This is a genomic window from Pseudomonas sp. MF6396 (assembly GCF_002018915.1).
Lineage (GTDB): Bacteria > Pseudomonadota > Gammaproteobacteria > Pseudomonadales > Pseudomonadaceae > Aquipseudomonas > Aquipseudomonas palmensis.
This window is the reverse complement of sequence record NZ_MVOK01000034.1, coordinates 1-46668: the sequence shown is the minus strand read 5'-3', so window position 1 is coordinate 46668 and position 46668 is coordinate 1. Positions and strand designations below refer to the sequence as shown.

Below are 46668 nucleotides of genomic sequence, written 5' to 3'. Positions count from 1 at the left end.
TGCTCCTGCCCCTTGTGCGGAGGCGTCGGATGGGCTGCACCAGCCCCACCAGACCTGGCGGCAAGTCCAGTAACAGCAACAGTTCATACAGCAACTGACCGGTCAGCGGCGTGACCTCGGACGGTTTGTAGAGCACCGCATTGCCCGCCAACAGCGCGCCGACAATGCCCCAGAGCGCGATCTCCACCGGATAATTCCACGGCGTGATCACCGCAACTGTTCCCAGGCCCTGCCATACCGCGACATGTTCGCCATCTGCTGTGCGCGGCAACGGTTGCTCACCCAGCACAGAAGGCGCGCGGTTGAGCAGATAAGTGCACTCCTCGACGGCGTCGTCAATTTCCTCCAGAGCCTCGAAAAACGCCTTGCCCATTTCCATTGAGAGGGTACGGGCGAGGCGCTCCCTGGCAGCCACAAGTGCTGCCGGCAACTGTGCCAGTTGCTCAACGCGCCGGGACAACTCAAGGCCGCTCCAGACCTGCGCTGCCACCCGGCAGGCTGTAACCCGTTGATCAAGTTCACCGGCAGTGGTTGCCCGAAACCGGGCAACCACTGCATTGGCGTCGGCCGGATTAAACGAGGTGAACGTTCTAGACATGAGCGGCGATCAAAGCTGCACGGCCGGGATATAGGTGACGGGTTTATTGTTCATCACATAATCCCTGGCGTTTTTCTGATCATTGATCTGGATTTTCTCGCTGACATGCGCTTCGCAGAACGCTACATCGCGGGTGATCGCATCGGTCGCGTAATCAAAGCAATACCGACATTTGTCGCCGCAATCCTTGGCCTTGCACTCCGAGCGCAGGAAGATTTTCAGATAATCATCGAGTTTGCGATTGTCGATATGAATGTTGCTCAAGTACGCATCGGCCTCGACTGAATCCCGATAAGCAAAATGTTGGATCAAATCCAGAAGATTTCCGTCGTAATGACGCGCGTGATAGGCTGCGGCGCGCTTCTTCAGAAACTCGACCGGGGTATTTCGATCGGTGAATTTGAAGCGCTTGTAGCCGATTTGCTCGTAATGCGTCACGTCTTCCGGGCGGATCCAGTCCGCGATCAGGAAGTTTGCCGGCTCACGCAATCGTTCACGGCTGCACCAGTTGTAGCTGTAATCCTGCTCAATCGAGTTTTTGAGCGAATGGTGCGAGGAATGCGACAGAAAGTTCTGATGGTTGTAAATCTCTGGGCAGTACTGGAAACAGTTGTTGTTGACGATCAGTTCCAGCTCGGCCTTCGCCACCCGCGCAATACCCTTGAGTGTCTTGAAGTCCCGGTTCACTTGCAGCGGGTCGAGAACGATAATGTCTGCACCCAGGTCTTCCCAATATTTCACTTCGCCGACTGACTTGACGTAGCAACAGGCGGACACCTTGACCTTCAAATGTTCATGATTGGTCTTGATCATCTGCAGCAAATTGGGATTGCTGACCGTTACCGAGCGCACACCGGCTTCCGACACCAAGTCAAAGAAATTGAAGATCCGCCGCCGCGCATCATTATCAAATTCCGAGAGCCCCATACAGGTGGAGTTCATCACATAGTTGAAGTCCATGCCGTATTTCTGGCAGTGCTGGATATGTTCCTTCAGCTCCTTCCAACCGACATTGCGCAACATCGCGGTTTCATGCCCACCGCCCATAAAATCAACGGGCAATTTGCCGTAAACGGAAGTCACTCCATTGTCGGCAAAGTAATCGATCAGCTCATTGTCAAAAATTGTTGGCGCGATGAGTTCCATGGTTATCCCCTCGTTGAATAGCTCTAGGTCACGGTTGTACAAGTTCAGGTATTATTTTTTTCAGACGGTCTGCCGAAACAGGGCCTTGTCGCTGAATAAAGGGCGGCACCACGGACAGGTTGACGATGGTGCTGGAGAGCCCTTCCCTGGAAACGCCACCGTCCAGAATAAGGTCGACCTTGCCTTCGAATTGCTCACGGGCGCTCTCGAAATCGGTGATTGCAGGTTCGTTGGAAATGTTCGCGGAAGTCGCCACGAGGGGGAAATCCGCGCGCCGGGCAAGCTCTTCGACAAAGGCGTCGATGCAAACCAGCAGCACTGAATCCATGCCGCGCGTGATGTAGTCAGGCACTGTTGGCTGCTTGGGCACAATCAAACTGACCGCTCCCGGCCATAGCTTGATGATGCTGAGGGCCCGATCGTCGAGCTTTCCCCACTGTGCGGCCCTTTCAGGCGTTGTGTAATAACAAAGCGGTTTGGAACTATCACGCCCTTTCAAACGGTAGATGCGCTCTACCGACGCCTGTATCTGGCCGTTGGTGACCAATCCGTAAACATTGTCAGTCGGCAAAATAGCCACTGCACCTTCACGCAATAGCGCAATGACTTCGTCCATCACATCACTGTGTTTCTTCAGAATCCGGCTCATACATTCCCTTTGATTCAAGGCGTGTTAGTGCAGAAGTGCTTTATCAATTTCAATCACTGTCGGCCGGGTCTGGTCGAGTGCCCAGCACAACACCGGGTGCAAATCCTCATGGTGATTGATAGCCCGGTAATCAAAACCAAAAGAGTGCGTTAACGCCTTAAAGTCCGGGTTAGTCAACTCGACACCGGCGGTCGCGCCAAAATGTTCCAACTGATGATTCTTGATCGTGCCGAAGGCCTGGTCATTGACGATCACGAACACAATCGCCAGCCCGTAGTGGGCCACGGTGGCCAACTCGCAGCTGGACATCAGGAAACCGCCATCGCCACAGAACGCCATGACACGGCCCTGCTTGTGAGCCAGGCGCGCACCGATCGCAGCGGGAATGCCATAACCCAGGCACAGCGATGTGCCAGAAAACAGGAAGGCCTGCTGATCCAGCAGCAAATGTTCGACCAGTGGGTAACCTTGCTCGTGAACGTCAACGGCAATGATGTCGCCTGGTAACAACAGCTCATGCAGCAGTGATGCAACAAGCGGCGCAGGCCCGCGCAACAGCCCGACGTCACGGCTCAAGGCGGCCAGGTCCCATCCACTGATAGTTTGCGCCAGCATGCCTTGCAGCAATCCAAGGGTCTGCTTAAGCTCACCACACAGCGCAACATCGCAGGCATACACACTGTTGAACTGCTCGGTGTCCGGGTCGATCTGGATCAGCGGCGCCGACAGCGGAATACGCCAATCATCCGTATCGACCTGGCTGAATCGCGTGCCAATCGCAATCACCAGATCCGCATCGGCAATCAGGTCCCGGCAGGCCGGCTCGTACAACTTGCCGAGGTATAAAGCATGACGCTCGGGGAAACCGCCTTTGCCCAGCGTCGTGGTCAACACCGGCGCTTGCAGATGCTCTGCCAACCCTAGCAATGCTGCTTCAGCGCCCGCAGCAATCACCGCCCGCCCAGCAATGATCAGCACACGCTGTGAAGAGCTGATGAGTCGAACTGCGTCGTGCAAGCGCCCCGCGTTGGGGACGCACGCAACAACAGGGCTTGATTGCACCGACTTCGGGCCAAGTTCGCCGCGCAGGAAGTCCACGGTGAACTCCAGGAAAACGGGACGCGGACGGTCCCCGTGCAACGTTCGATAGGCCTGGCGCAGGTGAATATCGAAGTCCGACTCACACGTGACTGTCGCGCTGAAGCCGGTGATGGCCTGAGTGAATTGGCAATGCTTCAGACCGTGAAACAGCTTGTCCGCCGGCCGATCAGGGAAGCGCACCGGCTGGCGCACCGAAACGACAAGTACCGATGAGGCCGTCATCTGCGCTTCCAATAAACCACTGGCGGTATTACTCACACCTGGCCCCGGAATGACCAGCACCATTGCGATACGCCGGGACGACCGCGCATAAGCCTCCGCCATCATGGTGGCGGTGCCCTCATGGCGGCAGGTGATCAAGCGGATCCCGACGTACTGCAGCGCAAACGCGATGTCATTGACCTGGTTTCCCATCACGGAGAACACCAGTTCCACGTCTTGGTCACGCAACCATTGGGCGAAGGCATCCGCCCCGGTGTGTGGCCGTTTCTCAGATTTCAGTGCTGTTTGCATGGGGCTTCCAGATCAAGGTTTGGCGCGATGCTCGAGTTGCATCGAGTGTTCCGTGAGGACGGCGTAAAGGTCGGTGATACAGGTCTCCGGGATTTCCTTATCGTCCTGCATACGCAACTTGCGGAACGCAATCATCTGCTCCATCCGGGACTGCTGAACCACCGGTACGCCGTATTGCACCTTGATACGACACGCCTCTTTGATCACCTCGAAGCGCCGGTGCACGACTTCAAACAGTTGATCGTCGATCTCGTCGATCCTTGCCCGTACATCGTTCATCACGTTGAAGGACTCGATAGTCGACTTGATCGACTCGGCCTTGAGGCTCATCTCGGCGTACTCCTCCGCAGCATCCGAGTCGACGACGATGCCGCCACCCGCATGGAAATACAGTTGGCCGCTGTCGAAGTAGATAATGCGGATGCCTACACAGGTCTGGACCCAACCCTGGCGCCCAAAAAAACCGATTGCGCCGCAATAAGGCCCACGGCGATGGCTCTCCAGCTCCTCGATAATTTGGACCGCGCGAATTTTCGGCGCGCCGGTGATCGAGCCGCAGGGGAACGTTGCCGCCAGCACGTCGGACAGCATCACGTCATCACGCAACGTGCCCGCGATGGTCGACTCCAGATGGTAAAGCTGATTGAAACGTCGAATCGCGCAGAGTGCCTCGACCTGCACCGTACCCTGCTCACAAATTCGCCCCAGGTCATTGCGCATCAGGTCCGCGATCATGACGTTTTCGGCACGATTCTTCGCCGAACCAAGCAGCGCCGCGCGTTGATCCTGACCGTTGATTTCGCACCTCAGGGTGCCCTTGATCGGACTGGCCGTGATGCGCCCAGCCTCGATCGAAAGGAAGCGCTCGGGAGAGGTTGAAATTAGCGGTTGGGCAAAGTCCAGAAGGGCGAAATAGGGATTGGGCGTGCGACTACGCAACGCCTCATAAAGATGGATGACATCGCCCAGGTAACTGCCGCAAAAACGGCTGGTGAAATTGACCTGAAATACATCACCCGCCTTGATGTACTCGATGATGCGCTCAATACTTTGCTGATATTGGTCTTCGGGGGTGTCGCAAACAACATCTCCACAGAGGACAAAAGCAGAACCGTCCTGGGTCACCTCGGATCGCACCAGCGCTTCAAACACGGCGACCCGCTCAATCTGGGCTTCGTCATCGACCACCCAAGTGGCCGTCGCCGCCACGCGATCAAACACCAGCACCGCCCCGTAGCGTACAAGGCATACATCAGGCATCGCGGTGTCTTGAGCAATATGTGGAACGTAGTATTCAAAATCATTCTTGCGGTCATACCCGATGTAGCCCATGCAACCGGTTTGATATGGCTGGCACAAGACAGGACCGCCCAGAGGCGCCCAGGCATCGACGACTGCCTTCCAATCGTGAATGATCTCCTCGCGCCCGGTCGCCACATCCAAAAGGCTCGCCTTACCCTCCGTCACAGTTAATACACTGCGAGCGCACGCGCCGATCAGCGTATAGGACGAATGCCCGTCCACACACGGCCCTAAACTTTCAAGTAGCCCGGTACGGTGTTCTATCAGTCGCAACTTTTTATAAAAAATAAACGCGTCTGTAATGCAGCTTTCAATCAGCATAGAGACCTCTCTTTTTAAAAGCCAGAAACCGCCGGCGTGATCTTAGAGCGCGGCTTGAGCCCAGCAATAGTTAAGAAGTTGGACAGCACTGTTTTGCCTGGCGCTCCGGTCAATACAGACTCCGGATGAAACTGCACACCATAGATTGGATAGTGGCGATGCTCCAACGCCATGACAGTTCCATCGTCCAGCGTGGCGGTGACTTTCAATTGCGGGTGATCAACACTGTGCATTTCAACATGCAAAGAATGATAACGACCTACCGTTATCCGTTCAGGCAGACCGTTAAAAAGCGCTGAACGCTGGAGTTCGACTATTGCCTCTTTACCATGTGCCGGCCGTGGATGACGCCCGACGACACAGCCATAAACATGACCGATACACTGATGCCCCAGGCAGATGCCAAGTACCGGAATACCGGACTCACCAAATAAGCGCACCGCCTCGTTTGAATAACCGGCTTCACCGGGACTCATGGGACCGGGCGAAATAATAACGGCCTCAACGTCCGCAACAGTGAGCTGTTTCAAACTTACATCATCGTTGCGCAAGACTTTTATCTGATCAGCCGGGTAATCAAGCCACTGCAAAATATTGAATACAAAAGAGTCGTAGTTATCAATAATCAACAACATAGTGTCGAACCTCCAGGCCCTGACGGTTAATTGATGATTGTTTCGCAAATGTTGTTGCGCCAGGCGACCCCATACAGACAGGTAAGCATCAACGCCGCCAGCGTCGCAACCGACGCCGCGAGTACAACTAATCCGGTTTCGACTCCATACACGTCCATGACGTTACAAATAGTCAATATCAGTGCCAGCGTTACCACCGCATTGACCGATTCCCCAAGCGTCAGCGCCCGGCCGGCCCCTTGCAAATCCGTTAGTCGATTGAATTGCACAACGGCCAGGGGCCGCGTGATACCGGCCGAAAACCCCATCAGTATGGGCGATAGGTAAAGCAACTGAGGCACAGGCCCTTGGTACATCAGGACGCCGCCAGCCAGCGTCAGAAAAGTATAGGAAAGCATCACCGTCAGGCGCTCACCGAACCGCTGACAAATGGCGGTGCTGTAACTCGCCGTGAGAATTGAAACAACGGTATAGACACCCATCACCACACCAAATACAGCCAGCGGGACCTTGAACAGGATCAAGTAAGTGATAGGGATGAAGGCTACAAACATCGACATGAAAATAGCCCGCGTTGTGCCGTAGCTCAAAACACTCATCAATAAGGCGGGCGAACGCGCCAACCATATATACCCGGTACTCGTGGTAGTAAGGGGTGACTGTCCCTTGCCGGTATAAGGTTCAATAAAGAAACACGCAGACAGTGCCGCCAGCAGTGGCGGAACAATACTGATCAGGAGCGCGGTGCGAGCCCCATAAAGTTGAGCAACCACACCACCAACGACACTGGCAGTGATGACACACACCAGAACGATTACATGGGCCTTTTTTTGCACTTTCGCCTGTTGTTCAGCATCGACCAAAGAGCGAGACATCAATGAGGCGTCACCGCCCGCGGCCAAGGCATAACCGGCGCCTGTAAGCAGCTGCGCAATAATAGAGTATGAAGTCTGCGCCCCATAAACCAACAACGTCAGCCCGCATGCCTTAAGCACCTCGCCGAAAACGATGATGCGCTTGGCGCCAAAATATTCAATCAACTTGCTGGTTGGCTGCTCAAATACCATGACACTCAAGGAATACACACAGAGCAACACGCCAATCTTAAAAAACGATTCGCCCTGCACAAAGAAATAAAGCACCAGCACCGGCAGATAAAAATACAGTCGAGACACAGCCCGATAAATGAAGAACATTCGGGTATTACGCGCAGCCGTAAAAACCTGATCCATTGAACCCGCCTCCCTGCGCAGTTTAAGTGCGGCGTACTTACCTACCTCCACCCCGCCGGTATGGAAACATACTTCGACTATCAAATGAACTATCAGAACTGATAGTGAGTCTGTGCGACTCACCTTGGGCAACAAAAATATAGCGACGTCTCTCTTCCTTATAAACCGCTCGCCAGCAGACAATCACTGGCGACGCGTCCAAGCTTGCGGTTACTCCCGTCGCCGCGAGCCGGGAGATATCCAGTTGCCCCGCTTCACTGACCTGCAATGCCCCGACTCGTTGGCCGCGCTGACCCAGTTCGACTGCACGAACAATTGCTAAAGCTCCGCCCCAAACGCCCCGAAGGACTCAGCATGGTTTGGACAAGGTGCCGGTAAGTAGAGGGCACTGGATGCGGCTCTACGCCTCGCGGCCTGAACCGCCTTGTACAAGACCGCCTAGCCAGTGGCTACTGGTTAGGCGTTTTATATCCGATGGGTGCACCATCGAGATCCAGCAGTGATCCAGCAGCATGTATGCCTATGTGTATGCCTGATAGACTTGATAATAAAAAATATTTTTAAATGCATCATATTAGTGGATTGGTTCAAATGACTGTGTAGCCACCAAGTACTAAAAAGGGCTTACCGAAAGGTAGGCCCTTTTTTCATGCCTGAAGAAAAGTGCCGGCCGCTTCGCCGGCAAGGCCGGCCCCTGCACGCCCGCAGGAGCCAGCCTGATCCTTTCAGAGCGACCAGCGCAACGTCAGCATCGCATTGCGGGGGTCACCGTAGAAGTTGCCGCCATACACCGTGTTGGTGGCAATGCTCTGGTAGTACCTGGTGTCGAACACGTTGTTCACGTTCAGGCGCACGTCCAGGTGCTCGGAGGCCTTGTAGCTGAGCATCAGGTCGACCAAGGTGTAGGCATCCTGCTCGATGCGGTAGGTGCTGTCGGTGGCGTACCAGTTGTCACCCTTGTTGTAGATCGCATTCTGCCGGTACACCCCGCCGCCGACCTTCCAGCGCTCGAGCTCGCCCGGCAGCTGGTAGGTGGTGAACGCCTTGAACACGTGCCGCGGGATGTCGGTGTCGAACAGCCGCCCCTCGTTGGCCGGGTCGCCGTCCTTCACGTACTTGACCTGGGCGAAGGTGTAGCCCGCGCCCAGTTCCCAGCCCGGCAGTACGGTGCCGTTCACTTCCAGCTCGATACCCTCGCTGCGCAGCTTGCCCGCCGCCTCGGAGCAGCTGGGCACCAGGTCGGAGCACTGGTAGCGCTCCAGGGTCTTGGCGCGATTCTCCTGGTCGATGCGAAACACCGCGGCACTGGCATTCAATGCGCCGTCGAAGTACTCGCCCTTGATCCCCACCTCGTAGTTTTTGCCCTCGATCGGCTTGAGTTCGCTGCCGCTGGCGTCCTGCTCGGACTGCGGCTTGAAGATGTCGGTGTAGCTCACGTACACCGAATGCTGCGCATCCAGGTCGTAGATCACCCCGGCGTAGCGGGTCAGGTTGCGCGTGACGCTCACGTTGACAGGCTTGCCCAGGCGCGTGCCGTTGCGGGTCTGGGATTCGCTGTCGTACCAGTCCAGGCGCCCGCCCACGATCAGCTTCAGGTCGTCGGCCAGGTTGAAGCGCGACGTGACGTAGGTGCCGGTCTGCGAGGTTTCTCGGTCCTGGTGCCAGTAGTTCAGGTCCAGGCGACGCTTGGGCAGGCTGCCGGGGTCCCAGGCATGGATGTTCATGCCGATCAGGTCGTCGCTGTAGTTGCCCTTGCCCTCGAAGGTCAGCTCGCGGCGGCTGGCCCCGACTACCAGTTCGTGTGTACGCCCCAGCAACTGGTACGGCCCGGTGGCATAGGCGTCATAGCTGCTCTGCTCGTCGTCGTAGTGGTACTGCCCCAGGTACTGGCCGAACACCTCGCCCTCATCGCCCATGCGCTCGGTCATGCTGCCGAGCATCTTGAGCTTCGACCAAGTGCGGCTGGCCGCCAGCAGCAGCTTCCAGTCGTTGTCCAGGCGATAGTCCAGGCGGCTGAACAGGGTGGTGTTGTCCTGGTCCCAGTATTCCCAGTCGTTGCCCAGGTAGGTGGAGCGCGAAAGGTGCAGGTCGCTGCCGTCGATGCCAGTGGGCAGGCCGCCCCAGGTGGAGGTGTTGTTGACGCTCTGGTTCGACAGCCCCAGGGTGAAGGTGCTGTTGTCGCTCAGGTCGGCCTCGCCGATGGCATAGAACACCGAGCGCTCGGTATCGGCCACGTCCTGGAAGCTGTTGCGGGTCTGGTAGGCGGTGACCATCCTGCCGCGCAGGGTGCCGCTGTCGTTGAGCGCGCCGGAGCCGTCGACCTCGGTGCGGTAGTTGTCCCAGCTGCCGGCACTGCCGGTGATGCTCAGGCGCGGGTCGGCCGTGGGGCGCTTGCGCACCATGTTGATCGCCGCCGACGGCGTGCCCGAGCCCTGCATCAGGCCGGTGGCGCCGCGCACCACCTCGACGTGGTCGTAGATCGCCATGTCGGGCGTGGAGTTCATGTCCCGCGAGAGGTAATGCGACAGGTCGTTGGAGAGCCCGTCATTCATCAGGTTCTCGACGGTGAAGCCGCGGGCGTAGAAGGTCGGGCGCTGCGGGCCGTCCTTGGTCATGGACATGCCGGGGGTGTTCTTGAGCACATCTTCCAGGCTCTGCATGTCCTGGTCGTCCATGCGCTGGCGGGTGATCACACTCACCGACTGCGGGGTTTCACGGATGCTCAGGGGCAGCTTGGTGGCCGTCTGCATCGGCCCGGTGGTGTAGGAGCCGGTACCCTCGGTGGTGCTCCCCAGCACCTGCCCGTTGATACTGGTGGCGCCCAGCTCCACCGCGCCGTTGGCCGCCGGCAGCGCAACCAGCACGTAGCCGTCGCTACTGGCCTGGGCCTGCAGGCCGTGGCCGTACAGCAGCGCGGCGAAGCCGTCCTGCAGGGCATAGTTGCCCTGCAGCCCGGCGCTGGACAGGTTGGCGACCTGGCCGGCATTGAACGAAATGGCCACCCCCGACTCGCGGGCATAACGGCTCAGCACGTCGCCCAGCGCCCCGGCCGGGATGGCATAGCGCTGCACCTGCTGCTGCGCATGCGCCGGCTGCAGGGCCAGCAGCGGCAGCGTGCCGAGGGCTAGATGAACCGCCAGCGCCAGGGCGCGGCTGGGCTTGAGGGGCTTGTGTGAAGGCATGTTCCCGACTCTCCGATGTATTGGCTAATACAAGGACGCACAGGTAACGGGAACTGGAAGCGTTTGATAAGGATTTCTATTCAAGAGTGACTCGCGTGACCCACGGGGTGTAGTGCTGCACCCGGATCGGGAAGCTGCGCGCCAGCAGGCGCAACGCCCGCTCGCTGTCGTCGGCGGGCAACACGGCGGTCACGTTCAGGTGCGCCAGCGCCTTGGCATCGAACAGCAGGTAGCCGCCGTGATTGCGTGCCAGGCGCTCCAGCACCTCGCCCAGCGGCTGCTCCTTGACCATCATCTGGTGGCTGGCCCAGGCCTGCTCCAGCCCGGCGGCGTCGACCGCCTGGAGTGGCTGGATGCCAGTGGCGTCGAAGCGCACCTGCTGGCCGGCGCTGACCGTGCGGCTGCTGCCGGCGCTCTTGACCTCGGTGCTCGACTCGAGCATGGCCAGGCGTGTGCTGTGCTCGCTGCGCTCGACCATGAAGCGGGTGCCCAGGGCACGGATGCTGCCGTGTTCGGTGACCACGCGGAACGGGCGACTGGCGTCCTTGGCCACATCCAGCAGGATCTCGCCGCTGAGCAGGCGCAGGGTGCGCGATTGGGCGTCGAACTGCAGGTCGACCGCCGACCGGCCATCCAGGCTGATGCGGCTGCCGTCCGGCAATTGCTGTGTAGTCCACTGGCCGCTGCCGGTACGGATATCGGCCATCAGATAAGCCGGCGGATAGTGCTGCAGCACCAGGCCGGCCGGCAGCAGCAGGCCCAGGCTGATTGCCAGCGCCTTGAGCGCGCGCTTGCCACGGGGTTGCGGCGCAATGCGCTTGAGCGCCGCGCGGGCCGGCGCACGGGGCAGTTCACGCAGTGGCGCGAGGCTGCCCTGCAACTGGCGCACGGCCTCCAGGTGCTGCGGGTCGCTGGCCAGCCATGCCTCGAAGGCCTGCTGGTCGCCGGCACTGGCGCTGTCGTCCAGGCGCACCAGCCATTCGGCAGCCTTGCGCAGCGTGGCCGCAGGCAGGTTCACAGGGCAGGATCTGTGGCAGCGTGGCAGTGCAGCAGGGCCTGCACCAGGTGGTTCTGCACCGTCTTGGTCGAGACGTTCAGGCGTGCGGCGATCTCGGCATGGCTGAGCCCTTCGAGGTGACGCAGGATGAACACTTCGCGGGCGCGCACGCTCATCAGGTCGAGGGCACGGGCGATGTGCTCCAGGGCCTGGAGCGCGGCCAGCATCTGCTCGGGAGAAGGTGCCTGGTCGAGGTACTCGACGTGCCGGGCGAGCGCTTCGCGGTAGGCCTGTTCGAGCTTCTGCCGGCGCCCGCGGTCGATCAGCAGACGCCGCGCCACGGTAGCCAGGAACGCCCGCGGCTCGCGCGGGGCCACATAGCTGCCGGCGCTGAGCAGGCGCATGAAAGTGTCCTGGGCCGTGTCGGCAGCGTTGTGCGGGCAGTCCAGGCGTTGGCGCAGCCACACCAGCAGCCAGCCGTGGTAGCCCTTGTACAACGAAGCGAGACTGTCGGCGGGTGGGGTGGCTTTCATGTCGGCGACACTAAATGAGAATGGTTATATCTTATGGCGCCGCTGGTGGGAGATGCAATGGCGGGATCGGTGGTGCGCCTTTCGCTGGCAAGCCAGCGCAGCGGCCAGCCGCTCAGCGCACATTCACGAACACCACCGCCACCCCCAGGCCGATCAACGCCACCCCGATCACCCGGTCCACCATGCGCTGGCGGCGCAGCATCGCCTGGCGCAACGCCTCCCGCGAAAAGAACAGCGCCACCAGGCTGAACCACACCCAATGCGCCAGCGACATGAACGCCCCATAGGCAAAGTTGAGCCCCAGCGAGGCCCCCGGCTGCACCACCTGGCTGTACGCGCTGACCACGAACAGCATGGTCTTGGGGTTCAGCGCATTGGTCAGAAAGCCCGATGCGAACGCCCCCCATGCACCGCGCCCCGTCACCCCCGCCGCGCCCTCCAGGGCCACCGGCGCACGAGTGCGCAGCGACCGATACCCCAGGTAGATCAGGTACCCTGCCCCCACCACCTTCATGGCCATGAACAGCCCCGGCGACTGGCTGATCAGCACTGCCACCCCCAGCACCGTGTACACCACATGCACCTGCACGCCGCAGGCAATCCCCAGGGCAGCGAGCAATCCGCTGCGCCTGCCAAACGCATAGCTGCTGCGTGTCACCATGGCAAAGTCCGCCCCCGGGCTGATCACCGCCAACACGGTAATCAAGGCCACCGCCAGCAATTCACCCACCGTCGATACTCCATGAAATGACGCAGATGATTCTGCGCAGCGCCATTATCGAAAGCTTCAGCACGGCAAAAAAGCGATTTATAGTGGCGCAAATCCGCTAGTTTTCCTCACACATATGAAACTGCCCGCCCTCGCCGCCTTTCGCTATTTCGACGTCGCCGCCCAGACCGAAAGCTTCGTGCGCGCCGCTCAGCAGCTCAACGTCACCCACGGTGCGGTGAGCCGCCAGGTGCGTCTGCTGGAAGAATCCCTGGGGGTGCAGTTGTTCGAGCGGCGCAACCGCGCCATTTTCCTCACGCCGGCCGGGCGCGCCCTTCACGACACCACCCTGTCGGTGTTCGAGCAGCTGCACGCCAGCGTGCAACGCCTGCAGCAGGCCCGCGACAACGTGCTGGTGCTGTCATGCGAGCCGACCATCGCGATGAAGTGGCTGATCCCGCGGCTGCCGGCGTTCCATGCCGCGCACCCGGACATCCAGCTGCACCTGGTGGCCGCCGGCGGGCCGGTGGACTTTGCCCGCAGCGGCATCGACCTGGCGCTGCGCCGCGACGACTTCCACTGGGATGCCAGCCTGCACAGCCTCAAGCTCTGCAACGAGGCAGTAGGGCCGGTGTGTCGCGCCGACCTGGCACTGCCCGACAAGGGCTTTGCCGGTACCCGCCTGCTGCACAGCGCCACCCGTCCCGACGCCTGGAAGCACTGGCTGCGCCTGAGCGGCCAGTCGGCCAAGGGCAGCAGCCGCGCCGGCTACGAACACTTCTACCTGTGCATCCAGGCAGCCCTGGCCGGGCTGGGCGTGGCGCTGGCCTCGCGCATGATGGTGCAGGACGAGCTCGACAGCGGGCAGTTGGTGGCACCCTACGGGTTCACCGAGGACGGTTCGGCCTACTACCTGCTGAGCCCCGAGCCCTTCGCTGCCGGCACACCGCAGCGGCGCTTTGCCGACTGGCTCACGGGCTCTTGAACAGGCTGCGCAAAAACGCCAGCAAGCCGCCCAGGGTGGCGATCGCCGCCAGCCAACTGACGGCGGGCAAGCCCAGCCACACCGGACCGGCAGCGGCGATCTGCGGGCCGAAGGCAATCACCAGCGCACTGATCAGCAACGCCAGCGACAGCCGCGTCGAGGCCAGGCGCAACGAACGCTCCAGGCGCTCCAGCCCCGGCACATCGACGCGCATCTCCAGCACACCATGCTTGAAGCGGTTCACCAGCAGCCGTGTCAGCTGCGGCAATTCGCCGAGCAGGCCGCGTCCCAGTTCCAGGCCATCGAGCCCCAGGCGCCTGGCAATCTTCCAGCTCAGCTGCGCCTTGAGCTGAGCCCTGATCGCCGGTCTGGCGGTGGCCACCAGGTCCAGTTGCGGGTCCAGCCGGGTCAGTACGCCGTCGGCGGTCACCAGGGCCTTGAACAGCACCAGCAGGTCCGGGGGCAGCAGCAGGCGGTATTCGCGCATCAGCCCCAGAAAATCCTCGATCAGCGCGCCCATCTTCAGCGCCTTGCCGCCGTGACGCGCCATGTACTCGCCGGCCGCCTGCTCGATGGCGGGCATGTTGCGCACGCCGTCGTCGTTCCAGTCCACCAGCACCGTCACCAGTGCATCGCTGTTGCCCTCGGTCAGGGCGCGCATGAACGTCATCACCTCCAGCCGACGGCGCTCGCCAAGGCGCCCGACCATGCCGAAGTCGATGAAGCCCACGCGGTTGTCGTCCATGGCCTTGAGGTTGCCCGGGTGCGGGTCGCCATGGAACAGCCCGTCCTCCAGCAGCATCTTGATGAACGCGGCGGCGCCGCGGCTGGCCAGCAGGCTCGGGTCCAGGCCCTGCTCGATCAGCGCCTCACGCTCCAGCGGAGTATGGCTGGGCAGGTACTGCTGCACCAGCAGCCGCTCGCTGCTGTGGGCCCAGTAGATGCGCGGAATGACGATGTGCGGCTGGCTGGCGAAATTGGCAGCCACCGCGTCGCAGTGGCTGCCTTCCTGGGTGAAGTCCAGCTCTTCGAGCATGGCCCGGGCCAGTTGCCGCACCATCTTGCGCGGCTGGTAGTCGGCCAGGGCGGTGTTTTGCTCGACCAGTTGCGCAACGCTTTCGAGCAACTGCAGGTCGGCGGTCATCTTGCGCCGCAGCCCCGGACGCTGAACCTTGACCACCACCTCCTCGCCCCCGAGCAGGCGTGCCCGATACACCTGGGCCATGGACGCCGCCGCCAGCGGGGTGGTGTCGAACTCGGCGAACACCTGGTCCAGTTCGGCGCCCAGGTCTTCGAGCACCTGGGCCTGCAGCTGCGCCCAGGGCAAGGTAGCGGCGCTGCTGTGCAGGGCCTGCAACTCGTCGATCCATGCCGCCGGCAATATGTCGCTGCGGCTGGAGAGGATCTGCCCGAGCTTGACGAAGGTCGGGCCCAGCGCCTCCAGCGCCCGCCGCACGCGTTGCGGGGTGCCTTCGTCGGCGGGCAGGCCGGCCACCGTTTCGGCCTCCCCCAGCAGCCTGCCCAGCCCCAGGCGGAACAGCACGTCCTGGGCGCCGAAGTTGGCCAGCACCACGACAATCTCGCGCACACGCTGATGATGCTTGAGCGCAGTCCAGGTCGATTCGAGCATGGGGAGATTCCTCGGGGCGGGTTGATGTGCAGGGGGTGAACTACTTCCGTACCTTGCGGGGCCCAGGAGTTCCTTGCCCCGCCATCGCCGAGCTGTTCAGGAGCTGGGCGCCAGGCGCGGGCAAAACGACGAGTCGGCACTCAGGTCGCCGCCCCAGGTGCGGTAGCCGGCGGTGTCGATATGGATGCGCCCCGACGGGTAGCGGCCAAGCCCCATGTTCCAGGCCTGGCCCTGGGTCTGCCAGAACTCGCACAATGGTCGCGGATCGGCCCACGCCGGCAGCAGCAGGTCGACCGCGAAGGCGCGGGTATGCGCACTGTCGCGGGCACCACCGGCGCAGCGGTTGAGGGTGGGGTTGCGATAGGCCGAGACCACTTCGTAGGTTTTCAGGCGCTGCTGCTCGCCCAGGGTCTTGAGCAAGTGCAGGGTCGAGCGTACCGCCGGCCACTGGTCGGGCGGCGCCACGGCGAACGGCTCGGCGTTGCACAGACGCCAGTCGCTGGCCGAGCGCAGCAGCTGGTACAACGGCACTACCCCATACAGCCGCGCCTGCACCAGCATTTCGCGAAACGCGCGCGTATCGTGGCTGCCCGTCCACTGCGCGAACGACCACAGGTCGCGCTCGTCGGCGTGGGCCGGCAACACGCTCAACAGCCCGGCGAACAGTGCAATGCCCGGATACCCCTTCATGGTCCTGCCCCCTTCCCCTCGTCCTGAGAACTACCCCAGTATGGCAAGCCTTCCGCACATCGGGAGTTCATCGACAAGGAGTTGAACATGCGTACACCTTTTGCCCTGGGCCTGATCGCCCTTGCCGCCAGCAGCGCCGTGCTGGCCGACGCCCGCGTACCGCTGGGCGATGCGCAGCGCGTGACCCGCCTATTCGCCTACCCCAACAACTGCGGGGTGATCTGCTTTCGCGACTGGTCGCTGGAGCGCACCGTGGAGCACTACCTGACCCAGAGCGTGCAGCGCGATGGCTACCCGACCGCCACGGTGACGGTGCGTCGCGAGCACGACCAGCTGCATGCCGACATCAGCGGCGTACCGACCACCTACGCTGCCCCGCTCAAGGCCCTGCTCGACAGCGGCGAACTGGCCTATGCAGGTGCCGACCGGCTCAATCGCGAGGGCAAGTGGGCGTACAACTGGGCGTTGTTCCTGCCGTTGGGCATGGCCCTGGAGAACCGGCGCAGCATCGAGCTGCTGCACTTTCCGCCGGACTACTCGCTGACCCAGGCCCAGGACTACCTGCGCTCCAACACCACCGACCGCTGGGCCCAGCTGCTGACCTTCAACGGCGTGCCGGCGCAACACACCCCGGCCTACCAGACCATCGTGGACATCGCGCCGATTGCCGCGCCAGCCAGTGCCGGCAAGGACCTTGAAGGGGTGTACGGGTATTTCACCGACTACCAGGTGCGCATGGTCAGGGACATGACCGCGGCCGCTGACGGCGCCAGCCTGCCGATGGTGGCGTTCGGTGCGCCGGTGCGCAGTTGGGTGCAGCAGCAGTACGGGCCAGAGGTGAAGGTACTGGGGCTGGTGAGCATCAGCCCGGTGCCTGGGCGCAACGTGCCGGTGCTGGGCGCAAATCACCCGAGCGCGATCTGGTACGCCGCCGACCCGAAGAACAACGACAACGACCCGGACAAGGCCGATGCGGCCGGTTTGCGGATGATGGGGCAGGACTTGAGCGCGGCGTGCTGGCAGGCGGGAATGGGGCGCAACCCGAAGGCGGATGCAAGTGCCACGCTGGGGGCATGCACGCAAAAATGGCAGGTGAAGGAGAAGAAGCAGACCTGCGGGCTGTTTTTCCGCACGGTACGCCAGATGACGCCGGAGCAGGCCCATGCCAAGTGCAATACGGGGGTGATGACGCGGGCGTTACGCAACCTGTAGGAGCCGGCGTTGCCGGCGAAGGCCGCACCACGGACAGGTCGCGCGGCCTTCGCCAGCCAGGCTGGCTCCTGCAACAGCCAATGGGCGGTCAGTCCTGCGGACGCAACCGGTACTGCGGCGGCAGCTGCTCGAACCCGCTGATGGTGGTGTTCAGGCTTTTCCACAGGCCATCCTTGATCCCGTAGATGCACCCATGGATCGACAGGCTCTGCCCGCGATGCCAGGCGTTCTGCACGATGCTGGTGTGCCCCACGTTCGCCACCTGCTGGATCACGTTCAGCTCGCACAGGCGGTCGACCTGCTCTTCCTCGGTCGCCAGCTTGGACAATTCCACACGATGCTCGTAGTACACGTCGCGAATCGCCCGAAGCCAGCCGTCGATCAGGCCCAGCTGACGGTCCTGCATCGAGGCCCGCACGCCGCCGCAACCGTAGTGCCCGGTCACCAGGATGTGCTTGACCTTGAGTACGTCCACCGCGTACTGGATCACCGACAGGCAGTTGAGGTCGGTGTGCAGCACCACGTTCGCCACGTTGCGGTGCACGAACAGGTCGCCCGGCAGCATGCCGACGATCTCGTTGGCCGGCACCCGCGCATCCGAACAGCCGATCCAGAGGAATTCCGGAGTCTGCTGACGCGCCAGCTTGGCGAAGAAGTCCGGATCTTCCTGCTTGATCGCATCGGCCCAGCGCGCGTTGTTATCAATCAGTTCTTGTAGATCGTGCATGGTCAAGCCTCATGGGAATGCGCATGTGTGACTGGCGCCACCCCGTTCGGGTCACGCCTTTGAATCTTCCCGCCCGTGGCCGGTCCACCCCTTACAGGCCACCCGCAGGAGAATAGACATGACCGAATCACATCGCCCGCCGCATGCCCCGGAACCCCCACCGATCGATACCATCGAGGACCAGATGGGCTCGGTGCAGCCGCTGGACTTCGATCAAGACCCACCGGTGACCGACACGCACTACGACCCCAGCGACGATGACCTGACGCCCGAAACCCTGATCCCCGAAGACGGCGCCCGCTCAGCCGATGAAGTCGGCGGCGACCACCCGGCCGACTGGGACCTGAGCGTAGTCGACGAAGATGACATTGGCGGCGGCAACGGCCTGGACGAGGCCGAACTGGCGCGTCGCGACCCGCTGGACGGCAAGCGCGAGCGCTGAAGGGTTATTCTTCGAACAGCGTGCAGGCCATCACCAGCGCATCTTCGCGGCCACCCGCCACCGGGTAGTAGTCGCGTCGTCGGCCGATCTCGTTGAAGCCGAAGCGCTCGTACAGGCGATACGCCGACTGGTTGCTGGCGCGCACTTCGAGGAAGCACTCGCGGCCGTTGCTGGCGTAGGCGCGCTTCATCAGCTCTTCGAGCAGGCGCAGGCCCAGGCCACGGCCCTGGCTTTCGGGCTTGACGGTGATGTTGAGCAGGTGCGCCTCGTCGATGATCACGTTGATCACGCCGTGGCCCACCTGCTGCTGGCCTTCGAACATCAGCCAGATTTCGTAGTTCTTCAGCCCGTCGAGAAAGATCCCCCGGGTCCACGGGTGGCTGAAGGCGGCGTATTCGATCTTCAGCACGGCATCCAGATCCGCCTCGGTCATGCGGCGAAAACTGATGTTGTCACTCATTGCGTGGTTTCCAGCGCGCCATCAGCCGGCGCATGGCTTGCCAGACGTGCGCCTTGCGGGCGGGCTCGTCCATCAACAGTTCAAGGCCAGGCAAGGCCCAGCAGTTGCCCAGGCCCTCCACCGGCAATTCGCGGTAGTACGCCTGCTCGTCGGCTTCACCGGCAAAGCGCACCGCCGGCAGGCCGACCAGCCACAGGCAGCTGCAGGGCGCCTCTTCAAGGCGGGCCTGGATGAAACCCTGGACAAAATCACGCGCCGCCAGCGGGCCCTGGTCGAGAGTGCCGCGCACCAGCAACGGCCAGCGTACCGGCTCGCCGATGATCTGCGGGCTGTCGGGCAGGCCGGCGGCGCGCAGCATGTCCTTGAGCAGCAGGTAGGACGGGTCGCGGCTCTGGAACGGCTGGCCGGTAACCAGCTCCACCAGCACCAGGCAATCGCCGGCACGCAGCAACTGCAAGGCAAAGCGGGGCGGCGGTACCAGCGCTGGCTTGACCACGGCGGCGGTTTCTTCGGCATCGAGCACCGGCTTGCTGGCCGGCTTGGCGCTGACCGTCGGTCGCGGAATCTCGATTTTTGGCCGCTCGGCCGGCTTGGCAGCCGGTGCAGACGCCTTGGCCACCACTGCCGGCAGCACCACCGGCGCCTCGACCAGCGGTTCGGGTACCCGCAGCAGCGCGGGGCGCGATGGCGCGGCGAACGGCAGTTCGGCGCGCGGCAGCCAGTGCACCACTTGCATGGCGTTCAGGTAGGCGCGGCGGCGGGACTCGGTAAGCAAAGGGCGGCCATCTGTGGATAAGTCGGGGCGAGCATTCTACCGCCGTTACGCCGCCGTTGCAGGTACAAAACCGCCCGACAACACCGGCAAACGATCAGGGGGTGAATCGATCCCCCCCTGATGCAGTACAATCGGCGCTTTTACTTGGCAGCGAGTCGACCCGCCAATGATCGAACCCAAGCGCGTCCTGCGCGCCCTAGCCGAACACTGGGCCCTGCTCGAGCCGTTGTGCGAGCGCTTCGACGGGGGCACCCTGAGCCTGGCCGAGCTGCGCGGGCAACTGGCCGCACAACAGCTCGACAGTACGCCCCAGGACATCACCAACCTGCTGGACGTGTGGATTCGCCTGGACATCCTGGTCCCGGTGGCCAAGAGCCCGAACCGCTTCGAGCTCAACGCCCAGATCCACGACTTCCTGGCCTACCTGCGGCGCGAGCACCGCCTGGGCCTGTGCCTGGAGATCGAAGCCTACCTGCGCCACCTCGAGCGCCTGGCCGGGCATATCCAGGACGCCTTCGACATCCGCGACGGCAACGACCTGGCGCGCCAGCTGCGTCTGCTCGACATGCGCGTGCGTGACGTGCTGAAAAAACTCGACAACGACGAGCAGGCGCTGGTGGCGGTGGCCGAGCGGGCCAAGACCAGCGACCGGCAGATCCCGCTGCGCCAGCGCTACGCCGAAGTGCTGGCCACCTGGGACGAATACGTCGAGCCGATGATCCAGCTGGTGAACGCCGACGGCGCCTTCGAACAGGGCGTGCGCAAGGTCGAGACCGTGCTGTTGCGCCTGCTGGGCGAGCAGGCGCGACTGGGCCACCTGGTCGACGACGACATGCTGCTGCGCACCCACGCGCGCATCCTCGAGATGCAGACCAGCGCACAGCTGACCCTGCGCCACGCCCGCGAGCTGCTGCTGCCGCTGCGTGAAGAGGCGCGACGGCACAACGCCGTGACCCGTGGCGCCGCACTGGCGCTGTCGGTGATCCGGCGCAAGGGCATCGACGCCGTGCCGCAGGCGGCCATGCCGCTGTTCACCCGCCCGCAGAGCACCTTCCTCGGCAGCGCCAGCCAGGTCGAGGCCTACGTGTATGCCCTGGCCCGCTTCGAAGCCAAGCCGGCGCAGTTCCCCAAGGCGCACAAGAGCCACAAGGGCGACGCGCCGCGTGCACCGCGCACGGTCAAGGAAATGCTCGAACGCTGCGAAGACGCCCTGCCGCTGCCCGACCTGATGGTGTGGCTGCTGGAGCAGGAGCCCGAAGGCGCCACCGACGAACTGCTGTACTGGTTCTCGCGCCTGTCGCGGGAAAAACGCTTTACCCGCGCGCGCCTGGAGCGCCGCGAGTACACCACTCAGGAACACCTGGTCAGCCTGCGCTCGTTCGCCCTGACTTCAAGCCGCGAACCGTCGCCCGAGCCTACTGCGAGCCCTACCCATGCATCTTGATCTTTCCGAACTGTCCCAGCTCGCACCGATCTTCCGCGAGCTGTTCAAGGGCTTCCACATCAGCCGGCGCGACCCGGAGCTGTATGCCCAGCTGTCGAACTTCCAGGACCAGTACCGCGGCCTGTTCAAGGCCCTGGGCTTCGAACTGGTGTGCGACACCCGCGGCTTCTACTACTTCGTGCCGGAACTGGCTGCTGCCCAGGTCAACAAGACCGCCCAGCGCCTGTCGCTGTTCACCTTCATCCTGGTGGAGCACCTGGCCGACCAGGGCCGCGACCCGATGTCGGTGCTCGACGGCGGCAGCCTGGGGCGCGACGAGTTGCCCTCGCTGCTGGAAAAGTACCGCGACCTGTTCCTGCAGGCCGAGGTGCAGACCCCCGACGAGCTGGAAGAGAAGATCATGCGCCGCATGACCCAGCTCGGCTTTGCCAGCGAAGACAACGGCATCTACCGCTTCCTGCCGCCGATGCACCGCTTCCTCGACGTGTGCCTGTCGGTGCAGCAGGACCGCGACCTGGCCGCCAGCCTGCACAGTGCCCTGCCGCTGCCGACCCCGGTGCTGGTGGTGGAAGAAACCCCTGAAGAGCTGAACAGGACCGACGACCCGCTCGACCTGAGCCCGTTCGAGGAAAGCGAAGAAGACGCCTTGGCCCGTGCCATTGCCCAAGAGCAACAGGAGATTGACGCATGAGCCAGGACCGCTACGGCATTCGCCGCTTTGCATTGCTCAACACCGCCGGCTACAGCCTGGGCCTGTTCCCGCTGGAGCACCCGCTGTCGGTGTACGGCGCCAACAACCTGGGCAAGAGTGCGTCGATCAACGCCCTGCAGTTCCCGATCCTGGCGCGCATGTCGGACATGAGCTTCGGCAAGTACAGCCTGGAGCAGTCACGCCGCTTCTACTTCGCCAGCGACACCAGCTACATCCTCTGCGAGGTCAACCTGCCCCACGGCCCGCACGTGATCGGCGTGGTCGGGCGCGGCCCTGGCGGCGGCTTCGGCCACCAGTTCTTCGCCTATGCCGGCGAGCTGGACCTGGGCCACTACCAGAAGAACGACACCTGCCTGCGCCAGAAGGAGCTGTTCACCAACCTGGAGCGCAACGGCCTGAAAGCCTACGAGCTCAAGCCCGACGAACTGCGCCGGCTGCTGGTGGGCGGGCACACCTCGGTGCCGCTGGACCTGACCCTGATTCCGCTGCGCTCCACCAGCGAGCAGAGCCTGAAGACCTTCCGCGCCCTGTTCATCAACCTGCTGCACATGCGCGAGATTACCGCGGCCAAGCTCAAGCAGCTGTTCCTCGATGCGTTCGAGCACAGCCTGCGCTCGGGCAGCGTCGACTACATCGCCGCCTGCGAAGAAGCCTTCCGCGACGTGCGGCGCATGGAACAGGACTACAACTCGCTGGTAGCCGCCGGCCCGCTGGTCGAGGCCCTGGCCAATGGCGTGGCCCAGCGCGACATCCTGCGCGGCAAGCTGCACCGCCTGTCACCGCTGCTCGACCAGTTGCTCGGCACCTGGCAGGACTACGCCGGCGCACGCAAGGAAGAACTGGTGCTGCAGGCCGAGCACTACAGCCACGAGCAGGACGCGCTGCAGAACAACCAGCGCGGCGGCACCCAGGAGCTGATGCGCCTGGAACGCGAAATGACCGGTATCCAGCGCTGGCTGGGCGAACTGTCGGTGCTCAAGCACCGCTTCGCGCTGGTGGATGACGTCAAGGTGCTGGAGCAGCAGCTGCTGGCCGCCAAGGACGCCCACGACGAACTGGCCGGTGCCCTGGCGCAGTCGCGCCAGTTCAGCGCCGAGGACCTGGAAGAGCGCCTGCGCGACCTGGAGAAACGCCTGAAGTCGGTCAAGCAGCAGCTCGACCATGCCGACAACAACAGCTATGCACGCCTGCGCGAAGAGTTCTCGCAGCAGGACGTCGAGCGCCTGATGCGCCTGTTCAACGGTGCGCTGTTCAGCCTGCCGCTGGGCGAGCGCGGCATCGAGCTGGATGACAGCGACGTGTGGGTCAAGTCCCTGGAAGCGGTACTCGACGGCTTCAAGGGCGAGCGCTTCGAGGCGCCGGGGCTGTCCATCGACCTCAGCCATATCGAGCCGCCGGCCTTGCAGGCTCTGGCCGACCGCGCCGCGCTGCGCGACCAGAAGGAGCGCCTGGAAAAAGAGCTCAAGCAGCTCAAGACCCAGCAAGCCGTGGCCGCCGACCGCGCCGCGAGCAAGACCCAGACCGAAGCGCTGTACCAGCAGGTGCTGGATGCGCAAAAGGCCCTGGAAGACTACCGCCGTACCCAGACCCTGTCGGCCGAGGAAGGCGACAAGCTGGAGCAGCTGGCGCAGATGGAGGCGGCCCAGGACGAGCTCAAGCGCTCCAGCGACGCGTTCACCGAGCGCGTGCAGCAACTGTCGGCCAAGCTGCAACTGGTCGGTCGCCAGATTGCCGACATGGAGGCCAAGCAGCGCACCCTCGACGACGCCCTGCGCCGTCGCCAACTGCTGCCAGCCGACCTGCCGTTCGGCACGCCGTTCATGGACCCGGTCGACGACTCCATGGACAACCTGCTGCCGCTGCTCAACGACTACCAGGACAGCTGGCAGGGCCTGCTGCGGGTGGATGGCCAGATCGAGGCGCTGTACGCCCAGGTACGCCTCAAGGGCGTGGCCAAGTTCGACAGCGAAGACGACATGGAGCGCCGCCTGCAGCTGCTGATCAACGCCTACGCGCACCGTACCGACGAAGCCCTGACCCTGGGCAAGGCGCGGCGCGCGGCGGTGACCGACATCGCGCGTACCCTGCGCAACATCCGCAGCGACTACGACAGCCTCGAGCACCAGCTGGCACTGTTCAACCGCGAGATCAACAAGCGCCAGGTATCCAACCTGCAGAGCTTTCGCATCGTGCTGGCGCCGAACAAGGAAGCGCTCAAGCACATCGACCAGATCATCCACAGTGCCGGCCAGTACGAGGAAGGCGAGACCCTGTCGGTGTTCGACCTGAGCCAGAGCGCCGAGCAGGACAACAAGAACGAAGAGGCCAAGGAGTACCTGGCGCGGCTGGTGGCAGCCAACCACAACCAGCTGGGCCTGAAGGACCTGTTCGAGCTGGCGTTCGAGATCACCAAGGTGGGCGGCCAGCCGATCATCCATACCGACATCGATGGCGCGGCCTCCAACGGCACCACCATGACCATCAAGGCGCTAACCAACATGTACCTGTTGCTGCACCTGATGGACCGCGACCAGGCCGGGCGCGTGCGCCTGCCGTACTACCTGGACGAGGCGGCCGACATCGACGAACGCAACCAGGCGGCATTGCTGGAGACCAGCCTGCAGTTGGGCTTCGTGCCGATTCTGGCGAGCGTGAAGCCGCAGGTATCGGCGCACGTGGCAATCGACCTGGAGGGCGGTAGCGGGCCGAACGGGATCTACATCGACGAGGCGGACTGGAAGTACATCAGCCGTCGCGATCAGGTGAAGGTCGAGGTGCGGGAAGTGGAGGTTGAGCCGGCGTCGATCTGACGACGGTACAGGGGCCTTGATGGCCCCTTCGCCGGCAAGGCCGGCTCCTACGGGGTTATCGTCGCCTGTAGGAGCCGGCCTTGCCGGCGAAAGGGGCGACGCGGTGCCCGATCACTGCGCCCAAGGCAGAATCGGAATCGCCGTCACCGCGTTCTGCGGGCTGCCTTCGATCAGGCGGTCGCTGTACACCAGGTACACCAGCGTGTTGCGCTTCTTGTCCAGAAAGCGCACCACCTGCATGGTCTTGAACACCAGCGAGGTGCGCTCCTTGAACACTTCATCGCCATCCTTGAGCTCGCCCTTGAAGCGAATCGGCCCCACCTGACGGCAGGCGATCGACGCCTCGGCACGGTCTTCGGCCAACCCCAGCCCACCCTTCACGCCGCCGGTCTTGGCGCGCGACAGGTAGCAGGTCACGCCCTCCACCTTGGGGTCGTCGAACGCCTCGACCACGATGCGGTCGTTGGGCCCGACGAACTTGAACACCGTCGACACCTGGCCGATTTCCTCGGCACCGGCCAGCATCGGCAAGGCCAGCAAGGCGGCTGCAAAAATCCCTTTGATCACGCTCATTTCCTCATACCAGAATCAGGTTGTCGCGGTGCACCAGTTCCGGCTCGGCGCTGTAGCCCAGCACGGCCTCGATGGCCTCGGATGACTGGCCGATGATCTTCTGCGCTTCCAGCGCGCTGTAGTTGGCCAGGCCGCGGGCCACCTCAAGGCCGTCCGGCCCTACGCACACGACCATCTCGCCACGCCGGAAACTGCCCTGCACGGTCTTGACGCCCACCGGCAGCAGGCTCTTTTTGGCCTGGCGCAAGGCCTGCACCGCACCGGCGTCCAGCACCAGGGTGCCGCGGGTCTGCAGGTGCCCGGCCAGCCATTGCTTGCGTGCCGCGAGCATGCCGCGCTCGGGCGAGAGCAAGGTGCCCAGGCGCTCGCCGGCCTTGAGGCGGTCGAGCACGCGCTCGATGCGCCCGCCGACGATGATGGTGTGCGCCCCCGACCGCGCGGCCAGGCGCGCCGCACGCAGCTTGGTCTGCATGCCGCCACGCCCCAGTGCGCCACCGGTGCCGCCGGCCACGGCGTCCAGCGCCGGGTCATCGGCGCGCGCCTCGTAGATCAGCTGGGCTTCGGGGTTGTTGCGCGGGTCGGCATCGAACATGCCGTCGCGGTCGGTGAGGATCACCAGCAGGTCGGCTTCCACCAGGTTGGCCACCAGTGCGGCCAGGGTGTCGTTGTCGCCGAAGCGGATCTCGTCGGTGACCACGGTGTCGTTCTCGTTGATCACCGGTACCACGCCCAGCTCCACCAGGGTACGCAGGGTGCTGCGGGCGTTGAGGTAACGCTTGCGGTCGGAGAGGTCGTCGTGGGTCAGCAGGATCTGCGCGGTGTGCCGGCCATGCTCGGCAAAGCTCGACTCCCAGGCCTGCACCAGGCCCATCTGGCCGATGGAGGCGGCAGCCTGCAGCTCGTTCATCGCACTCGGTCGCTTGCTCCAGCCCAGGCGGCTCATGCCGGCAGCCACGGCCCCCGAAGAGACCAGCACCAACTCGACCCCTGCCTCATGCAGGGCCACCATCTGCTCGACCCACACGCCCATCGCCGCGCGGTCCAGGCCCTTGCCATCCGCCGTCAGCAACGCGCTGCCGATTTTCACGACCCAGCGCTGCGCACCCGTCACCTTGCTCCGCATCTTCTTCCAACCTATAGAGATCTTTAGATACCAAAACGCCGCTTGAAAAAGCGGCGTTTAGTGTACTGCAACGAATCAGTCGCGCACGTAAATGATTTCCGGGCCGTCTTCGTCGTCTTCCCAGTCGTCATCGTCATCATCGTCGCCGATGTCGTGCACGCTCTTGACGCCGGTACGGCGCAGGGCGCGCGCGTCGTCCAGGGCCTGCAGCTGGGCACGGGCCTCGTCTTCGATGCGCTGGTCGAGGTCGGCCAGCTCGTCGCGGTAGGCCGGGTCGGCCGCCAGGCGGTCGGCACGGTCTTCGAGGTAGCGCATGATGTCGCGGCTGAGCTGCTCGGTGCCCTGCTTGGAGATCGCCGAGATCACGTACACCGGGCCTTCCCACTGCAGGCGCTCGACCACTTCCTTGACGCGCTCGTCGCGCTCGTCGTCCATCAGCATGTCGGTCTTGTTCAGCACCAGCCAGCGGTCACGCTCGGCCAGCGACGGGCTGAAGCGGGTCAGCTCGTTGACGATGACTTCGGCGGCGTCGGCGCTGCTGCTTTCATCCAGCGGGGCCAGGTCGACGAGGTGCAGCAGCAGGCGGGTACGCGCCAGGTGCTTGAGGAAGCGGATACCCAGGCCGGCGCCTTCCGAAGCGCCTTCGATCAGGCCGGGGATGTCGGCGATGACGAAGCTCTTCCAGCGGTCGACGCTGACCACGCCCAGGTTCGGCACCAGGGTGGTGAACGGGTAGTCGGCGACTTTCGGCTTGGCGGCCGACACCGAACGGATGAAGGTGGATTTGCCGGCATTGGGCAAGCCCAGCAGGCCGACGTCGGCCAGCACTTTCATTTCCAGTTTCAGGTCACGCTGCTCCCCGGGCTTGCCCGGGGTGGTCTGGCGTGGCGCACGGTTGGTGCTGGACTTGAAACGGGTGTTGCCCAGGCCGTGCCAGCCGCCCTGCACCACCATCAGTTTCTGCCCGGCCTTGACCAGGTCGCCGATCACTTCCTGGGTGCCCGCGTCGATCACGGTGGTGCCGACCGGCACGCGCAGGATCAGGTCGTCGCCCTTCTTGCCGGTGCAGTCGGTGCTGCCGCCATTGGAGCCGCGCTGGGCCTCGAAGTGGCGGGTGTAGCGGTAGTCGACCAGGGTGTTGAGGTTTTCGTCGGCAACCATGTACACCGAGCCGCCGTCGCCACCATCGCCACCGTTGGGGCCACCGTTCTCGATGAACTTCTCGCGGCGGAAGCTCATGCAACCGTTACCGCCGTCACCGGCCTTGACCTTGATCGATACTTCGTCAACAAACTTCATAAAAACCGCCTCTCGTCAGTTGGACGAGCTGAGTGACACAAAGACATAAGGCTCTTGCAAAAGTGAGCGCGGCGGCCCCGATACGGCCAGAACACCAGCGCCGGCAGCCCATACAAACAGCTTTGCAAGAGACTCACCCCACAAACGAAAAAGCCCCGTCGCGAGACAGGGCTTTTCCAGCGATCGCGCGATTACTCGGCAACGACGCTCACGTAACGACGACCGAAGGCGCCTTTTACTTCGAACTTGATCTTACCCGCGATCTTGGCGAACAGGGTGTGATCCTTGCCCATGCCAACGCCGTAGCCAGCGTGGAATTGGGTGCCGCGCTGACGCACGATGATGTTGCCCGGGATGATAGCCTGGCCGCCATACATCTTCACGCCAAGGCGTTTGGCTTCTGAGTCGCGACCGTTACGGGTACTACCACCAGCTTTTTTGTGTGCCATGGTTCAATTCTCCAGAAATGGGGATTTGGGCGATTAAGCCGAAATACCGGTGATCTTGATTTCGGTGAACCACTGGCGGTGGCCCATACGCTTCATGTGGTGCTTACGGCGGCGGAACTTGATGATGCGAACTTTGTCGTGACGACCTTGCGAGATCACTTCAGCAACAACCTTGGCACCAGCAACGACTGGAGCGCCGATGTTCACGTCGTCGCCATTGGCAACCAACAGAACGCGGTCGAAAGTCACGGATTCGCCAGTGGCGACTTCCAGTTTTTCGATTTTCAGGTATTCACCTTCGGCGACTTTGTACTGCTTGCCACCGGTAACAATTACTGCGTACATGGGTATTTCTCCGATAATCCTGCTCACCCAGCTCTTTATAGGAAGAGTATTGGCTGGCATGGCTGCATAGGGCTGGAACGGCCCAGTGCAATTGCGTAAGGCAGGTGCTGCCCAGGAAGTTCAGGGTGCGCGATTGTACGCAAGCCAGCTTTGCCTTGCAAGTGTGGCCATTGACCCCACGGGCAGTGCGCCTTGACACGCCGGGACCCGCAACCTAGCATGCCGCGCAACCCTTATGGAGCACCTGTGGCCGATGCAACCCCAAGCTTTCTACCGTGCGGTAGCGGACGACTTCAGCGCCGTTGACGAGATCATCAAGAAGCAGCTGACTTCGCGTGTGCCGCTGGTATCGAAAATCGGCGACTATATTACCTCGGCCGGGGGCAAGCGTCTGCGCCCGCTGCTGGTGTTGCTGTGCGGCAAGGCACTGGGCCGCGAAGGCGACGACCTGCGCCTGCTGGCAGCCACCATCGAGTTCCTGCACACCGCCACCCTGCTGCATGACGACGTGGTCGACATGTCGGGCATGCGCCGTGGCCGCTCCACCGCCAATGCCCTGTGGGGCAACGCGCCAAGCGTGCTGGTGGGCGACTTCCTGTACTCGCGCTCGTTCGAGATGATGGTCGAGCTGGGCTCGATGCCGGTCATGCAGATCCTCTCCAAGGCCACCCGCGTGATTGCCGAGGGTGAAGTGCTGCAGCTGTCGCGCATTCGCGACGCCAGCACCACCGAGGAAGTCTACATGGACGTCATCCGCGGCAAGACCGCCATGCTGTTCGAAGCCTCCACCCACAGCGCCGCCGCACTGGCCGGCGCCAGCGACGAACAGCGCGAAGCCCTGCGTACCTTCGGCGACCACCTGGGCGTGGCCTTCCAGCTGGTCGACGACCTGCTCGACTACAAGGGCGACGCCGAGACCCTGGGCAAGAACGTCGGTGACGACCTGGCCGAAGGCAAGCCGACCCTGCCGCTGATCTACACCATGCGCGAAGGCACCCCCGAGCAGGCGGCGCTGGTGCGCCAGGCCATCCAGAAAGGTGGCCTTGAAGACCTGGAGAGCATCCGCAACGCAGTGGAGGCCGCCGGCGCGCTGGAGTACACCGCACAGATGGCACGTGACTACGTGGCCCGTGCCATCGCCTGCCTGGACGTGCTGCCGGCCAGCGAATACCGCGATGCGCTGGTCGAACTCAGCGAGTTCGCCGTCGCCCGCACGCACTGATCCCCTGCCCGGCCCATCGCTCGATGGGCCTGCTTTTCCTCTGGCCGGCAAAACCCTATACAATGTGGGTTTTCTGCACGTAGTCCTGAGGAACCGTAGTGAGCACTTTGCCACCCTGCCCCAAATGCAACTCCGAATACACCTACGAAGACGCCAGCCAGCTGATCTGCCCCGAGTGCGCCCACGAGTGGTCGGCCAGCGGTGAAGCCGAAGCGGCCAGCGACGAAGCGGTGAAGAAGGATTCGGTGGGCAACGTCCTGCAGGACGGCGACACCATCACCGTGATCAAGGACCTCAAGGTCAAGGGCACCTCGCTGGTGGTCAAGGTCGGCACCAAGGTCAAGAACATCCGCCTGTGCGACGGCGACCACGACATCGACTGCAAGATCGACGGCATCGGCCCGATGAAGCTGAAATCGGAATTCGTGCGCAAGGTCTGACCCCTGCCTGCCCGGGGCTGCACTCGCAGCCTCGACCCTACCGCCCGGCGGTAATCGCAAGAAAAATCCAATAGTCACTTGCTATTTTGATAATAAGAATTATTCTCATTGGACGCTTTCAAGGAGAATAGCCATGACTTATCTGATAGACGCCTGGCTTGACCGCCCCCATCCGTACCTGCGCATCCTGCACCGCGAAACCGGCGAGGTATGCGCCGTGCTCGAAGAAGACGCGCTGGGCGAACTGCGCGACCAGGGCGACCTGGATCTTCACGGGTTGAATTCGAGCGAGCCTGTGGTGCTCAAGGAGCTGGTGAGGAATCTGTTCCTGTTCTGCTATGCCCGGGCGTTGCGCCCTGGGGGTGGCGCGCAGTGGAACTGAAAACGCTTCGCCGGCAAGGCCGGCTCCTACACGGGTACGCGCTGACCCTGTAGGAGCCGGCCTTGCCGGCGAAGAGGTATTACAGTACGTCCAGCAGCTCGACGTCGAACACCAGCACGCTGTGCGGCGGGATGCTGCCAACGCCCTGGGCGCCGTAAGCCAGCTCGCTCGGTACGTACAGGCGCCATTTGCTGCCCGCGTTCATCAGTTGCAGGGCCTCGGTCCAGCCAGCGATCACGCCGCCGACCGGGAATTCTGCCGGCTGGCCACGCTCGTAGGAGCTGTCGAACACGGTGCCGTCGATCAGGGTGCCGTGGTAGTGGGTGCGCACGCTGTCTTCACGGCTTGGCTTGGCGCCTTCACCGGCAGTCAGTACTTCGAACTGCAGGCCCGAGGCCAGGGTGGTGATGCCGTCACGCTTGGCGTTCTCGGCCAGGAAGGCCTTGCCTTCGCCAGCGGCCGCTTCGGCCTTGGCAGCCGCTTCGGCCTGCATGATTTCACGGATGACCTTGAAGCTGGCCGACAGGTCTTCTTCGCTGACGCGGCTGGCCTGGCCATTGAAGGCGTCGGTCAGACCGGCCAGGATCGCGTCCAGGTTGACGCCCGGTGGCGGGTTGTCACGCAGCTGGCCACCCAGCTGACGGCCAATGCCGTAGCTGACGCGGGTTTCGTCGGTGGACAGGTTGAGTTCGGACATGTTTCTGCTCCGCTACAGGGCGCACAAAAGCCGCGCCCGCTGTGAAAAGGGCAAGCAGCCTAGCACACTGCGGCAAAGCAGTTCAGCTACCAGGCAGTACGTCGCGGCATCGGCACCTTGAGGTCTTCTTCGGGGGTGCCGTGCAGGCCGCACATCTCGTCCTGCACCGACCAGTGCACCAGGTGCAGCGGCACGGCGGGCAAGCCATTGAGCAGACGCTGGCCATCGACCACCGAGTGCACCTTGAGACGTACCCCCTTGGCATCCAGCAACGGGTGCGCCTTGCCCTTGACCCGGGCCTCGAGCACGAAGTCCCCCCCTTCGATGGCGATCAGGTTCAGTTCGTCCACCCGGCCGGCCCTGGCCTCGCTGTTCAGTTCATGCAGGTTCATTGCGATACCTCGCTACTGGAACATTCCACAGGCCGTTCATTTTTTGTACAGCATCGACCAAAGCACAAGCCAGAAACGCAACCGCCCGTCCGTTATGCAACGGACGGGCGGCTGAAGGCGTGATACCCCGCAGGTCAGTGCTTGGTCATCTTGTCCAGGTAGCCCATGGCGAACGCCGAGACCACGAAGGTCATGTGGATGATCACGTACCACATCAGGTACTGGGTCTCGATGTTGCGCGCGTCCATGAACACCCGCAGCAGGTGGATGGAGGAGATCGCCACGATCGAGGCGGCCACCTTCATCTTCAGCGAGGAAGAGTCCATCTTGCCCAGCCAGTTGAGCTTTTCGGTGCCTTCGGCGATATCCAGCTGCGACACGAAGTTCTCGTAGCCGGAGATCATCACCATCACCAGCAGGCCGCCCACCAGGGCCATGTCGATCAGCGACAGCAGTACCAGGATGAGGTCGGACTCGGCCAGCGAGAAGACGTTGGGCAGCACATGGAAGATCTCCTGAAAGAACTTCAGCGCCAACGCCAGCAGCCCCAGGGACAGGCCAAAATAGATGGGTGCGAGCAGCCAGCGCGAGGCGTACATCGCATTTTCGATAAAGCGTTCCATTGAGCAGATCACCAGGTGGCTGGAAAAAAACGAGCGCGAGTATAGCAGCCACCTGTGACAGGAAAAGCCCGCGACACGCTGCCACAGGCCGGAGGATGAACGGTCGGCTCAGGTGTCGGGGTTGGACTGCAGGTCACCCACATGATGAACCCGCTCGCCGTTGATGCGACGCAGCTGCGCCTGCAGGTGCACGCACCAGATCTGCGGGTCGTCGGCCACCTGGTAGCCGTGCAGGGTCAGGCTGTCGACAATCGCGCTGAGCACCGACTCGGCCACGAACGGCCCGTGAAACGGCCCCTGGGCCTTGATCGCGGAGGGTTGCTCGCCGGCCATGCCGGCGGCGAACAGCAGTGTCCACATGCCGGTGTCACCGGCCAGCGGGCGGATACGGCACTCAATGCGGGTCACCAGGCCCAGGCATTGACGGGTAAGGCTGAGGGTACGCGGCATGGCGACGGTCCTCGGTGAGGCGTTGCGTAGCCTGTGGCCAGGCTGGTTTCGATCCTTTTGCGCACGACGGTCCATGCCTTGAGGATAGAAGAAATCCGCCGGCGACAAGCGGTCGGCGCCGAGCGGTCATGTGCCGTGCGCCGAACTGCCCCCTTCGCCGGCAATGCCGACTCCCACATGTAGGAGCCGGCATTGCCGGCGAAGAACCCACCGCGGTCAGGAAGGCTTCACCTGCGCCAACGCCTCTTCGGCCTGCTCCTTCTCGGCTTCCTTGAGGTCCTCTTCGCTGATCATCTCGGCAATCACCCGCAACCGCTCGACCACCCGCGCATTGATGCTGCCCTCGGGGAACTCGCCCTCCTCGTTCGGCTGCCCGGCCGGCTCGCCCACCAGCAGGCTCAGGGCCTCGTCGGCCTGACTGACTGCGTACACATGGAATTGCCCGGCGCGCACCGCCTGCAGCACGCGCTCGTCGAGCATCAGCGTGGCCACGTTGGCCCGCGGGATGATCGCGCCCTGCTCACCGGTCAGGCCACGAGCCTCGCACAGGCGGAAGAAGCCCTCGATCTTCTCGTTGACCCCGCCCACCGCCTGCACTTCACCGAACTGGTTGATCGAGCCGGTGATCGCAAAGCACTGCTTGAGCGGGGTTTTCGACAGGGCCGAGATCAGCGTGCAGGCCTCGCCCAGTGATGCGCTGTCGCCATCCACATAGCCGTAGGACTGCTCCAGCGCGATGCTGGCCGAAATGGCCAGGGGGAACTCCTGGGCATAGCGGCTGCCCAGGTACCCGGTGAGGATCATCACGCCCTTGGAGTGGATCGGCTGGCCCAGGTTGACCTCACGCTCGATATCCACGATGCCGCTGCCGCCCGGGTACACCGTGGCGGAAATCCGCGCCGGCACACCGAACGCCGAATCGCCCACCTCCAGCACGGTCAGGCCATTGCACTTGCCCACCGCCGCGCCTTCGGTGTCGATCAGGATGATCCCGGCCAGCATGTCGTCGAGAATCCGCGCCGATACCCGCCCGGTACGCGTGGCCTTGGCCTTGAGCGCCCGCTCGATGTGCCCGGCATCGGTCATCTCGTCGTTGGCCAGGTGGCGAATGAAATCCGCCTCGCTGACCAGCTGGAACAGGTCGCCGATGCGCGCCGACAGGCGCCCCTGGTGCTCGGCCAGGCGGGCGCTGTAGGTGGCCAGGCGCGCCACCGCATCGGCGGTCAGCGGGGCCATGCCCTCCTCGCTGGTGCGGGTCTTGAGCAACTGGGCGAACTGCTCCAGGCTCTCCTCGACCATGGGAATGTCTTCGTCGAAGTCCACCAGCACCCGGAACATCTCCTGGAAGTCCGGGTCGTGGTCCTGCAGTGCATAGTACAGCTGGCGGGCGCCGATGATGATCACCTTGACCTGCAGCGGGATCATCTGCGGGGTGAGGGTCACGGTGGCCAGGCGACCGAACTCGCCCAGCGGCGACTCCATCTTCAGCTTGCGCGATTGCAGGGCGCGCTTGAGCGCATCCCACACGAACGGCTCGCCGAGCATCTTCTCGGCTTCCAGAATCAGGAACCCGCCATTGGCGCGGTGCAGCGCCCCCGGGCGCAACTGGCGATAGGTGGTGTACAGCGCGCCCTGGTCGTTGCCGTATTCGATGCGGCCGAACAGGTTGTCATAGGTAGGGTGCGGCTCGAACACCACGGGCGCGCCGCCGCTGGCGTGATGGCCGACCACCAGGCTGGGGGCGTACTGCTCTTCGAGCATCTTGCGCGCCACCGCGTCGGTCTTGCTGTCGTCGACCAGTTGCTCGACCACGGTGCGCAGCAGGTTGACCTGCATGGCCTGCAGGTAGGCGCACACCGCAGCGTTTTCGGCGTATTTCTCCGACAGCGGGGCCAGCAAGGGCTGCAGGGCCAGGGTGATGGTTTCTTCGTTGAGCTGGCGCAGCTGGTTGTTCGACTCGCGCTTCCACTGCGGCAGGCTGGCGAGCTCTTCGTTGAGGCGCTCTTCCAGCGCGGCGATGTCCTCGTGGAAGCGCTCGCGCTCGGCCTCAGGCAACTGGGCGAACTCGGCCTCATCCAGCGCCTTGCCATCGGCCATGGGGGTGAAGGCGACGTTGCTGCTGTCGCGGTACAGGGCCACGTCCTTTTCCAGCGAGGCGCGCTCGATCACATCCAGGGCACGGTCGTAGCGCTGGTTGAAGGCGCGGTCGATGGCGCTTTTCTTCTGCTGATAGGACGGGTGCTCGAACACCGCCGGAAAGGTCGCCAGCAGGTTGTCGATCAGGCCCCCGATATCGGCGATGAAGGCCCCGGCACTGCCGGCCGGCAGCTCGAACGCCTTGGGCTCGCGGGGCTCGTCGAAGTTGTTGACGTACAGCCAGTCGGACGGCGTCTGCAGGCGCTTGCCTTCTGCCTTGAGGTAGCGCTTGACGAACGAGAAGCGGCCGGTGCCCGGCTCGCCCATGACAAACACGTTGTAACCGGGGCGTGGCATGGCGACGCCGAACTGCAAGGCTTCGACTGCACGTTCCTGGCCTAGCACACCGCGAAAGGGCTCCAGATCATTGGTGGTGGAAAAATCGAACTGTTCAGCGGAAAACGGCCGGGTCAGGGCTTCGGGCGCAAGACGCAGGCTCGCAGCAACAGGATCGGGCATCGGGCTTCCTTACTTCGGCGGGGCGGATGACGGCATTCTGGCGCCGCCTGCGCCCGGCTTGCAAGGCTCTTCAACGCTTTAGCGCGCAGGGTCGAAAACCTGCTCCGCGTCAATTATTTCAAGCAATCTTTTGCAATTAATCACGGAACCCTTAGATCGTGCCTAAACTCCAAACTGCGCGGCTGGGTAAACAACCGACCCGTCCTGGCAACTAGTCCTACAGACATGCCAGATAACCCTGACCTTTGGTTTGAACATCAGAAAGAGAACAATGCTATGAAACGGATTCTTCTGGGTACTCTGTTCACCGCGGTTTCGCTCAACGCCATGGCCCAGGCGCCAGGCGGCCCGGACTGCGGCTGGGGCAACATGCTGTTCGAGGGCCAACGCGGCACGCCGGCTCACTTCCTCGCATCCACCACCAACGGTACCTCGGGCAACGCCACCTTCGGCATGACCTCGGGCACCAACGGCTGCTCCACCAATGCGTCGCTGACCTATGGCGGCAAATCCTGGTTCGCCATGAATGGCATGATGAACGAGCTGTCCGAAGACATGGCGCAAGGCCAGGGCGAAGCACTGACCACCTACGCGGTGGTACTGGGCGTCGCACCGGAAGACCGTGCGCACTTCGCGGCCGTGACCCACCAGCACTTCCAGGAAATCTTCACCACAGCCGACGCTACCGCTGAAGATGTTCACACCAACACCCTCGCCGTCCTGAAAAGCGACGCCCGTCTGGCCAAATACGCAACCCCGGCCTAAGCTCGGCACACCCGCCCCGACCACGGGGCGGGTTTGTTTGCCCGCCTCTATCGGCATCATTCAGACGTAGTTGCCCGACATGCTCAAACGCCTTGCCTACCTGGCGCTCTGTGCCTGCGCCCCGCTGCACGCTGCCACCGTGCTGGACGATGCTCGTCTGCACGCACTGGCCAACGACCGCTACTGGATCTCCCTGGGCCATTACGAAACCGCCAAGCTCGGCGGATGGCGCAGCTACGTGGACGACCCCAAATTCTTCCTGGCCAAGGACGGTGCGCACCACCCTGACCAGGAACTGCGCGCCACCTATGAGGCGCTGTACGCCCCGGCCAGCCTGGGCGACCAGCACGCGCAATGCGTATTCCCGGCGCGCACCCGCTGGCTGCGCGAGCAGTTGCAGCTCACCGACCTGCCGGCGCCGGACTGCAAGGCCTACACCCAGTGGTACTCGGATGTGTCGCCGCACAGCGCGGTGATGATCTTCCCGGCGGCCTACCTGAACAGCCCCTCGTCGATGTTCGGGCACACGCTGCTGCGTATCGACCAGGCCGACGTGCAGAGCGACAACACCGCACTGCTGAGCTACGCGATCAACTTCGGCGCCTACATCGAGGGCAACGACAACAGCATCCTGTATGCCTGGAAGGGCCTGATGGGCGGCTACCCCGGCCTGTTCGCGCTGGTGCCCTACCAGGAGAAGCTGTCCGAGTACCGCAGCCTGGAAAACCGCGACCTGTGGGAATACCGGCTGAACCTCACGCCCGAGGAAACCGGGCGCATGGTCGAGCACATCTGGGAACTCAAGCAGATCCAGTTCGACTATTTCTTCTTCGACGAAAACTGCTCGTATCGCCTGCTCGAACTGCTGCAGGTGGCACGGCCGAGCCTGGACCTGACCTCGCAGTTCCCGCTCACGGCGATCCCCACCGACACGGTCAAGGCGGTGAAACAGTCCGGGCTGGTGGCGCGTACCGACTACCGCCCATCGCGCGAGCGCGAGCTGCTGGAGCGGGCCAAACCGCTGGACCATGCCGAACAGCAGCAGGTGCTGGCCGTGAGCGCCGACACCGCGCAACTGCAGAGCCCCGCCTTCACCGAGCTGCCGCGCGAGCGCCAGGCGCTGGTGCAGGACGCCGCCTATCGCCTGGAGCGCTACCGCGCCAATGGCCTGGAGCGCGACCCGGAGCGGGCCAGGCGCAGCTTCGAGTTGCTGCGCGCGATCAATCGCAACCCGCCACCGCCGTTGCAGATCGAACGCCCCGGGCTGCCGGAGGACGGCCACGAGTCGCGCACCTGGCAGCTGGGCGTGGGTACCCGAGAAGACCGGGCCTTTGCCGAGTACGGGCTGCGCATGGCCTATCACGACCTCAACGACAACGCCTACGGCTTCCCGCTGGGCGCGCAGATCGAGATCCTGCAACTGAAGGTGCGCCAGTACGAACACAACGACTGGCAGGTGCAGCGCCTGGACCTGGCCACGATCCGCTCGCTGACGCCGCGCAACGACCTGCTCAAGCCGTGGTCGTGGCAGGTGGCCGGCGGGTTGGAACGGGTGCTGGGCAAGCATGAGAACGAGGTGCTGGTCAGCCATGTGAATGGCGGCGCCGGGGGCACCTGGCAGTTGGGCGAGGACATGCTCGGGTTTGCCCTGGGCACGGTGCGGGTGGAGCACAACAATGACTTTGCCGGGTTCATCGCACCCGCGGCAGGGTTCAACACCGGCGTGCTGTGGCGCAACGGGCTGGGCAACCTGAGCCTGGAGGCCAAGGGCGACTACTTCACCAATGGCGAGGTCCGCCGCAGCCTGAGCCTCAACCAGCAGTGGGAACTGTCGCGCAACCTGGGCCTGCGCCTGAGTGCCAGGCGCGAGTTCAGCCAGCTGGCGACGGCGCAGAACGAGGTGATGCTCGAGGTGAAGTGGTACAACTACTGAAGTCATCGCGGGTCAAGCCCGCTCCCACAAGGGCAGTGAGAAACCTTGTGGGAGCGGGCTTGATCCGCGATGCGATCCAATTGTTTGACATCTTTTTGACCTCTCTTGCACACACCAGCACCTAGACTTCCCCCCAACAGGTGGAGAGTTCGAACATGCGCGGGCACTGGGTACTGGTGGCAATGATGCTGGGCGGTTGCGCCAGCACCCACGATCAACTGATCGAGCAAGGCTACCCTGCCCCCTACGCCGACGGCTTCCAGGCCGGCTGCAGCAGCGGCCACCAGGCCGCAGGCGTGATGATGGGCGAGTTTCGCAAGGACGTGCCGCGCTATCTGCACGACCGCCAGTACGAGACCGGCTGGGACGACGGCTTTCGCCAGTGCCAGGCCATGCAGCAGAGCCAGGACCAGGATACCTACCGCAGCCGCCACTGGGACGAGCGCGACCAGCAGTGGCAGCAAGAAAAGGACCGCGACGCCGCCCGCGCCTATCGACGCCAATAGGTCGCCCTCGAACATTCGATGCAACCGGTGACCGCGCATCATGGTCTTCCTACAAAGGAGGCCAACCATGAGCCGAGCATTCGTCAACGAAGACCAGGCCGCCGATCAGGCCAATCAACCGGTAGAGCGGCGCATCAGCGAACAACCCAACCACGTCACCGCCCAGGGCCTGACCCTGCTCAAGCAGCGGGTCAGCGAACTGGAGACCCTGCGCAGCACGCTGCTGGGCGACCCCGACAAACAACGCCTGGCCGAGGTCGAGCGCGACCTGCGCTACTTCAGCGCCCGCGTGCAGAGCGCCCAGGTGGCCGCACCCGCCACCTCGCAGAGCAAGGTGCAGATCGGTAGCCGGGTTGTGTTTGTCGATGAAGAAGGCCGCCAGCATGAAGTGCAACTGGTCGGCGAAGACCAGGCCTATGCCGCCAGTGGCCTGATCAACTGGGGGTCACCCCTGGGCCGGGCACTGCTGGGGGCAGCGCCCGGTGACGAGGTGCTGTGGCGACGACCGGCGGGTGATCAACTGATCGAGGTCATCGCCATCGAGCCGCAGACCTAGACCACGCCCTGGGCCAGCATGGCGTCGGCAACCTTGACGAAGCCGGCGATGTTGGCGCCCTTGACGTAGTTGATGCGGCCGTTCTCTTCGCCGTAGTACACGCAGGCATGGTGGATCGACTGCATGATGTTGTGCAGCTTGCTGTCAACCTCGCCGGCCGTCCACAGCAGGCGCATGGCGTTCTGCGACATCTCCAGGCCGCTGACGGCCACGCCGCCGGCGTTGGAGGCCTTGCCCGGGGCGAACAGGATGCCGGCTTCGATGAAGAGGTCCACGGCGTCCAGGGTGGTCGGCATGTTGGCGCCTTCGGCCACGCAGATGCAGCCGTTGCGCAGCAGGGTGCGTGCGTCTTCGGCGTCCAGCTCGTTCTGGGTGGCGCACGGCAGGGCGATGTCGCAGGCCAGGCTCCATGGGCGCTGGCCGGCGCGGAACTCCAGGCCGAACTCGCCGCCCAGCTCGCTCAGGCGGCCGCGCTTGACGTTCTTGAGCTCCATCAGCGCATCCCACTGCGCATCGTTCAGGCCGGCTTCGCAGTACAGGGTACCCTCGGAGTCGGAAAGCGAGATGACCTTGCCGCCCAGGTCCATGACCTTGCGCGCGGCATATTGCGCCACGTTGCCGGAGCCGGAGATGGCCACACGGCGACCGTCGATGCGCAGGCCGTCGCGCTTGAGCATTTCTTCGGCGAAGTACACGCAGCCGTAGCCGGTGGCTTCGGGGCGAATCAGGCTGCCGCCGTAGTTCATGCCCTTGCCGGTCAGCACCGAGGTGAACTGGTTGGCCAGGCGCTTGTACTGGCCGAACAGGAAGCCGATTTCGCGACCACCTACGCCGATGTCACCGGCCGGCACGTCGAGGTCGGCGCCGATGTGGCGGTACAGCTCGCTCATGAATGCCTGGCAGAAGCGCATGACTTCGGCGTCGCTCTTGCCCTTGGGGTCGAAGTCCGAGCCGCCCTTGCCGCCGCCCATGGGCAGCGAGGTGAGGGAATTCTTGAGTACCTGTTCGAAGGCCAGGAACTTCAGCACGCCGAGGTTCACCGAAGGGTGGAAACGCAGGCCGCCCTTGTATGGGCCGATGGCGCTGCTCATCTGGATGCGGTAGCCACGGTTGACACGCACCCTGCCCTTGTCGTCGACCCACGATACACGGAACAGAATGGCCCGCTCCGGCTCGACCATGCGTTCGAGAATACCGGCCTGCAGGTAGTGCGGGTTGGCTTCGAGGAAGGGCCACAGGCTGCGCAGTACCTCTTCCACGGCCTGATGGAACTCGGGCTGGGCAGGGTCGCGTTTTTGCAGGCGTGCGAGGAAGTCTTCGACGGATTCGATCATTTAGACATTCACCAGATAGAGTTGGACTTATTAGTTTTTTCAGGACTTTACCAAGAACCGCTCGCACCGCAACAGGGCAAAATGTCGTTTTTATGGAAATAAATGGTGCATTTCTATAAATGTATACACCTTCGCCGGCAAAGCCTGCTCCTACAGCAGGCCGCACAACCCTGTAGGAGCCGGCCTTGCCGGCGAAGGATTCACCCGGATTCCAGGCAAAAAAAACGGGGCCCGAAGGCCCCGTTTCAGTGCAAGACCGTGAAGGTCATGCCAGTTTCTTGTGCCGTACCCGGTGCGGCTGGGCAGCGGCTTCACCCAGGCGCTTCTTGCGATCGGCTTCGTACTCGGTGTAGTTGCCTTCGAAGAACACCGCCTGCGAATCGTCTTCGTAGGCCAGGATGTGGGTAGCCACACGGTCAAGGAACCACCGATCGTGAGAGATCACGATAGCGGCGCCCGGGAAGTCCAGCAGGGCTTCCTCCAGCGAACGCAGGGTTTCGACGTCGAGGTCGTTGGACGGTTCGTCGAGCAGCAGCACGTTGCCGCCCTCTTTGAGCGTCAACGCCAGGTGCAGGCGGCCACGCTCACCACCGGAGAGGTCCTTGACGAACTTCTGCTGGTCGCCGCCCTTGAAGTTGAAGCGCCCCACGTAGGTACGCGCCGGGATCTCGTAGTTGCCGATGCGGATCTGGTCGGAACCGTCGGAGATCTGCTGGAACACGGTCTTGCCGCCGTCCAGGTCTTCGCGGCTCTGGTCGACGCAGGCCAGTTGCACGGTTTCACCGATCTCGATGCTGCCCGAGTCCGGTTGCTCCTTGCCCATCAGCATGCGGAACAGGGTCGATTTACCGGCGCCGTTACCGCCGATCACACCGACAATGGCGCCTTTTGGCATGCTGAACGACAGGTTGTCGATCAGAACGCGGTCGCCGTAGCCCTTGGTGACGTTCTTGAACTCGATGACCTTGTCACCCAGGCGCGGGCCGGCCGGGATGTAGATCTCGTTGGTTTCGCTGCGCTTCTGGAATTCCTGCGACTGCATTTCTTCGAAGCGTTGCAGACGCGCCTTGGATTTGGACTGGCGGGCCTTGGCGCCTTTGCGCACCCATTCCAGTTCTTCCTTCATGGCCTTTTCATGGGCCGACTGCTGCTTGGACTCCTGGGCCAGGCGGTCCGACTTGGCTTCCAGCCAACCCGAATAGTTGCCCTCGTAAGGAATACCGGCGCCGCGGTCGAGTTCCAGAATCCAGCCGGCGACGTTGTCCAGGAAGTAACGGTCGTGGGTAATAGCGACCACGGTGCCCGGGAAGTCGTGCAGGAAGTGCTCCAGCCAGGCGACCGAGTCGGCATCCAGGTGGTTGGTCGGTTCGTCGAGCAGCAGCATGTCGGGGGCCGACAGCAGCAGGCGGCACAGGGCCACGCGGCGCTTCTCGCCACCGGACAGGTGTTCGACCTTGGCGTCCCAGGCCGGCAGGCGCAGCGCGTCGGCGGCGACTTCCAGCTGGCGCTCGAGGTTGTGACCGTCGCTGGCCTGCAGGATCGCTTCCAGCTTGGCCTGTTCGGCGGCCAGCTTGTCGAAGTCGGCGTCCGGGTCGGCATAGGCGGCGTAGACCTCGTCCAGGCGGGCCTGGGCGTCCTTGATCACGCTGACGGCCTCTTCGACCACCTCACGCACGGTCTTGGTAGGGTCCAGTTGCGGCTCTTGCGGCAGGTAGCCGACATTCAGATCGGGCATCGGACGCGCTTCGCCGTCGAACTCGGTGTCGACGCCGGCCATGATTTTCAGCAGGGTGGATTTACCCGAACCGTTGAGGCCGAGCACGCCGATCTTGGCGCCGGGGAAAAAGGACAGCGAAATGTTCTTGAGGATTTCCCGCTTCGGCGGCACAACTTTGCTCAGCCGATGCATGGTGTAGACGTATTGAGCCAAAACGTGAGCTCCAGTAAGTAGGTCAATCAAAGGAGCTGATTGTAGACACAATTGGGTACCCCGGCCATCGTCGCGACTGGCGGTGCGGCCGGGGGGGAAAGTGCACGTTGCGGGCAATGCCTAGCTGATGACTGCGCCCTTGGGGCCACTGGCGATCAGCGCGGCGCCGCAGGCGGTCTTCATGCCATCCAGCGCCACGGGCGTACCGCCGACGCTGTAGGTGCTGCTGCCCTCGGCAATGGGAAATACCCCTTTGCACAGGGGGCAACTGACGCTGTGCCCTACCCCGGCAATCGGCTTGCCATTGAGGTTGGTGTTGGAAAAGGCTTCGAGTACCACGCCACCGTGGGTGGTGGCATCGCCCAGGCGAACAATGTCTTTCATGAGGTGGGTCCGTCCTTGTGTGATGGGATGTATTACGTGTGGAGGTGCAGGCCTTTGCACTCACGTCCGATGGTGCCTGATTGGAAGAGGGCTGAACATCAACATGCCGTTGCATGTCGTGGGAACGCGGGCGTCATCGAGCGGGTATCACGCTGGGCTGCCCAGATCCTCATAGTCGCTGTCAAACATTCAAGCCATCCAGGGCTACTGATGATCGTTAAGGAGCAGGATCAACGCTACTCAGCCACTGCTCAAAGTCATCCGCAACACGGCGGGCACTGCCCGTTTCATGATCCCACAACACCACGGCAGGTTCGCCTGAGGCGCCTCGCGCGTCATAATCGAAGCAATAATAATCACCTGTTCCAAACTCTGCGAAGGGCAACAGCGGTGCAAAACGCTCAGGCGATTGCGAGAAATTTTCCAGCCACGCCTGCCACCCTGACGTGTAATTTCGGACGATCGAGTCCCAGGTCTTCCTCGGGTCTCGGCTGTCGAACACGGGAAACACCACCAGGCCACCCAGTGACCGTCCATTGTTGGCAAGCAGCCAGCGGGAAAAGGATGTGGGGAACGTTCTGTTCAGGTCCTTCTCTGCAGAAGCGATTGCAGAAAGCGTTGTGCCGATGACACGCGTTTTTGACATTCGGTTTCGAAATCCATCACTGGAGGCTACAAGAATCCCGCGTTGAGCACTGTATTGGTGGCCCTGACTCACGTCCAGAAGATCATCGTGCAGCAAGTAGTGATTCAAGCAGGTTTTCAACACGTCTGAGGACACTGCGCTGTCCTGCGAATATGCCAGATCGGTAACACCCTGAAACGGCTCCATCATGTAACAGAATTTGAGATCCAACTCCTTGGCACGCTATGGCCTGGTCGATCACGCCGCATGAGGTCGCTTGTATTTTCGTTCACATGCCAGTAACTGCTTTAACCTGCGCCACGTCCGAGCACAAAAAATACAACTCACTCAACCTCAACCACCTCGACAGTATCGCCAGTTATGTAGCAAGAACCGTACTTTCTAATTTCTTCAAGAGAAGATGGATCATTTGGCCCGTAATCACCATCCACCTCAACACACCACACCTCACCGAATTTCAAAAGCTTGACACCAGAGCATACAACATTTGTTTGCCCACCAGAAAATGTAGAACGAACTTCGTCAACGTGAGCAACAATCACCCTGACCCTTTTCCATACATTCCCCTCAATCCTGTAATCACGGGCGCAGAATTCGATATGCACAGAAAGCGTACCGTCCCCCAAAAATTCATACTTAAAATAGTTCATTACTCCATCATTGAATCGATCAAATCCGTCAACAAGCCCAACTGCGTCTTCATTAAACATTTCAACCACCTAATGGCTGCGAAGGCTTGGTGCCAGGTGGAATAATACTCCAACCGTCTGGAACCTTGCTTGGGTGAACATGTACCGCGCCGGATCCATGTGCACTCTTGAAGTTACCGGGAGGATCTAGAAGGTGCCCATGACCTGACGCAGCTGTACCGTGCCGCGTAAACTCACACTAAAAGTGTTCACGATACCATCGTGAAATCGACCCAATCCTCCAGCAAACCTAACTAACCCTTCCAGTTAATCTGAAAACAATTTTAACCAGCCACTCCCAAACAGCATCCGACATTAAGCCGCTACGTTATTCATCGACCTCCAGCACTTCCACCCTCTCCCCCAGAACGTAGCACGTACTGTAGCCTCTAATTGCCTCCAGCGATATAGGGATATCACCAAAGTCTCCATCGACCTCAACACACCATTTACCATCAAAATTCAATAGCTTCACACGAGAGCAAATAACATTAAAAGCACCCGCCTCGAACACAGACCGCACCTCACTGACACCATCAATAATTATTCGAACAGTTCGCCACACATCACCTTCGAGCTCATAGTTCCTAGCATACACATCTATTTTTATTCTCAATGCATCCGCGTGAAAAAAATCATATTCAAATGATTTGATAAAACCATCATCAAAACCATAATAGTCATCGAATATTTTACTTGCTGCTTCGTTAAGCACTTTAACCTCTTATCGGTTGTGATGGTTCAGCCCCCGGGGGGGAATGACGCTCCATTCTTTAGGGACTTGGTTTGGCGGAATGTGAACCGCACCCGGGCCATGCCCGCTTTTGATATTTTCAGGCGGAGACAACCGTATCGGAGCCTTGCGCAGAGCATGTGCCACAGATGCTTAACCGCCACCTGCATCACCACCCACGTACCAATTACTTCTCTTTAATCAACTTCGGAAAGAGCAGCTTAATACCTTTAAAAAACACCTTTACTTCGAACTCAAACTACCGGAATCGAGTGCCCCAAATTCCTCACCACCAAACACTCAACGAAAGCATTATCACTCAAATCTGATGCACTCAAATAATTTATCAACTCTTCACACCAACTTACTTCAGCCGCAATAAACATACCAACATCTTCCCCCAACACATCAATTGCGTCAAAAATTTTTTCAACCACAAAACGTGCCATCTCTCTATTTTTTTCCACTAAATATGAAATACAGTAGGACGTACTGATTATTGCACACTGGGCTTGATCGGCCAGTTCATCATCATAATCTTCTGTATCCGGGATAGCGAAATACACCCTATTGTAAATTAACTCCAACCGACTCTTCCCCCCACCTTCAAGAAGTTCAAATAACTCCCTCAGCGCATCCGAATTAGCATTAACACCACCCAAGTATTTTTTGCAAAACTTATCATATATACCCTCCATCCTTTGAGCGCCTAACAAACAGAACAAAGCAATTTTCTCATCTGGCAACCCAAACAACAAATCATAGCTAAATTTCATTACAGCCTCCGCTTACTTTTCTTTCCAGTAAAAGGTGTATCAGTAGTCACTTTTCCATCTCGCATCATGGTTTCACAGTCCAAGCATACTCCCCTGTTAGCATCCACATGAGTAGCTCCAGCATTGATAAGGGTTTCCTCAGCATGTCCAACTCCATTTACAACAGCCAAACCTTTTTCCTCAGCAAATTCCCGTTGAACTCTTGGGACTTTCTTATCACTTGGCGCTATCCCCATACTGCCGTCAGGCATCACCCCGACAGCAGTGGACTTAAATCTTTGCGCTGTAGGATCCAGCACCGCGTGTGCGTCATCTGCGAGTTGTCGGGTGGGGCCATCAAACGGTTGCGCTTTGGCGTGCGCTCCAGCGACCGCGTCAGTTCGTGGTGCTTGTCGTCCAGCAGTTTGCCGGCCGGGTCGAAGGCGAAGGTCTCCACCCCCAGCCGGCTGGGGGCCTGCAACAGGCGGCCAATCGGATCGTACTGGTAGGCCAGATGACCACGACGGGTGTCGTGGATGTCGGTCAGCTGGCCTACCGCGTCGTACTGATACTCACGCTTGAGCAGGGTCGATTTGCCGTCCTGGCTGCCCAGCAGCTGTTCCTGCAGGCGCCCCGCCGGGTCCCACGCCTGAGTCTGGCTCAACCTGTTGCCCTGATGCCGCACAACCTCGCGGTGCAGGTCATCGCGCTCGTAGGCCAGCAGCTCATGGTGATCGACCGTCATGCCCAACAGATGACCGCTACCGTAGGTCAGCCAGCTGACCTTGTGCCCGTCCGGACGAGTGGTGGAGGTACGCAGGTTGAGGGCGTCGTACTCGTGCTGCCACACCGCGACCATCGGGGTGCCGGTGGCCAGGTAGTGCTGGTGTTCACGAACGAGGTTGCCGGCCTCGTCATGGAACCACTGCAGTTTGCTCGCGGCGTTGATGGCCTGGATCAGCCTGCCGTTGCCGTCGTAGGC

At 62.1% G+C, this 46668-nt stretch carries 46 protein-coding genes and 1 pseudogene; 13 read left to right on the top strand and 34 right to left on the bottom strand.

The genetic code is table 11. The features are described from left to right. The 11 genes from MF6396_RS25115 to MF6396_RS25065 form a co-directional block, all read right to left on the bottom strand. The coding region (locus MF6396_RS25115; RefSeq protein ID WP_153046117.1) for an aldehyde dehydrogenase family protein at positions 1-598 on the bottom strand (598 nt) is incomplete at its 3' end. Between the two features lie 9 nt (positions 599-607). After that, positions 608-1744: a U32 family peptidase gene (locus MF6396_RS25110; RefSeq protein WP_060765431.1), complete on the bottom strand. Its 1137-nt coding sequence runs from the start codon at positions 1742-1744 to the stop codon at positions 608-610. A 28-nt stretch (positions 1745-1772) separates the two neighbouring features. Further along, complete coding sequence (locus MF6396_RS25105) at positions 1773-2393, bottom strand: L-threonylcarbamoyladenylate synthase (RefSeq protein ID WP_060765432.1); 621 nt, start codon at positions 2391-2393, stop codon at positions 1773-1775. A 24-nt stretch (positions 2394-2417) separates the two neighbouring features. Next, positions 2418-4007, bottom strand: a complete 1590-nt coding sequence (locus MF6396_RS25100; protein WP_078481782.1) for a thiamine pyrophosphate-binding protein — start codon at positions 4005-4007, stop codon at positions 2418-2420. A 12-nt stretch (positions 4008-4019) separates the two neighbouring features. After that, positions 4020-5630 (bottom strand): chorismate-binding protein, encoded by a 1611-nt coding sequence (locus tag MF6396_RS25095; protein WP_078481781.1) that lies wholly within the window; start codon positions 5628-5630, stop codon positions 4020-4022. Between the two features lie 14 nt (positions 5631-5644). Beyond that, complete coding sequence (locus tag MF6396_RS25090; protein ID WP_060765300.1) at positions 5645-6265, bottom strand: anthranilate synthase component II; 621 nt, start codon at positions 6263-6265, stop codon at positions 5645-5647. Positions 6266-6291: 26 nt separating this feature from the next. Further along, positions 6292-7497, bottom strand: a complete 1206-nt coding sequence (locus MF6396_RS25085) for an MFS transporter (protein WP_060765299.1) — start codon at positions 7495-7497, stop codon at positions 6292-6294. A gap of 725 nt (positions 7498-8222) precedes the next feature. Next, the gene (locus MF6396_RS25080; protein WP_058540622.1) at positions 8223-10679 is read right to left on the bottom strand and encodes a TonB-dependent siderophore receptor; all 2457 of its coding nucleotides are present in this window, start codon (positions 10677-10679) and stop codon (positions 8223-8225) included. Positions 10680-10755: 76 nt separating this feature from the next. Beyond that, positions 10756-11697, bottom strand: coding sequence for a FecR family protein (locus MF6396_RS25075; RefSeq protein WP_052504321.1), 942 nt, complete (start codon positions 11695-11697; stop codon positions 10756-10758). Then, positions 11694-12209, bottom strand: coding sequence for a sigma-70 family RNA polymerase sigma factor (locus tag MF6396_RS25070; protein WP_043864306.1), 516 nt, complete (start codon positions 12207-12209; stop codon positions 11694-11696). The genes MF6396_RS25075 and MF6396_RS25070 overlap by 4 nt, the downstream gene beginning before the upstream one ends. A 112-nt stretch (positions 12210-12321) precedes the next feature. Beyond that, positions 12322-12939 (bottom strand): LysE family translocator, encoded by a 618-nt coding sequence (locus tag MF6396_RS25065; protein WP_078481780.1) that lies wholly within the window; start codon positions 12937-12939, stop codon positions 12322-12324. A gap of 115 nt (positions 12940-13054) precedes the next feature. Between MF6396_RS25065 and MF6396_RS25060 the strand changes: the two genes are divergently transcribed. Beyond that, complete coding sequence (locus MF6396_RS25060) at positions 13055-13903, top strand: LysR substrate-binding domain-containing protein (RefSeq protein ID WP_078481779.1); 849 nt, start codon at positions 13055-13057, stop codon at positions 13901-13903. Here MF6396_RS25060 and MF6396_RS25055 read toward each other — a convergent pair. Both MF6396_RS25055 and MF6396_RS25050 read right to left on the bottom strand, forming a co-directional pair. After that, positions 13890-15533: an ABC1 kinase family protein gene (locus MF6396_RS25055; RefSeq protein WP_078481778.1), complete on the bottom strand. Its 1644-nt coding sequence runs from the start codon at positions 15531-15533 to the stop codon at positions 13890-13892. The two genes, MF6396_RS25060 and MF6396_RS25055, sit on opposite strands and share 14 nt — an antisense overlap. Before the next feature lie 96 nt (positions 15534-15629). Further along, complete coding sequence (locus MF6396_RS25050) at positions 15630-16223, bottom strand: YcbK family protein (protein WP_054916259.1); 594 nt, start codon at positions 16221-16223, stop codon at positions 15630-15632. 87 nt (positions 16224-16310) lie between these two features. Between MF6396_RS25050 and MF6396_RS25045 the strand changes: the two genes are divergently transcribed. Next, positions 16311-17435, top strand: a complete 1125-nt coding sequence (locus tag MF6396_RS25045; protein ID WP_043859819.1) for a hypothetical protein — start codon at positions 16311-16313, stop codon at positions 17433-17435. Between the two features lie 88 nt (positions 17436-17523). Here the strand turns inward: MF6396_RS25045 and can are convergent, their stop codons facing one another. After that, complete coding sequence (can, locus tag MF6396_RS25040) at positions 17524-18162, bottom strand: carbonate dehydratase (RefSeq protein ID WP_043859818.1); 639 nt, start codon at positions 18160-18162, stop codon at positions 17524-17526. 118 nt (positions 18163-18280) lie between these two features. Here can and MF6396_RS25035 point away from each other — a divergent pair, with 118 nt between their 5' ends. Further along, a complete protein-coding gene (locus tag MF6396_RS25035; RefSeq protein ID WP_043859817.1) occupies positions 18281-18604 on the top strand; it encodes a hypothetical protein in 324 nt (107 codons plus the stop codon). A 4-nt stretch (positions 18605-18608) separates the two neighbouring features. On the opposite strand, the gene rimI is transcribed toward MF6396_RS25035, so the two are convergent. Continuing rightward, the gene (rimI, locus tag MF6396_RS25030) at positions 18609-19064 is read right to left on the bottom strand and encodes a ribosomal protein S18-alanine N-acetyltransferase (protein WP_043859816.1); all 456 of its coding nucleotides are present in this window, start codon (positions 19062-19064) and stop codon (positions 18609-18611) included. After that, the gene (locus MF6396_RS25025; protein WP_078481777.1) at positions 19057-19839 is read right to left on the bottom strand and encodes an energy transducer TonB; all 783 of its coding nucleotides are present in this window, start codon (positions 19837-19839) and stop codon (positions 19057-19059) included. The genes rimI and MF6396_RS25025 overlap by 8 nt, the downstream gene beginning before the upstream one ends. A 166-nt stretch (positions 19840-20005) precedes the next feature. Here MF6396_RS25025 and mksB point away from each other — a divergent pair, with 166 nt between their 5' ends. Genes mksB through mksF form a run of 3 tightly spaced genes read left to right on the top strand, consistent with a single transcriptional unit; the run spans position 20006 to position 24805 of the window. Further along, positions 20006-21283 carry an Mks condensin complex protein MksB gene (gene mksB, locus MF6396_RS25020; RefSeq protein WP_078481776.1) on the top strand — a complete coding sequence of 426 codons (1278 nt, stop codon included), beginning with the start codon at positions 20006-20008 and terminating at the stop codon, positions 21281-21283. Further along, the gene (gene mksE / locus MF6396_RS25015) at positions 21273-21974 is read left to right on the top strand and encodes an Mks condensin complex protein MksE (protein ID WP_043859813.1); all 702 of its coding nucleotides are present in this window, start codon (positions 21273-21275) and stop codon (positions 21972-21974) included. Before mksB ends, mksE begins: the two co-directional genes overlap by 11 nt. Beyond that, complete coding sequence (mksF, locus tag MF6396_RS25010; protein WP_054916262.1) at positions 21971-24805, top strand: Mks condensin complex protein MksF; 2835 nt, start codon at positions 21971-21973, stop codon at positions 24803-24805. Before mksE ends, mksF begins: the two co-directional genes overlap by 4 nt. 111 nt (positions 24806-24916) lie before the next feature. Here mksF and MF6396_RS25005 read toward each other — a convergent pair whose 3' ends face one another. The 5 genes from MF6396_RS25005 to rplU form a co-directional block, all read right to left on the bottom strand. Beyond that, positions 24917-25378, bottom strand: coding sequence for a CreA family protein (locus MF6396_RS25005; protein ID WP_078481775.1), 462 nt, complete (start codon positions 25376-25378; stop codon positions 24917-24919). Between the two features lie 4 nt (positions 25379-25382). Further along, a complete protein-coding gene (gene proB, locus MF6396_RS25000; protein WP_078481774.1) occupies positions 25383-26501 on the bottom strand; it encodes a glutamate 5-kinase in 1119 nt (372 codons plus the stop codon). A gap of 75 nt (positions 26502-26576) precedes the next feature. Continuing rightward, entirely contained in the window at positions 26577-27800 is a 1224-nt protein-coding gene (gene cgtA / locus MF6396_RS24995; RefSeq protein ID WP_043860221.1) for an Obg family GTPase CgtA, read from the bottom strand. Positions 27801-27991: 191 nt separating this feature from the next. Then, a complete protein-coding gene (gene rpmA / locus MF6396_RS24990; RefSeq protein WP_010225698.1) occupies positions 27992-28249 on the bottom strand; it encodes a 50S ribosomal protein L27 in 258 nt (85 codons plus the stop codon). Between the two features lie 33 nt (positions 28250-28282). Beyond that, complete coding sequence (rplU, locus tag MF6396_RS24985; RefSeq protein WP_038614793.1) at positions 28283-28594, bottom strand: 50S ribosomal protein L21; 312 nt, start codon at positions 28592-28594, stop codon at positions 28283-28285. A gap of 253 nt (positions 28595-28847) precedes the next feature. Between rplU and MF6396_RS24980 the strand changes: the two genes are divergently transcribed. The 3 genes from MF6396_RS24980 to MF6396_RS24970 all read left to right on the top strand — a co-directional run bounded on the left by MF6396_RS24980 (position 28848) and on the right by MF6396_RS24970 (position 30638). Continuing rightward, a complete protein-coding gene (locus tag MF6396_RS24980) occupies positions 28848-29816 on the top strand; it encodes a polyprenyl synthetase family protein (protein ID WP_054916263.1) in 969 nt (322 codons plus the stop codon). A gap of 98 nt (positions 29817-29914) precedes the next feature. After that, positions 29915-30256, top strand: coding sequence for a zinc ribbon domain-containing protein YjdM (locus MF6396_RS24975; protein WP_043860219.1), 342 nt, complete (start codon positions 29915-29917; stop codon positions 30254-30256). 133 nt (positions 30257-30389) lie between these two features. Next, positions 30390-30638: a PA4570 family protein gene (locus MF6396_RS24970; RefSeq protein WP_043860218.1), complete on the top strand. Its 249-nt coding sequence runs from the start codon at positions 30390-30392 to the stop codon at positions 30636-30638. Between the two features lie 79 nt (positions 30639-30717). Here MF6396_RS24970 and MF6396_RS24965 read toward each other — a convergent pair whose 3' ends face one another. The 5 genes from MF6396_RS24965 to MF6396_RS24945 all read right to left on the bottom strand — a co-directional run bounded on the left by MF6396_RS24965 (position 30718) and on the right by MF6396_RS24945 (position 35455). Continuing rightward, complete coding sequence (locus MF6396_RS24965; RefSeq protein WP_043860217.1) at positions 30718-31335, bottom strand: FKBP-type peptidyl-prolyl cis-trans isomerase; 618 nt, start codon at positions 31333-31335, stop codon at positions 30718-30720. Positions 31336-31421: 86 nt separating this feature from the next. Then, positions 31422-31727: a DUF6482 family protein gene (locus MF6396_RS24960; RefSeq protein ID WP_043860216.1), complete on the bottom strand. Its 306-nt coding sequence runs from the start codon at positions 31725-31727 to the stop codon at positions 31422-31424. A gap of 134 nt (positions 31728-31861) precedes the next feature. After that, on the bottom strand, positions 31862-32350 hold the full coding sequence (locus MF6396_RS24955; RefSeq protein ID WP_043860215.1) for a TIGR00645 family protein: 489 nt from the start codon (positions 32348-32350) through the stop codon (positions 31862-31864). Positions 32351-32458: 108 nt separating this feature from the next. After that, positions 32459-32800, bottom strand: coding sequence for a PA4575 family protein (locus MF6396_RS24950; RefSeq protein ID WP_043860214.1), 342 nt, complete (start codon positions 32798-32800; stop codon positions 32459-32461). Between the two features lie 216 nt (positions 32801-33016). Then, entirely contained in the window at positions 33017-35455 is a 2439-nt protein-coding gene (locus MF6396_RS24945) for a Lon protease family protein (protein WP_043860213.1), read from the bottom strand. A gap of 276 nt (positions 35456-35731) precedes the next feature. Between MF6396_RS24945 and MF6396_RS24940 the strand changes: the two genes are divergently transcribed. From MF6396_RS24940 to MF6396_RS24925, 4 genes are all read left to right on the top strand, one after another. Next, positions 35732-36220 carry a DUF3015 domain-containing protein gene (locus MF6396_RS24940; RefSeq protein ID WP_043860212.1) on the top strand — a complete coding sequence of 163 codons (489 nt, stop codon included), beginning with the start codon at positions 35732-35734 and terminating at the stop codon, positions 36218-36220. Between the two features lie 79 nt (positions 36221-36299). After that, a complete protein-coding gene (locus MF6396_RS24935) occupies positions 36300-38153 on the top strand; it encodes an Lnb N-terminal periplasmic domain-containing protein (RefSeq protein WP_043860211.1) in 1854 nt (617 codons plus the stop codon). A 155-nt stretch (positions 38154-38308) separates the two neighbouring features. Continuing rightward, positions 38309-38659, top strand: coding sequence for a hypothetical protein (locus MF6396_RS24930; protein WP_043860210.1), 351 nt, complete (start codon positions 38309-38311; stop codon positions 38657-38659). Between the two features lie 67 nt (positions 38660-38726). Continuing rightward, a complete protein-coding gene (locus tag MF6396_RS24925) occupies positions 38727-39215 on the top strand; it encodes a GreA/GreB family elongation factor (protein ID WP_078481773.1) in 489 nt (162 codons plus the stop codon). Here the strand turns inward: MF6396_RS24925 and gdhA are convergent. From gdhA to MF6396_RS24895, 8 genes and pseudogenes are all read right to left on the bottom strand, one after another. Further along, positions 39212-40549 (bottom strand): NADP-specific glutamate dehydrogenase, encoded by a 1338-nt coding sequence (gdhA, locus tag MF6396_RS24920; protein ID WP_043860208.1) that lies wholly within the window; start codon positions 40547-40549, stop codon positions 39212-39214. The two genes, MF6396_RS24925 and gdhA, sit on opposite strands and share 4 nt — an antisense overlap. Positions 40550-40814: 265 nt before the next feature. Further along, positions 40815-42479, bottom strand: coding sequence for an energy-dependent translational throttle protein EttA (gene ettA, locus MF6396_RS24915; RefSeq protein WP_043860207.1), 1665 nt, complete (start codon positions 42477-42479; stop codon positions 40815-40817). 120 nt (positions 42480-42599) lie between these two features. Beyond that, positions 42600-42863 (bottom strand): PAAR domain-containing protein, encoded by a 264-nt coding sequence (locus MF6396_RS24910; RefSeq protein ID WP_054916267.1) that lies wholly within the window; start codon positions 42861-42863, stop codon positions 42600-42602. Between the two features lie 217 nt (positions 42864-43080). Continuing rightward, a complete protein-coding gene (locus MF6396_RS24905; protein ID WP_238596474.1) occupies positions 43081-43719 on the bottom strand; it encodes an SMI1/KNR4 family protein in 639 nt (212 codons plus the stop codon). Between the two features lie 113 nt (positions 43720-43832). Then, the gene (locus tag MF6396_RS28530; RefSeq protein ID WP_146094998.1) at positions 43833-44219 is read right to left on the bottom strand and encodes a hypothetical protein; all 387 of its coding nucleotides are present in this window, start codon (positions 44217-44219) and stop codon (positions 43833-43835) included. Between the two features lie 307 nt (positions 44220-44526). Further along, the gene (locus tag MF6396_RS28525) at positions 44527-44913 is read right to left on the bottom strand and encodes a hypothetical protein (RefSeq protein WP_153046116.1); all 387 of its coding nucleotides are present in this window, start codon (positions 44911-44913) and stop codon (positions 44527-44529) included. A gap of 272 nt (positions 44914-45185) precedes the next feature. Continuing rightward, positions 45186-45707, bottom strand: a complete 522-nt coding sequence (locus MF6396_RS24900; RefSeq protein ID WP_078481772.1) for a hypothetical protein — start codon at positions 45705-45707, stop codon at positions 45186-45188. A 250-nt stretch (positions 45708-45957) separates the two neighbouring features. After that, positions 45958-46668, bottom strand: a pseudogene (locus MF6396_RS24895) (hypothetical protein); the annotation flags it as partial.

Excerpts from the sequence above, each read along its gene's own strand:
- MF6396_RS25110 (WP_060765431.1), bottom strand. The coding sequence starts at position 1,744 with ATGGAACTCATCGCGCCAACAATTTTTGACAATGAGCTGATCGATTAC.
- MF6396_RS25105 (WP_060765432.1), bottom strand. The coding sequence starts at position 2,393 with ATGAGCCGGATTCTGAAGAAACACAGTGATGTGATGGACGAAGTCATT.
- MF6396_RS25100 (WP_078481782.1), bottom strand. The coding sequence starts at position 4,007 with ATGCAAACAGCACTGAAATCTGAGAAACGGCCACACACCGGGGCGGAT.
- MF6396_RS25095 (WP_078481781.1), bottom strand. The coding sequence starts at position 5,630 with ATGCTGATTGAAAGCTGCATTACAGACGCGTTTATTTTTTATAAAAAG.
- MF6396_RS25090 (WP_060765300.1), bottom strand. The coding sequence starts at position 6,265 with ATGTTGTTGATTATTGATAACTACGACTCTTTTGTATTCAATATTTTG.
- MF6396_RS25085 (WP_060765299.1), bottom strand. The coding sequence starts at position 7,497 with ATGGATCAGGTTTTTACGGCTGCGCGTAATACCCGAATGTTCTTCATT.
- MF6396_RS25080 (WP_058540622.1), bottom strand. The coding sequence starts at position 10,679 with ATGCCTTCACACAAGCCCCTCAAGCCCAGCCGCGCCCTGGCGCTGGCG.
- MF6396_RS25070 (WP_043864306.1), bottom strand. The coding sequence starts at position 12,209 with ATGAAAGCCACCCCACCCGCCGACAGTCTCGCTTCGTTGTACAAGGGC.
- MF6396_RS25060 (WP_078481779.1), top strand. The coding sequence starts at position 13,055 with ATGAAACTGCCCGCCCTCGCCGCCTTTCGCTATTTCGACGTCGCCGCC.
- MF6396_RS25055 (WP_078481778.1), bottom strand. The coding sequence starts at position 15,533 with ATGCTCGAATCGACCTGGACTGCGCTCAAGCATCATCAGCGTGTGCGC.
- MF6396_RS25050 (WP_054916259.1), bottom strand. The coding sequence starts at position 16,223 with ATGAAGGGGTATCCGGGCATTGCACTGTTCGCCGGGCTGTTGAGCGTG.
- MF6396_RS25045 (WP_043859819.1), top strand. The coding sequence starts at position 16,311 with ATGCGTACACCTTTTGCCCTGGGCCTGATCGCCCTTGCCGCCAGCAGC.
- can (WP_043859818.1), bottom strand. The coding sequence starts at position 18,162 with ATGCACGATCTACAAGAACTGATTGATAACAACGCGCGCTGGGCCGAT.
- MF6396_RS25035 (WP_043859817.1), top strand. The coding sequence starts at position 18,281 with ATGACCGAATCACATCGCCCGCCGCATGCCCCGGAACCCCCACCGATC.
- rimI (WP_043859816.1), bottom strand. The coding sequence starts at position 19,064 with ATGAGTGACAACATCAGTTTTCGCCGCATGACCGAGGCGGATCTGGAT.
- mksB (WP_078481776.1), top strand. The coding sequence starts at position 20,006 with ATGATCGAACCCAAGCGCGTCCTGCGCGCCCTAGCCGAACACTGGGCC.
- mksE (WP_043859813.1), top strand. The coding sequence starts at position 21,273 with ATGCATCTTGATCTTTCCGAACTGTCCCAGCTCGCACCGATCTTCCGC.
- mksF (WP_054916262.1), top strand. The coding sequence starts at position 21,971 with ATGAGCCAGGACCGCTACGGCATTCGCCGCTTTGCATTGCTCAACACC.
- MF6396_RS25005 (WP_078481775.1), bottom strand. The coding sequence starts at position 25,378 with ATGAGCGTGATCAAAGGGATTTTTGCAGCCGCCTTGCTGGCCTTGCCG.
- proB (WP_078481774.1), bottom strand. The coding sequence starts at position 26,501 with ATGCGGAGCAAGGTGACGGGTGCGCAGCGCTGGGTCGTGAAAATCGGC.
- cgtA (WP_043860221.1), bottom strand. The coding sequence starts at position 27,800 with ATGAAGTTTGTTGACGAAGTATCGATCAAGGTCAAGGCCGGTGACGGC.
- rpmA (WP_010225698.1), bottom strand. The coding sequence starts at position 28,249 with ATGGCACACAAAAAAGCTGGTGGTAGTACCCGTAACGGTCGCGACTCA.
- rplU (WP_038614793.1), bottom strand. The coding sequence starts at position 28,594 with ATGTACGCAGTAATTGTTACCGGTGGCAAGCAGTACAAAGTCGCCGAA.
- MF6396_RS24980 (WP_054916263.1), top strand. The coding sequence starts at position 28,848 with ATGCAACCCCAAGCTTTCTACCGTGCGGTAGCGGACGACTTCAGCGCC.
- MF6396_RS24970 (WP_043860218.1), top strand. The coding sequence starts at position 30,390 with ATGACTTATCTGATAGACGCCTGGCTTGACCGCCCCCATCCGTACCTG.
- MF6396_RS24965 (WP_043860217.1), bottom strand. The coding sequence starts at position 31,335 with ATGTCCGAACTCAACCTGTCCACCGACGAAACCCGCGTCAGCTACGGC.
- MF6396_RS24960 (WP_043860216.1), bottom strand. The coding sequence starts at position 31,727 with ATGAACCTGCATGAACTGAACAGCGAGGCCAGGGCCGGCCGGGTGGAC.
- MF6396_RS24955 (WP_043860215.1), bottom strand. The coding sequence starts at position 32,350 with ATGGAACGCTTTATCGAAAATGCGATGTACGCCTCGCGCTGGCTGCTC.
- MF6396_RS24950 (WP_043860214.1), bottom strand. The coding sequence starts at position 32,800 with ATGCCGCGTACCCTCAGCCTTACCCGTCAATGCCTGGGCCTGGTGACC.
- MF6396_RS24945 (WP_043860213.1), bottom strand. The coding sequence starts at position 35,455 with ATGCCCGATCCTGTTGCTGCGAGCCTGCGTCTTGCGCCCGAAGCCCTG.
- MF6396_RS24940 (WP_043860212.1), top strand. The coding sequence starts at position 35,732 with ATGAAACGGATTCTTCTGGGTACTCTGTTCACCGCGGTTTCGCTCAAC.
- MF6396_RS24935 (WP_043860211.1), top strand. The coding sequence starts at position 36,300 with ATGCTCAAACGCCTTGCCTACCTGGCGCTCTGTGCCTGCGCCCCGCTG.
- MF6396_RS24930 (WP_043860210.1), top strand. The coding sequence starts at position 38,309 with ATGCGCGGGCACTGGGTACTGGTGGCAATGATGCTGGGCGGTTGCGCC.
- MF6396_RS24925 (WP_078481773.1), top strand. The coding sequence starts at position 38,727 with ATGAGCCGAGCATTCGTCAACGAAGACCAGGCCGCCGATCAGGCCAAT.
- gdhA (WP_043860208.1), bottom strand. The coding sequence starts at position 40,549 with ATGATCGAATCCGTCGAAGACTTCCTCGCACGCCTGCAAAAACGCGAC.
- MF6396_RS24910 (WP_054916267.1), bottom strand. The coding sequence starts at position 42,863 with ATGAAAGACATTGTTCGCCTGGGCGATGCCACCACCCACGGTGGCGTG.
- MF6396_RS28530 (WP_146094998.1), bottom strand. The coding sequence starts at position 44,219 with ATGTTTAATGAAGACGCAGTTGGGCTTGTTGACGGATTTGATCGATTC.
- MF6396_RS24900 (WP_078481772.1), bottom strand. The coding sequence starts at position 45,707 with ATGAAATTTAGCTATGATTTGTTGTTTGGGTTGCCAGATGAGAAAATT.